Genomic DNA, 44,788 nt, shown 5'->3' on the forward strand with positions numbered 1-44,788 from the left:
GACCAAATCGGACTTTTCTTTCAACACCCCTGACGGTGCATGTCCGGAGTGCAGCGGCCTCGGTACGGCGGTCGAGATTGACATCGACGCCGTATTTGAAAAAGAGAAGAGCATTAAAGGAGGCGCCGTCACTTTTTGGTACGACATGATGAGTGAATATCAGGCGGGCATTCTGGAAGCAGCGGGCAGACACTACGGATTTGAAATGAGCGGGGATCAGCCTTTGTCCGCATACAACGAGACGCAGTGGGATTTGTTGCTGTACGGTGTTGAAAGCGAAGCCTTTTCCCGCCGCTTCCCAGATATCGCGCCACCGAAAACTGTCGGAAAAGGCAAGTTTGAAGGCGTCTTAACCGGAATGTGGCGGCGCTATAAGGAAAAGGAAGGACAATCGGGTGAAGCCGCATATTTTATCACACAGCCATGTACGGATTGCGGCGGCGAACGGTTAAATGAAGAAAGCCGCCGTGTCACGGTAATGGGCAAAACTTTGCCCAACCTTTCAAACGGTTCGCTGGCCGAGCTTCACGGCTGGATCGAGCGTCTGCAATCGAAGCTTCAGCAGGAAAAAGATGCGCTTCTTGAGACGGTGCTTCATGATTTGCTGATCAAAGTAAAACGGGTGATCAATGTCGGCCTCGGCTATTTATCCCTGGATCGGAATTCAGTGTCTCTTTCAGGAGGTGAAACACAGCGCCTCAGACTCGCTTCGATTCTCGGGTCAGGCCTGACCGGTGTCTTGTATTTACTGGATGAACCGACCTCCGGACTCCATCCGAAGGACACAGACGGCCTCATCCGCGTCATGAAAGACCTGCGGGACCTCGGCAATACCGTCGTTGTCATCGAACATGACGAACGCGTCATACAGGAAGCCGATCATGTGATTGATATCGGCCCGGGCGCCGGGCGGTTCGGAGGAGAAATCGTCGGGCAAGGAACGCTGAAAGAGCTGCTGGAACAGCCTCATTCCGTCACAGGCCGTTATTTTAAAGAAAAAAGAACAACTGCTTCAAAAGGACGCAAAGGCAACGGAAAACACATAACGATTCATGAGGCAGACCGCCACAATTTACGGGCTGTCACGGTATCGTTTCCGCTCGGGTGCCTGGTATCGGTCACAGGCGTCTCAGGATCGGGCAAGTCAACGCTGATCTTCGACTTGCTCGCCCAGGCTGAAAAAGGAAAAACAAACGTACAGGGCTGCAGAATGATCACAGGAATGGATGCGGTTGAAAATGTGGTCAAAGTCGGCCAGGCCCCCATTTCCCGAATGCAGCGTTCAAGCGTCTCCACCTATATCGATTTATACACCCTCCTGCGCAAATTGTTTGCTGCACAGCCAGAGGCTAAAGAAAAGGGCTTGAAAGCGAACAGCTTCTCCTTTAATACGCCGGGCGGAAGATGCGACAGATGCGAAGGGCTTGGACAAGTCTCGGTAGATATGCATTTTCTCTCTCATTTGCAAGTCGCTTGCCCGGACTGCCGCAGCAAAAGATTCAACCGGGAAGTCCTGACCGTCAAATATAAAGGGCATTCGATCGCAGATATCCTTGAGTTGTGCATCGAAGAGAGCCTCTCTCTATTTACTGAACAAAAGAAAATCACAAAACTGCTGAAGCTTTTATGCGAAGTCGGCCTTGGATATTTGCAATGGGGACAGCAGGTTACGACCCTTTCCGGCGGGGAAGGCCAGCGCTTAAAGCTTGCAAAAGAGCTCAGCAAATCCGCTTCGGGACACAATCTGTATCTCTTGGACGAACCGTCGGCAGGACTGCACCATCTTGATGTGCAAAATCTCCGCTTGCTCCTGGATAAACTGGTTGATGCCGGGCATACGGTGATCATGGTCGAACACAATACCGACTTAATCGGGGCTTCTGATTGGGTCATCGATATGGGTCCCGGCGGCGGAGCCGACGGGGGCAAAGTGGTGGCCAGCGGTGCGCCGAGAGAAGTCGCATGCATCAAAGAGTCGGTTACAGGCGCTTTCTTACATGCATAAAAGCCAATAAAAAAACACCTGTAAAGGTGTTTTTTTATTTCTGATCCAAAGTCTGTGTCTCAATAGAAGCACGCTTCCCGATTCCGAACGCATAATAGCTGACTGTCACGAGAGCAAGGAAGATAACCCCTACAATTAAGGAGACGCGCGTGTCATCGTTGAACCACATGCCGACTAATACCATGAGCAAGAAGGCAATCGTCAAGTAGTTCGTCAAAGGGGCGAAAGGCATTTTGAACGGATGCTTGCCGATGTCGGCCCCTTTTGCCTTTCTGAATCCGATGTGGCTGAACAGAATGACAAACCATGGGATCATCCCCGGAAGAACGCTCGCGCTGTATACGTACACAAAAATATTAGGCGGTGCAATGTAGTTTAAGACGACACCGATGGCCAAGCCGATCAGGACGGCGATTGTCCCGTACAGCGGCACACCGTTTCTGGAAATCTTCTTAAAGAATGCCGGCGCCTGTCCGTTCACTCCGAGCGTATAAAGCATGCGCCCCGCGCTGAAAATCCCGCTGTTGCAGCCTGACATCGCCGCCGTAATGACAACGAAGTTAATGATGCCGGCCGCCGCGGTAATCCCGACTTTTGCAAAAGTCGATACAAACGGGCTGCCGATTGAATTCAGCTCATTCCAAGGGTAAACCGTGACAATCACGAAAATAGCACCGATATAAAAGATTAAGATGCGCCAAATAATGCTTTGAATCGCACTTCTTAACGTGTTCTGCGGATCTTTTGCTTCCCCTGCCGTAATCCCGATCAGTTCAACGCCTTGATAAGCTGCGATGACAAGAGACAGCGCAAAGAAAAATCCTGAAAATCCGCCGGTAAAGAAGCCGCCGTGCGACCAAAGGTTGGACAATCCGATGGCGTGTCCGCCATTTCCGAGCCCGAAGAAAATAATCCCGAGACCCGCCACGATCATCAAAACAATCGTCACAATCTTAATCATTGCAAACCAAAACTCAAATTCCCCAAACGATTTAACAGAGATGAGGTTTGCCCCTCCAAGAATCGCCATTGCGATAATTCCCGGCACCCAAGCGGGCAGATCCGGAAACCAGTACTGCATGTACTCCCCGACGGCGATAATCTCGCTCATCCCGACAATCACCCATTGAAACCAGTTGCTCCATGCGGTCATATAACCGGCCAGCGGATGTATATATTTATGGCCGAATGTCGCAAACGAACCGGTGCTTGGCTCCACATACAGCATCTCTCCCATTGCACGCATGATAAAAAAGATAAAGATTCCGCATATTGCATATGCAAGCAGGACAGACGGCCCAGTCCACTTAATCGTGCTGGAAGAACCCATAAATAAGCCGACACCGATTGTGCCGCCGAGCGCGATCATTTGGATATGACGCGCCCCAAGACCTCTCTTCAATTCCTTGTTCGCCACTTCTTTTCCTCCTCTAACACGGCTGATCAAATCTATTTCAGACGAAGTAGTAATAACAATCTGACAATTTTGATTTATAATATACGCCAAATTACTTATTTCATCATAATAAATTTCTCCGGAAAATACAATTGTTTTTTTCAGGAGAACACGTTTTAGTCTATTAAATAAGTAAAAATCAGTTATTTCAATATAAAGAAAATTAAGATATTTTAAAAGAGGTAGAAAAAACGGAACGCAGGAAGGCGTTCCCCTCTTATTTTAAGAAAAACACGTCAGGTTTAAAATGTCGTACAGCTCATCCAGTTTTTGAATTTGATAGGTTGGAACAATGCCGGTGTCGTTCGCTTTCATGCCGGGGTTCAGCCAGCATGTATCAAGCCCGGCGAGCCCGCCGCCTTTGATATCGGCCGTCAAGGAATCGCCGATGATCAACCCGTGCTCTGTTGAAAAGTCGGGAATCCTTGCAAACACATAGTCAAAGAATTCCTTCATCGGCTTTTGATAGCCGGTGTCCTCGGAAACAAAAATCCCCTTAAACAGCGGGTACAGCCCTGAATCGTGCAAGCGCCTGTACTGCGTCTTTGAAACGCCGTTCGTCACAATATACAGATCATAGCGGCTGTGCAGCTTTGTGATCAATTCCAAAGCCCCGTCCAACAGCTGATGGCCTTCCTCCAGAAAGCCGCGGTACCTCTTCTCCAGCAAAGCTCCGTCCGCCTCGCGGCCATATTCGCTGAATAAACGGGAAAAGCGGGTATTGACCACTTCGTCGCGGCCGATCTTTCCTTCTTCAAACTCCCTCCACAGACCTTGGTTGATTCGCTTGTAGTCGGCTTCGATTTCCTTTGTCAGCGGAAGGTCCTGTTCCTCAAAAAGCAGGCGCAATGCCATACTTTCCGCCGCGCGGAAATCCAAAAGTGTATCATCGACGTCGAAAAATAATGTTCGGTATGTTTTCACAAATATGCCTCCGTTTTTTAATCATTAGATGTCTCCAAGTCTTCAAGCTCCTTCTTCAGGGCGCTTGCTGTTTCAGCTTTCTCCCGCTCCGTTTGCCTGTCAAAGACAAGCTGTTCGATAAATTCCCAAATATCCTCCAGCCTGCGCTTCACCTGATAAAACCTTAAGGCCTGCCGATTCAGTTGAAATCCCTCATGAACCTCAAGGTAGACGCGCAAAAACTCTTGAAAATACGGCTGTTCCGCAAAAAACATCAGATCTGCTTCAACCGGAGCCAGTTTCAGCCCTTCCCAGTCGATCAACACCAATTCCCGCCCGGTCTTCATTAGATTCCAGTTGTGAAGATCGGTGTGACATAAAGCCAACTTCAGATCGGCGTTTTTCAAATGGTGTGAAAGCTCTTCGACCGTCTCTATCGCGCGGCGTATTGATTTGATATGCGGGGCAATCAGTTCTGCGGCTTCGCCGGGAAGTCCTTCACTCAGCAACGATCTCATCTGCCGGACAAATGGAACATCGAAGTTTTCCTTTATCCCGCCGGTTGCAACCGGGATGCCTTCTCCATACGAATGGAGCTTGGCAACGATTTGTGCAAGTTTTTCAATCTCTTCCGTATAGAGCGTCCTGCCGCCGATCGTTTCTCCGTCAATGTATTAGATTCCATGGTCATCCTCGCATTTGTAGGCGCCATGCTTCGTTGAGACCGGAACAGGGACGCTCCCTTTTAAGCGGGCAGGATGGCTGAGCCACTGAACAATCGGAGCGTAGACATCGATAAGAGCCGTTAATTTCGCGGTCGAAGCCCTTTTTTTATCATAAACCTTTAAAAAGTAATCCGCACCGCCGCCGGCCGTCTTATAAGCAAGAGCAGACCATCCGCCTTGCTGCGGGGAAACGGCGTTACTGTCTATACCATAATAAACGTTCAACACGTTCTTGACGTCAAACATCCCGTTCTCCTCCAAGAAAACTGCACCCCTTCACGAGATCAGGGGTGCGGCCGCGTATTAATAAATCTCTTTCGCGCCAGGTTTCAGCCGCCGGACATGCTTCAAGTACTGCCTGACCTTTCCGGCGTCTGCATAAGGATACTCATACCGAAAGTGTTCCGCCGCTTCAATCGCGGTCTCTTCAAATAAATCGGTCAATGCAAACAAAGCGCTCCAAACATCGTCATAGTCTCCGTGAGGATACGTCGCCAACAGCCTGTTCCATGTCTCTATATCAACGTAACGCTTCAGAAACTTGGCGTTCTTTCCAATGCTGAGCGAAAAATCGGTTTCGATGCCGACCTTCCATTCGAGCATTTTCAAAAGCATCGCCCTGGCAAGAACCAAATGGTCGATCGCATAAAGAATTTCCTGTCTCCACAAGCCTTTCGCCACATATGTCGAAGTCCACCAGCATTCATTGCAACAGTCTGCAAAGGCTTGTGCGGATGGCCGTTTCACCCAATACTCTTCATCCGTCGGCGGCGGAATCGCAGGCAAGCCGCCATCCTTATCCAACAAGATAACGGTCAAACCGTCTTCACGGCAATATTCATCCTTCTCTTCCATAGGAATAAGCATTAAGTCGATCCGGTTGCCGTCGGTAAACAGCATCATATAAGTAAAACGGTCGCCAAGCTCATTCGGAAACAATTCCATGTCTTCCGGCGTTTGCATGATGATCCGCTCTCCAAAGACATCGATCCAATCCGGATCATCCAAAAAAGACTGCATATCTGTCACAAGATACGCAATATCATAATCCCGGAAAGGGTCCTTGGGAACATTCGGATTCGTCCGCGACCCATTCATCCCGACCGCTCTGACTCTGTCATCTTCCTTGGCGACCTTTAGCACCAAATCCATGATTTCTTGTTCTGAACGCATATTCTAAAACCTCCTGTTATGTGATTGTTTTCCCAACCTACATGCCTCAGGAGGTCCCCTAATGCAAGGTTATATAAAATGCTCCAAACATGTCATTGAAACATCCTCCTTTTTAAGCTTGTTTGAGGTGATCGCCGAGGCGTTCAAACTGTGAACTAACACCCTGAATAACACCCATATCCATGACTTGCTGCAGCGCCTCTTTAGAAACAAATTGAGAACGCATGATGAGCTTCGTCTTATGTTCCTCTTCAAAAAACTCAATCTTCACCAAAGTCTCCGGCATTCCGGGAACTGCATTCCCTTCCTCATCCGCAAACACATCAACGTACACAATCCTCTCAGGCGCCAAGATATCCTGATAAACAGCCTTGCCCCAGGACACCTGCCCAAAATACTCCCCCTGGTTCTCATCTGTGCAACGCATCCCATAATGCCAAACGCCGTTCGGTTGAAACGCAAACTTACGATTTTCGGTTTTCCAGCCTTCAGGCCCCCACCAGCTTTCCAGCTGCCCGCCTTCTGAAAAAGCCTTAAACACCAGATCCCGCGGAGCGTTGAAAGCCTCTCAATGATGAGGTCGCACCCCTCTGTTTTCTCCTCCCAGATTTGACGTTCATCAAAGCGAATGTAAGCGTTTTAAAACTTGATACATCAAATATACCCAAAAAAGGATTTCCCGCCAAGAAAAACATGACATACGAAAAGCTCTTTAGAAACATTTGAATCTAAAGAGCTTTACATTATTTTAGCATAAACTGTAATAAACGTTGCATTACACTGATGATGAGATATAGTATGGCTAATCATCGATGCCAGGACTTTTATATCAACTTTTTAAACATAATAGAAACAAGATTTTTAGAATATATTCCTTAAATTTTAATTTTTTTATCGAATTTAGACAATTGATTCTATAATTAAGTTATTCAATACTTTTTAAATAGCTCACCATTTTCTCTGCAACGGCTTTGGCTAATAAAGGTGGAACAGCATTACCGACTTGCTGGTATTGCTGATCTTTTTTACCCTTAAACACGAAATTATCTTTAAAGGATTGGAGGCGAGCTGCTTCCCTAACACTAAGTGCCCTTGCTCTTGTGGGGTGTTGCCACATTGATTTTCTAACATTAATTACAGTAGGTGAAGGCTCATCATAATTGAGACGAAGATAAACCGTGTTTTGAGTACGAGAAGCATCCGTATACGACCCTTTCAATTCATCTGAAAGATTGTGGAAATTTTTCCCTCCTATCTCTTGGATAGCTTTAAATCTTTTTATACTTAATTCCTTGCTTCTTGGAGTAATATGATTAAACAATTCATTATTATTTGAAAATCCCCTATAATAATTTGTCAATTTTGTTTTATTATTACTTTTATAAATTTTGAAATTGTAAGAATCCAAATCATGTTGAGGTTCAATTTCTTGTAAGTCAACTATGGCATCTTTCACTGTGTAAATATAATCGTAATTCTCCTTGGGTAATTCAATATTTTTCCCGGTTTTTATACCCATCATGATAAAACGCTTCCGACGCTGTGGAACACCAAAACCCGCAGCATCCAAAACATTTTCACACGTACTATATCCATAAAACCTAAATACTCGTTCTAAATATTGTACAACATTGTAAGATTTCACCTCAGTCTGAACAATAATGCTTTGGTTATTTTTATTTACAATGTTTAATCTATCACATTCAATGTTTTCATCCCTTAATTCTTTACACCTTGTTAAAAATCGATTAAATTCAATAAAGATCAGGATATTTTTTCTTAAGTTCTCCGTAATTGTTGTTTGGCAGATGCTTTCTTTTAATGAATCTGCTGCATGACTTAGGAGTTCTTTTACAGTATTATCTGGAGAATTTTGTGTCTCTAGTAAATTTAGAATTTGTTCAATTTCGTGGATTTCCTTATTGCTTTTAAAATTAATTTTCTTATTCCCCTTTAGCTTTCTCTCTATCACTCTTAATCTAGTGTTAAGTAAAGGTTGATCTATTATCGGACTTGGCACTTCATCAATAATAGAAAACTTCCTAACAATATTTTTAAGTAACTCGTTATCAGTAATTAGTAAGTTAATATGGTCTAGCTCATATAATTTATTTTCGTCTTCTTTAGAAATTTGATCCAGATGAATTTTTGAGCTAAAATCATTAAAATTATTAGGATTGTACTTTGTAACAAAAAATTTGTGTGCTGGGGAATTAATTGATTTTACATTTTCCATTAAAAATGCAATAGGTTGCACGTCCCTAATTGCTCGAACAAATTCTTTTACTAACTGATTATTGTTTGAGATTACATAATTTTTTTGGCGATTTGCATTAGAAAATCCTTGACAAGGCGGTCCACCAATTATGACTGTTCGATCTGAGTCTACCTCTAATTTCTTAAAATTGATTTGAGTTATGTCGCTTAGCCCACCAGGAGCTGTCAAAATTAAATCCTTGTTTTGTCCATGATTATATATATAAGTCTGCTGCGCCGCTTCATTAAGTTCAACAGCATATTTCACCTCAAAATAGCCTGTTTGTTCAAAGCCATTGCTTAACCCACCTGCTCCAGCAAATAAATCAATTAAATCAAATTTTCCATTGGTCATCCCTATATTCCCTTTCTAACACAGTACATTTATTCTATTTTCTTATTATGCAGCATAACTTATCTCTCTTGATATATCAATAGAATAAAGTACCTCTTAACACTGCAATTAAATATTTTGAGTAGCAAACAGGTCTTTTTTAATTGCTTCTTTTAAGTCGTCTTTGGTCATAAAATCAAGCAGTATTATACCTCCCATTGCATTAACTTGTTTTAATATTTGACGATATGTATGCCGTTTCAATCCTTCCTCTCCCATTTCACTCATTAACTCAAGGATCCCTTTCATAACTTCTTGATTTCTGGAAAAACTTCTTTCCATCACATTTAAATAAATATCTGTGTTACCCAATACGATTCTTGTAAGTTCATAAGGATCCTCTTTACTCCCATCTTTGGTTTCTTCAACAGCCCACCATAGACGTGAAATAGCATTCCTCAAAAAAGGACGATCTGTTTCTGTGGAACGTACTAAATATCTTTCACGAATTCTTCCTTGTTGTTTTTTGTCTGTCAAATTCTTTAAATCTAGTTCCCACCGTAACTTTGTATATTCCCAATACTCTACCATTGATAAATATACCCATAGTCTTTCATCTACTGCCTGCATTCGTGTTAAAGGGAGAGATTCATGAAGTGCAACAGCATTTTCAAAATCAGAGGCGACATCTGCTTTTAATGTCACCTTATGGTATTTCAACTTACTGTCAAATGACCACTCTTCCCCTGGAAAGTACTTTTCATACCATCTTTCAATCCAAGGACTCTTTTGAGAAAAAAATTCTCTAAGAACATTATTTTCAGAACTGTTAATAAATCTCCGCAAATCATTTACTGCCTTTTCCTTAAATGCTCTAAGATTATTCATTTATTACTCATCACCCTTATCCACTAGTACTTTTAATCCATTTGTCAATGCATCTCCAATAACCTTATGAGCTACTTGCAATGCTTCACTTTCCCAATTTACGTCTTCAAATGTATAACCACATTCATTTACTCGCCACTGGATAACGGGAAACCATAGTTTATCTTCAAACTGATCAATATCTTGGACAAAATAATTAAAAAGCTGTACAAGGGCTGGCAAAAGAATCATCGATGCAAGAATTGGTTCATTATCAGACTGTTGACTTGTAATTTTATAACAACGATAATTCTGTTCAGATAAATAAATACGAATACGATTACTGTCCTCAAAATTCACTTCCATCGGATTATCATCATATTGTGTATTTTTGCTAACAGAGAAAATAGACGGGAAATTTTGTAATGAATCAAGAGATTTTGTTACTGTGAATTCCATTGGATACGTTACAGCCAATAACTCTCCTATACGCAAATCAAATAAGGAATCAGCGAAATCTTCGTGAGCTTTTTCATTTTTATAATTTTGGATCGGTGTTTTCACAATAACTGCAGGCTGTATTTCAATTTTTCCATCCAATAAATCAGAAGATATTTTAAAAGAAAAGACTCTATCAGTGAAATGAAATGGTTTACGGTAGCGTGTTTTTCCACATTCTATATGCAAAACGTATGCTGCTTTTTGATCATCAATTAACTTAACAATATCCATATTATCCAATAAAAACTCTCCACTTATTGTATAATGGGACTTATCGGCATCTAATTCAACTGAAAAAGTATCCTCTTCAATTTCAAAGATTCCGTCAATGCTATCGTCAAAAAATGTTAATACCGGATATGGAAAATATCTTTCGGAAATTTTCACTTTCTCTACTTCCCTTCCAATACTCGAATATTCAATGCATATCGGATTGGCTTCTCAAACCGAAATAAAATTGCTTCTTCGATTCCCTTCTTAAACTCAAAAGGGCCAATATATTTACCATCTTTAACCTTAATTGGTTTTCCACTTGAAGTTTTTGCCTCAACTATAGTAAACGTTTCTTTCGAAGTTTCTCCAATTACATCCACTAAAAAATAGCCAATATCAGTGCTTTTTGGAACAAAAGAGACACGGTATTCTCCCAACATTTCTTTAACCATAAATAAACGACGAATATTTACATTTAATTTTTTGTCAGTAACTATTCCTGCTATTAAGTCATATCTTCCGTTACTAGTAGATTCTTTAAAATTATTACTTCCTCCTAGTAATTCCGTTCCTCTTTTTTTGTTTTTAGCTTTCCTTTCAAAAGCACTTTCATTTCCTGCCCCGTTTTTCCCTTTACTTTCTTTAACTTTTTCTCCCTGATAAATGGTTTTTGGTATTTTCTTAATACGCACATTAATCTTTTGTTTCTCATCTTTTCGATCTAGTATTTCTCTTTTCTTTTTTTCAATGTTGTTAATAGGCTCTTCTATATTAGTTGGTAGAAATTTACCTGCCCCTGAGAAATCTAACTCTTCTCCATCTTCTTCTAAAATAAGTTCATCAATGCAAGTTTTAATCCAATCATTCATCTTTTTCAAATAACGTCTCTCTTTTGAGACATTCTCTAAAGCTCGTTCTGGCTCCCATTTGTCATGTGATGGAGGCTCAAGTTCTCTAAGACGCGCATTTACTTCCGGCCCTTCGACAACAAGAACCCCAATAAACCGTGTTGTACCTTTAAAATTTCCTTTATCAAAAATCTTCATACCCATTCCTCGAATCATTGCAATTCGTTTCGGTAGATCCTTACCTTCTAACAAAAAAAGTCGTAACCCATCAAATTCTTTATCTTTCTTTTCAAAAACTCTTCCTGACGTTATTGCTTCATAATAAAGTGGTGATAATGCTTTTTTCTTCGGAGAAGCAAATTCCTTTATCCTATCTTTCAAAGTATCTTTATTTATCACAATACTATCTACAATAACTTCCAAAAGATTAGAATGAATTGAAAAAAAGAAATTTTCCAATATAGAAACAATCATACTGGACTGCCAATTTTCTTTGCCGCTGAAGCCAAATATAATAATATCAGTTCCGTATTCCTTACGCCCTAATAAACTTTTTTCAAAAAACGGAGCATTCTCTATATAATTTCCATAAATGGGGTTGTTTTTTGTTGGATTACCAAAGTAACCAGTTGCTCTTGTCTTTTCACCAGACATTTTTTCATGAGTTGCAAGTTTTCCTACTCCTTGAAAAGCTCTGATACCTTCAATATCATATGTATTATAAAATACAGTTCTTATATCTGAACAAGCAAAAGGTGCATTTTTTCCAATACCAAAAGAACCTCCGGACCCACCGCTTTTATTCGATACACCCGTAGATTTAATCAGCCCAAACCAGTTACTGTTATGAACCTCTTTAGAACCAGTTAAACCGGTCGTATTATAATCACTAATCTTTAAAACAGGAATAGTTTTTTTAGATAATTGAGCTTTTGCTTTTTGAAAAAACGCTTTTGCTTTAGCATTTGCTTTCCAATATTCTTCACAATTATCAAGAATCTTTAGAAAATCTTTTTTATGTGGAAAATATCCCGTATCGACATCGATCAAATCAAAAATAACTCGTACGGGCTTTGTTTTATCGTATCGTGCATCAGAAGAATTCTGAATAACTTCTCGGGCTAGACTTTCTAGAGGAGCTCCCTTAAATGTCTCAACACCTGCGTCATTTAACCCTTCTTCTGCACCATCATTATTCTCTGGAAAATTCCATTTAACCTGTTGTAAAAAAGAACTCAACATTTTTGCTCCCCTTTCTATAATGTTGTTCTAATTTTTAACTGTAATACTATTTATTTTAACACAAGTGTTGATTATCCATAAATATAGATCTTTGTATCCCTCTATAAAATCTCTTTAGTTAGCTTATTTAAAAAGTTCTATTAATATATAGCATGATCCTCCGTCAACATCACATTGCAAATTCCCCGCCGTTTTTATTTTCCCGCTTTCCTCTTCAATCACCCGCTCAAACACCTCTCGAGCCGCAGCCCCGGAGATCCGTTCGCTGCCGATGATAAAGGTCGGAACGGCGGTGATGCCGGCTTCTTCATAGGCGTGCCTGACCGCCTGCTGTTGTGTTTTCCGGTACTTTCTCGATACCAGCGCATCTTTAAAAGCCTTCTCATCCAAGCCGGCTTCTTTTGCAAGCTTCGCCAGGACCTCGATGTCGCCGATGTTTTGTTCTTCCTGGAAAAATGCGCTGTAAACTCTGTCATTGTATTCTTTCGCTTTGCCGTGCTCTTTCGCAAAGTGATAGCCTTCATAGGCCAAATCTGTATACGGATGCGGGGAAACGTTCGGCAGCTTCATATTGACATCCCACGCTTCAATTCTCGGAGCAATGGCGCTTTCCCACACCGCCAATTTCGCCGAATCGTTCAGCGGATCCAACGGCTCGTAAGGACGCGGCCGCAGTTCGAACGGCATCCATTCGACCTCCACATCCTTTCCTTCAATCGCTTTCTCAAACTGGTCTTTTCCGAGAAAGCAGAATGGGCAGACGTAATCGGAGTATACTTTAACTTTTATTGTCATGTGTTTTCCTCTCTTTTTCATCTATTTGTAACAATAATAGTTACAACGGAGTTATCTGTCAATACCTTAACACTGGATTAAAATCCTCAGGCCTGGGAACTTTGGCACTATTCATATCGTAGTATATGCGTGACAACTTGTTGTTTCATTCTTAAAAAAGGAGGGATTCCAGTTATGAAACTGAATGTCTCATATGTTTGCAGATGCAAAACTATAAAAAGGAGTTTATCCATATGAAAACAGAGAACAAACAAAACAGCTTAAAACCGTTTTTCTCATTGATTCTCTCGACCGGCGTCCCTAAGCTTGCATTGACCATCGGTTTGGCCGCAAGCCTCGTCACATCGGCAGTCGGACTCTCAATCCCGCTGTTGACCAGGGAATTGGTAGACGGCTTTTCCGCCAATTCGATCAGCATGGGCTTAGTGGGCATCCTTGCACTCGTTTTTATTATGCAAGCGGTCTGTGACGGATTTTCAACCTACTTTCTTGCCTATGCTGGGCAAAAAGCGGTCGCTTCTTTGCGGGAACGGATGTGGTTTAAACTGCTGCGCCTTCCTGTCCGCTACTTTGACGAAAAAACGAGCGGGGAGACGGTCAGCCGCGTCGTCAATGATACCGGCATCGTCAAAGGTTTAATTTCCGAGCATTTTCCGCAGTTCGTTTCGGGGCTGATCACGATTATCGGCGCCGTGGTCATTCTGCTGATTATGGATTGGAAAATGACGCTCCTCATGCTCATTGCCGTCCCGATTACGACCGTCATTATGGTCCCGCTCGGCATGAAAATGCAGACAGTGTCTAAAGCTTTGCAGGACGAAACCGCTTCGTTTACAGGAAATGTCCAGCAGACATTAAGCGAAATCAGGCTGATGAAAGCATCGAACGCTGAAACAGCAGAAGAAACAAAAGGGGCATCAGGCATTGCAAAACTGTTCACATACGGCCTGAAAGAGGCGCGCATTTTTGCGTTTATTTCCCCGATTATGCACTTTGTCATTATGATCGTCATCGTCGCGATCATCGGCTATGGCGGCATCCGCGTATCAGAAGGCACGATGACGACAGGCTCGCTTATCGCCTTTTTGCTTTATCTCTTTCAAATCATCTTTCCGATTACAATGTTTACAATGTTTTTTACTCAGCTTCAAAAAGCAAAAGGCGCCACAGAGCGGATTATCGACATTTTGAATACGGAAGAGGAAGAAGGGCGCGAAGGGGAGGAAATGGATATCTCAGACAAAGCGATACACGTTCAGAACGTGTCCTTCTCTTATACCGATGCTGAACCCGTCCTTCGCAATGTATCATTTGACGTCGAACCCGGTCAAATGATCGCGTTTGCCGGCCCAAGCGGCGGCGGGAAAACGACGATGTTCGGCCTGCTTGAACGCTTCTACGAACCAAGCTCAGGAGTCATTACCATCGGCGACACCCCGATTCAGGAGCTGTCGATGAAATCGTGGCGCAGCCAGATCGGCTACGTATCACAAGACAGCCCGATGATGGCCGGGACGATTCGCGAAAACCTTTGCTACGGATTAGACAATGCAGATGAGATTAATGATGAAAAACTATGGGAAGTAGCCAAGATGGCGTTTGCCGATGGATTCATCAAGCAATTCCCCGACCAGCTCGATACAGAAGTCGGAGAACGCGGCGTCAAGCTCTCAGGCGGACAAAGGCAGCGCATCGCCATCGCCCGCGCCTTCCTGCGCGACCCGAAAATCCTGATGATGGACGAAGCGACGGCAAGCCTTGACAGCCAATCGGAAGGCATCGTCCAGCAGGCGCTCTCCCGCCTCATGGAAGGGCGCACAACCTTCGTTATCGCCCACCGCTTATCGACGATCGTCGACGCGGATCAGATAATTTTTATCGAAAAAGGCGAGATTACCGGAATGGGCCGGCACCATGAGCTGATTGCTTCCCATGCGTTGTATCGGGAGTTTGCCGAGCAGCAGTTGGCGTAGAATAAAATAAAGGTGTCCTGAATGAAGATCGGGACACCTTTTTATCTAGCTTTTTTCAGTTTTTGTAAAACAGAACTGAGTTCCAGTCCGATTGGTTTGCAACGCATAGGTTATATTGAGCATTCCTGATATGTCATCAATGATGTTTAATCCAAGCCCCGCTTCTTTATTGATAATGGTGGTATGTAAAAACGGACACAGACAGTATGAGAGCCGCAGCAGCGATCATGCCAAATAAGATTCTCAGGACTTTGATTAACCTTCTCATATGAATCTCCTCTCATTTGATATTGAAAGGATACGATAGGAAAATAAATTTCTGATAAATTAGAATTAAAATCGCTTTTGACATTCCCCTTACGGAAAGATGTATAACAGAATAGAACCAACAATCATTCAAGAACGGAGGTGACCTCTTGCTATCGATTGGAGAATTTTCGAAGATAAGCGGAGTATCTACAAAAACGCTGCGATATTATGATGAAATCGGATTAATACATCCTGATGAAATTAATCCTGAAAACGGATATAGATATTATTCCATCGGGCAGCTAAAAAAGATGCTTTTGATCAACCGTTTGAAGTCTTTTCATTTTTCGCTGGAAGAAATCAAAGTCATTTTGGAGCTGGAAGAAGAAAAGCTTTATACTGCCCTTCATCGCAAGAGATATGAACTGCAGGAAAAGTTACATGATCTTGAATATACGCTGAAACAAATAAGCACAGATATTTCAAATGTAGAGAATGGCATTCCAATCATGTCTTCTCTCGACAAAATCGAAGTACAGCTTGTCGAAACCGGGCCAATGAATCTCCTTTATATCCGTCAGATGCTGAACAGCGATGATTATGCTGCAGGATATGGTAAGTATATCAGCAGGCTGTATGAAAAGATTGCCCACGAAAAGCTCACCTTGCTTGGTATGCCGATGACGATTTACCACAGCCCGGAATACAACCCTGCCGGGAATGATACGGAGTTTGCGATCCCGATAAAGGAACCCGTGCAGGGAACGAGAGATTTCCCCGGAGGCCTTTGTGCGAAGGCTGTTTTAAAAGGTCCATATTCAGAATTGACATCGGTATACGCCAGGCTGAGGGAATGGGTAGAAAACGAAGGATACGAATTGGTGAGTTCGCCATATGAAGTATACGTAACAGACCCTAATCAAGCCGCCGCGCCTGAAGATCTTGTGACCGAGGTGTATTTTCCCGTAAAGAAAAAATAGAGAGGTATCGATCATGCAAAACAACGACTGGCAAGCAAAAGACCCGAAAACCTTTGGTATGGACTCTGAAAAACTTTCAAAGCTGGAACCTATGATCAAATCGGAGTACTGCAATATAAACGGTATTGTTGTTGTGAGAAATGGATATATCGCTTACGAAAGATATCATAATGGCTATGGCCCCGATGATATGCACCATGTCGCATCTGTTACGAAAAGCATCATCTCGGCACTCATCGGTATTGCCATTGAGGCAGGATATATCAAGGATGCCGATCAACAGGTGCTGGACTTTTTTCCCGAATGCGATACTGCCGATAAGACAAAACAGGACATCACCATACGTCATCTTCTCACAATGACGGCTCCCTATCCATTTGAGGACTGGCACGAACCGCTCGACAAGATGTGTATGCAGCCTGACTGGGTAGCGTATACGCTGGATATGCTCGGCCAAAAAGAAAGGATTGGAACCTTTAAATATTCCACCGCAGGCGCGCACCTGCTTTCTGCCATCATCACCCGGAGTACGGGACAAAGCGCCCGTGAGTTTGCCAATAAACATTTATTTGCACCAACCGGCATGAAAGAAATCCCGGATTATAACATGACATCATTCGGCTTTGACGACCTTTTCGGAAAAAACGTGAAAGGCTGGGTACATGACCCGGACGGCAACTCAACGGGCGGATGGGGGCTTACGCTGACTCCGCGGGATATGGCGCGTTTCGGTTTTCTATATGTAAACCGCGGAATTTGGAACAATCAGCAAATTGTTCCGGAGTCGTGGATTGAAGAATCAACAGCGATGAACCCAAATCAATACGGTTATCTATGGTGGCTGCGTGAAGAGGACGGCGTTTTTGCACACTGTGCGCTGGGCGATGGCGGCAATGTCATTTGCTGTATTCCGGAAAAAGACCTAGTTGTAGCGATTGCTTCACAATTCATGAAGAACCCTGGTGATAGGTGGACACTGATTAAGGAATGTATAATCCCGGCTGTCATAGACTAGCGGCGGATTTGAAAAAGCTGCCGTGTTCTATTTGCTCTTTTCCAAGCGTTCAAATTAAAATGAGTTTAATATCGTTTAGGTTGTCAGCCTGCCCGCCTCATCCAAACGTTAAGGGGGTCAAAACATGAATTTTCAGCTCAAAGAAGCAATCGAAATTCTGGAACGCACGCCAAAAACGCTGAGCCATATGCTGACCGGATTATCGAACTCGTGGATCAATTGCAATGAAGGTGAAGCCACATGGAGCGCCTTTGATATAGTCGGCCACCTGATTGAAGGGGAAAAGAATAATTGGATCCCGCGAATCGAAGTGATCCTGACAAAGGGAGAAACGGAAACATTTCCTCCTTTTGACCGTTTCAGTCAACTTCAGCAAAACGCCGGCAAAACAATCGAAGAGCTGCTTAGTGAGTTTGCAAAGCTCCGTCTGGAAAACGTGGAGACATTGCGGTGGCTGATTCACACGCATACTGATTTTGAAAAAACGGGTGTACACCCTGAGCTTGGTATCGTCAAGCTAAGAGAGCAGATCTCAACATGGGTGGCTCACGATCTCACCCACATATCGCAAATCGCAAGGGTGCTGGCGAAGCGGTATCAAGAGGATGTCGGGCCTTGGAAGGCTTATTTGCGGATTTTGAACAGTTGAATGGTAAGTGAACATTGTTATTCCAGAACCTTATCGAACCAGCTCCTGAACCGCAGCCTTCTTTAATGTACTTTAAAATTCCCTCTGAACATAAAAACCCCTCTGTGGTTGTCCAACCAGGAGGGGACTTCATTTTTTAGAACCCAGGCTCCTTTTTAAACAATATTAGCGATTGAATCAACTTCTCGGGCTGTAATTTCTCTTGAATATTTTTAACCATTAATTGATCACAGAAATACTTTCTTTTCATGCTGTTTAAAATATTCACCTTACAACTGACCCATATCATTCCATACACCTGCTCTGAACAGAACCTCTCGACTCATTCCTTCATGGCTAAATCCTAATTTCTCATATAAACGTACTTCTTTTTTTGATTGAATACAGTATTTAAAAACTTCTGCGGCTGGAATACTTCTGTAAACATAGGAGGGTGAGGATACACTTCTAAAAAATAGTTCCTAACACTTTGTATATATTGTACATATTATATATATTGTGTATACTTTGTGTAGATCATTTTAAAGAGGTTTTCAAATGAAAATTATAATTTCGAATAGTTCAAAGCAACCCATTTATGAACAAATCTACACTCAAATTAAGGATCATATTCTCGCCAATGAATTGAAACCGGGACAGCCGCTGCCTTCTATGCGCCAATTAGCAAAGGATCTGAATGTAAGTCTTATTACGTCGAAGCGTGCCTATGAAGAACTCGAGAAGAACGGGTTCATTTATTCTGTGGTCGGGAAAGGCTCCTTTGTATCAGACCAGAATGACGAAATGATGAAGGAAGGAAAAATGAAAGCGATTGAAGAGCAATTGTCGGCAGCAATCAAAAATAGTAAAGACATTGGCATTTCCCTTACAGAATTAAAAGATTTGCTTACCATTTTATATCGGGAGGAAGAATGATGGACAATGTAATTGAATTCCGGCATGTTCATAAAGCATTCGAAGGTTTTCATCTGAAGGACTTTTCAATAACGGTAAAAAAAGGTTTTGTCACCGGATTTATAGGCGGAAATGGTGTAGGGAAATCGACAACAATTAAATTGATCATGAATTTATTGCAGCCTGACGGCGGAACAATTACGGTATTTGGCATGAATTACAAGGAACATGAGAAAGAAATCAAACAACGAATTGGCTTTGTATTTGATTCCAACATATTTTATGAACATTTAACATTGGCTGAAATGAAAGATATTGTGAAAAGATCTTATATCAATTGGGATGACCAAGTATTTAATGATTATGTGAACACATTTAACTTGCCGCTCACGAAAAAAATCAAGACGTTCTCAAAAGGGATGATGATGAAAGCATCATTAGCCGTCGCTTTGTCCCATCATGCGGAATTAATTATTATGGATGAACCGACGTCCGGACTCGACCCGATTTTCCGCCGGGAGCTGTTGGAAATCTTGCATCAGCTCATGCAAGATGGAGATAAGACGATCTTTTTTTCAACTCATATTACAACTGATTTAGATAAGATTGCGGATTATATCACGTTCATTCATAAAGGAGAGCATATCTTTACAAAGGACTTGTACGAAATTGAGGAACAATATGCAATTGTAAAAGGCGGAATGGAGTTGTTAGACCGGGAGACAGAGCAGGAATTTATAGCGGTTCGAAAATCAACTCATGGATTTGAAGCATTGACTGCGGATAAATCACGAACAGAAAAAATTTTGGGGGACATGGCGTTAATAGAAAAACCGACCCTCGAAGATATTATGTTCTATACGAAGAAAGGAGCCAAAGAACATGTTCAACTTAATACGTAAGGATATTATCTTGCAGAAAAAAACATTGGCAGCTTCGTTTTTGGTATTATGTGTTTATTTAATGTTAGATATTTCTCCAATCTGGATTGGGGTTGTATTTAGTATAGTTATATCGATGAATGCCATTTCAATAGATGAAAAGTCTTCTATACATATGCTTCTCAATTCTTTGCCTTATACACGAAAAGAAATTGTAAGTTCAAAGTATATTGTCGTCGTTCTCTTTACATGTATGGTGGCTGCAGCCATATTTATCGTAAACTTTATCATTCACCGGGAATTTACGATCTGGAAAGACATTTTGCTAATGGTCGCCATTGTGATGACAGCTGCTTCATTCATGCTGCCATTCTGTTATAAATTCAAAAGCAACTATTTGTTGATTGCTTCTATTGTTGCATTTGGCTTGTATATGCTAACGATTAATTTTGTTATCCAAAATTTGAACGATCAAATTAGAGAATTCATTCACATGCTTCTAACCTTACAAAATACTCCGTTGTATCTGATCGTCGCCATATCCGTTATTACCCTATATGGATGTTCATGGCTCCTATCGATTCGTATTTATAGAAATAAAGTATTTTAAAGATATGTAAGGATGGACACCAGGACTTTACGAACTTATTCTTTCTTTTGCGCCAGTGCCATAAATACACCTTTGAAGAAAGAAAAACTTAGGGAAATAGCCTGTTAAGAGTTTCTTGACAGGCTTATAAACATCTCTTTTTCGCAAGCTGAGCACTTGCCCCCATCATTAACCACATCCAAGATTCCACTTCAAAGGATTTAAACTTCGCATCTTAATATAGCGACTGATTTCAAGGCAAAACGCTTTCCCCCGCTGTCACACTGTACAGATGATACATCATGTGGCCGATGGCGGCGCTGACGGGCAGTACGCCCCCCGGAGCATTCTTACTCCTGCTCAATAAACGAATACTTCTCGGGGGCGGCCAATACATAAAACAGCGCGAAGAACATCTTCCACCCCCGGGCCGGACTTCCACATCTGAACTTTAACACTTCGCCTTCATCTAATGTAAACCTCAATGTTTGGCTTGTGCACCAATTAATTTTCACCTGGATAACATGTTCACCAGGCTGCAAATCGATTCGCAGCCTTCCGCCATCTTTGATTTTTCCTGCCTCGACACCATCAATCAGCACTGAAAATCGTCTCATTTTATTGATGTACTGCGATGTTCTGTTAACTTCAATGTACGTCTCCTTGTTCACGATTACACATCCTCTAAGTAATAAAGTCATGATTTATACGGGCATCATGAAAACCGCCTCAACATGCTGCCGTGCGAACGGATCTCACTTCTAATTTAGAGCCCTTTTTAGACGGATGGACACGTCTATTTTATTTCTTATTTCAATTCTATATCAGACTGATTCTTCTTTTAAAGATAAAAATACCCCTTCAGATCATCCAATCCAAAGGGGTAAAAACTTTTATTTCAAAAAGCTTCTGCTCCGCGATAACTCAGCTCTTCGCCAGGCGGCTTATCAACATCACAGCCGCGGTGCAGTATGCGAGATGCGGAGACAAGCGAAGCGAACTCCGGGTGTATTTCAGGCAGGATAAAACGGTCGTCTGCTTATTCCAGACCTTTCAGTGAGATCCAGCAATCGTTGGCGCCGCGGGCCTGTGACTTCTTTGACATTTCCGTGGATGCTTAATTTGACGTGCTCCTATGAAATCTTCAGAATCGCGAACTGAACGTTTCTCTTTTCAGGGTCATACGCCGGCATTCTAAATTATGCTATTGTATATGAAACCATTGAATCTCCAAAGCTCATCAGGCAGCGTTTTATTGATTGATTTCTTCTACATGTGAAATTTTCTCTTTAAGATGTGAGCTGAAAGTCATCAATGAAACAACAATCGCAATCATAACTCCCAATGCGCCAATCCAGGTAATCGAAGCCAATGATACGTTCTCTACAAAAACTCCCCCTATTCCTGCGCCGACAGCCATGGCTAACTGCATCATCGACTGATTGATGCCAAGCAATACACCTGACAATTCCGGTTCTATCGTCGCTAAGTGATACTGCTGCGTCGGGCCTGTAGACCATGCCGCAAACGACCATAATATGAGAATGGCCAATACCCCGATATATGAGTGGGTGACGAGCGACAGCAAAATCAGTGTGATGATATGCAAAGTCATTCCGCCGACCAGTGTAAAGGGCACTCCCCATCTATCGGTGCTGTATCCTCCGAACTTCGATCCAACCAAACTGGCGATTCCGAATATAAGCAAGACGCCGCTAAGCAGCTTGCCGCTTATCCCTGAGATGATCAGGAGGTATGGCGACAGATACGTATAAGCAACAGAATATCCTCCGAGCCAGAAGAAAGTGATCGATAATCCCATCGCCACTTTTCGTTTTTTGAAAAGAGAAAGCTGCTGAAGCAACGGGACGGGCTTATCCCCCTCAATTTGCGGAAGCGTAAGGAACATAACGGCCATTGCGATGAATCCCAACAAAGCAATTCCGCCAAATACAGATTTCCACCCTAATGCTTCTGACATCATTCTTCCAAGGGGAACACCGATAATGAGAGAAGCGGTAAAGCCCATGACGACAGTAGCAATTGCACTGCCCTGCTTGCCTTCCGGAGCGATCTTGGCGGCAATCGTTAATGCAGTAACAACAACCATGCCTGCTCCCATCGCCATAATGACCCGCGCCGCAATAAACCAGCTATAACCAGGCAGGACAAAGGCCAGGATATTTCCTATCACAAACAAACCGAGGGCATAAATCATTAATTTGCGCCTATCCATGCTTGCGGTCAGCGCCATGAGAATAGGTGTGAAAATAGCATACACAAGCGAAAAGATCGTAATAAGCTGGCCGGCGGCAGCCAAAGTGATCCCAAGTGTATGAGCAATATTATCCAAAATGCCCGAAATGATGTACTCTGAGGTTCCTACTAAAAAGCTGACAATCGCTAAAATATAAATTTTCCAGGTGTTAGACAAAGACGTTCACTCCTCGAATCACAAATTGTTATATCGCGAAATGACGATATGTATATTTTAAAAATAAACACATCGCAATATGTCGATATGTATAGCGTAAAAATAAACATCTTAAGATGCTTATTTTTCATATCTCTGTTTTAAGAAAATCGGCAAGTTTTTTAATGGCCTCTTCATCTCTTTTGTAGTACGTGTACTTTCCGATGCGTTCCGCCTTAATTAGGCCGGTTCTTAGCAGTATGGTGAGATATTGGGAAGCCGTTGATTGCGTCATTTTTAATTTGTCAGTTATTTGGCTGACACAGACCCCTATTGTATTCATATCAATCCCTTCATGGGGCGTAAAATGGCGATCAGGCTCCTTCAGCCATTGCAAAATTTGCAGCCTTGATTCGTTTGATAAAGCTTTGAATACTTCAATTGGTTCCATATGGATTATTATATCGTGATTTCTCGATATGTCAATGTGTGTTTTGTCTTTAGATGTCCGGTTCCTTTGAACGTGGAAATACCCCTTTGGTTAAACCAAAGGGGGGATTCGAGTTCGCCCTTCATCCGATTTTCTTATTTCCGCCAAAAAGTCGAACAGTCTGCCTTATCCTGAATATTAAATTCAATCATTTTCTCAAGCAATTCGTAATTGACCGGCTCATTCCACGGAATCCGAAACAAGCCTTTGGTAGAGCTGTAGCCGGCTTGTGCAATATCATCGGCAAAGTGCGCAATGCCTGCTTCTTCGGGTGAAACGCTCAAATGATGCTTCGCTGTGGAAAAGCCGATGATAAATGTGCCGTGATCGGAAAACATCGGCGTATTCCACTTGATTTGCGGTTCCAAATTGGGGAATTGATTAGCGACCCACGCCAAAATTTCCTCCGTTCGGCCGCGGTGGTCGGGGTTATCGATGACTGCTAAATATTCGGCGAAAACTTTCATGTTATTCCCTCCTATAATTAAAAATTAATTTTGAACAATGTAATCTTTTATGCCAATACGCTATGGCAGTCAATTTCTAAAGCTTTTTAATTCTTCTCAATTTCGGTAAAGTCCGCAGACTTTTTTAGGTTCTATATGCACAATCGGTTTGTCATCTAATTTCGTTGGATACTGTACCCCTTTTAGACAAAAAACACCCCTTTGGCTAAGCATAACCAAAGGGGTGAACCTGCGCAACTTTTTTAAAGCTGCATTTTCAAATCAATATAACAGAAACCTTACTCCACCGTCACGCTCTTCGCCAAGTTCCTTGGCTTATCAACATCACAGCCTCGGTGCAGTGCAGCATAGTATGCGATCAGCTGCATTGGGATGACGGAGACGAGCGGAGCGAGCTCCGGTTGTACTTCAGGCAGGACGAAGCGGTCGTCAGCTTCTTCCAGGCCTTTCAGTGAGATCACGCAAGCGTTGGCGCCGCGGGCGGTTACTTCTTTGACGTTTCCGCGGATGCTTAAGTTTACGTGTTCTTGTGTCGCAAGGGCGATGACCGGTGTGCCGTCTTCGATCAGTGCGATCGTGCCGTGCTTCAGTTCGCCGCCGGCGAAGCCTTCAGCCTGGATGTAAGAAATCTCTTTCAGCTTCAGCGCTCCTTCGAGGCAGACAAAGTAGTCGAGTCCGCGGCCGATGAAGAAGGCGTTGCGGGTAACGGTCAAGTATTCGCGCGCGATCATTTCCATTTCGTCTTTTTGATCGCAAAGGGCTTCCATCGCATTTCCGATGATGCCGAGCTCTTTCACGAGGTCAAAGCCAAGCGCTTTGCCGCGGCTTTCCGCAGTCACGGCTGCCAGGATGGAAAGGACGGCGATTTGCGCAGTATACGCTTTTGTTGAGGCGACCGCGATTTCCGGACCGGCATTCAGCAGCAGCGTATAGTCGGCTTCACGGGAAAGCGTTGATCCCGGTACGTTTGTAATCGTCAGCGCTTTGTGGCCGAGCTTTTTCACTTGTACAAGCACGGCGCGGCTGTCAGCCGTTTCACCGCTTTGAGAAATAAAGATAAACAGCGGTTTCTCAGAAAGCAGCGGCATATTGTAAGAAAATTCGCTGGCAACATGGACTTCAGCCGGTACTTTCGCCCATGATTCAATGAATTGCTTGCCGACAAGACCGGCATGATAGCTCGTTCCGCAGGCGATGATATAGACGCGGTCAGCTTCAGCCACCGCTTCAGCGACATCTCCCGGAATCGAAAGCTTGCCGTTCTCGTCTTGGTACGTTTGAATGATTTTCCGCATGACGAGCGGCTGTTCATCAATTTCTTTCAACATGTAGTGAGGGTATGTGCCTTTTTCGATATCGCTGGCATCAAGCTCTGCGATATAAGAGGCACGTGACATCAGTTCACCGTCAAGATTTTTGATAACGACTTTCTTGTCGGTGACGATGACCATTTCTTTATCCATAAGCTCCACATATTCATTCGTCACTTGAAGCATCGCCATCGCATCGGATGCGACAACGTTGAATGTATCTCCAAGGCCGACGAGCAGCGGGCTTTTGTTTTTCGCAACATAGATGGTTCCCTTGTTCTCAAGATCGAATAATGCAATCGCATAAGAGCCTTTGAGCAGCATAAGCGTTTGACGGAACGCTTCCTCTGTGTCAAGGCCGCCTTTGACGAATTGTTCGATCAATTGAACGACAACCTCTGTATCCGTATCGCTTTTCAGTTCAACGTCTTGTAAATATTCGCGTGTCAGCTGAACGTAGTTCTCGATGACACCGTTATGAACAAGCGTAAAGCGGCCTGATGCGCTTTGATGAGGGTGTGCGTTTAGACGGCTTGGTTCACCGTGGGTCGCCCAGCGGGTATGTCCGATTCCTGCCTGGGACATCACGGTTTGATCAACGGCTGCGCGAAGATCGGCAATACGTCCTTTTTCCTTAAACACATGAACGCCGTCTTCATTCGCCACAGCGATTCCTGCTGAATCGTAGCCGCGATACTCCAATTTTTCCAATCCTTTTAACAAAATTTCCTTTGCATCAAGCTGGCCGATATAACCTACAATACCACACATAATGTTCTTCCTCCCGAATTCCGCAGGAAGGAGACGAAGAAAGTCTGCTTTAAGGCGGGGACGTTTCTTCGTCCCCTCCTACATGTTTTTTGATGGAAGATCATGCGATTTCCCTTTGTTCAAAGAGTCGCCTCTTTGGTTTGAGGAAATCCTTGCGGCTGTGATCTTTTAGGTCAGCCGGGAGGCATCCGCCGAATATTTCGATAACCTCCATCCTCGTCAACTAAGCTGTTTCGTCCGTACGCTTAGTCCGGGCGCTATCATTATAATAAACCTTTCAACCCTGCCTTTCCTTTTGAATAAAACAAGACAAGCTGATTTTACTACAGGTAAAAAGAACCGTCAAACGATTTCTAACATGATTCACATTTATTTCAAGAAGTAAAGACGGTTCACTTTATCTTATGTTAAATCAGCATGTCCTGTTCATGGTCCTTTGCGGAAAATTACTCCGCTCCCATTTCCGCCTTTACGACGTCAACGATGCGGCCGACATAGTCTTCGCAAAGTTCCTTTGTTCTTGCTTCCGCCATGACGCGGACGAGCGGCTCCGTACCTGAAGGGCGCACAAGGATGCGGCCGTCGCCGTTCATTTCCTTTTCGACCTCTTCAATAACCGCTTTGACTTTTTCGTTTTCGGTCACTTTATGTTTATCTGTTACTTTGACATTGACCAAAAGCTGCGGAAACTTCTGCATTTCAGCGGCAAGCTCTGACAGCGGCTTGCCCGTCATTTTGATCGTATTCATCAGCATGATCGCCGAAAGCAGTCCGTCTCCGGTTGTATTGTAGTCAAGGAAGATCAGATGCCCGGACTGTTCACCGCCTAGATTATAGCCGCCGTTTTTCATGGCTTCGACGACATAGCGGTCGCCGACTGCAGTCTGAACGCTTTTCACGCCTTCCGCTTCAAGCGCTTTGTAGAAGCCGAGGTTGCTCATGACGGTGGAAACAACCGTATTTTCCGCCAAACGGCCCTCCCTCTTCAAGTACTTCGCGCATATGTACATGATTTGGTCGCCGTCGACAACATTCCCTTTTTCATCTACAGCGATTAAGCGGTCGCCGTCGCCGTCAAACGCCATGCCGACGTCAGCGCCTTTTTCTTTTACAAATGCGGCAAGTGCTTCTGGATGGGTCGAACCGACGCCGTCATTAATATTTAAGCCGTTCGGAGACGTGCCCATCGTAGAAACATCGGCATCAAGATCGGCAAACAGGTGCGTGGCCAGCGAAGACGTCGCCCCGTGCGCGCAGTCGAGCGCGATATGAATGCCTGTGAAATCCTCGTCAGCGGTCTGCTTGAGAAATTGCAAATACTTTTGTCCGCCTTCAAAATAGTCGTTCACCATCCCAAGATCTGCTCCGACAGGCCTTGGCAGGTTGTCTTCCGGCAGATCCATGAGACGCTCGATTTCAAGCTCCTGTTCATCGGAAAGCTTAAAGCCGTCGCCGCCGAAAAACTTGATTCCGTTGTCCTGGACGGGATTGTGCGAAGCCGAAATCATCACTCCGGCTTCAGCATCCATTGCTTTCGTCAAGTAAGCTACGCCGGGCGTTGAAATAACGCCGAGGCGCATGACTTCGGCTCCGATCGAGAGGAGACCGGCGACAAGAGCCCCTTCCAGCATATGTCCGGAAATACGCGTGTCACGGCCGATCAGCACTTTGGGACGTTCTTTATCTTTTGTGAGGACATAACCGCCAAAACGTCCGACTTTAAAGGCCAGCTCTGGTGTAAGTTCACTGTTTGCCACACCTCTCACACCGTCTGTTCCAAAATACTTGCCCATTCATATCGCTCCTTTTTGATTCATGAAGGTTGTGAATCTGTTTCAGAATGATCCTGTTCTTTTTCATCCTGACCTTTGTCATTTTCATTTTTAGATGTTTTAGAAGAAATTCTAACTTTAACACTTTTCTGCGGCAGCCACCATGTGATATTCTGCGGTCCGTTTACTTCAAGTTTGACGTTATGGTCGCCGTCGCTCAAATCGGCAGCATTCAGATAGAGCTCGATGTCTGACGGCTGAAGCTTTGATATCGCGGCATCTGAACCCTTTGCCGTAATATCCAGCTTGCCGGTTTTCGGGTCAAGAAACTCAAGATCCTGACTGTCGCTCAGCCCGACGGTTTTGATTGAAACGTTCTTCAGTTTTTTCTCTTCTGCTTTGTCAACTTTCACTTTGATGGTCACTTTTTCAGGCGACACTTTTTTGGCCCCTTCCGGCACCGGAATATCGGCCTCTATTTGAGTGTCATCTTTAATTTTACTTAAATCGATTTCAGTACCGTCGACAAATTCTAACGAATCAAGGACATTTTGCGGTCCGTAGACGGTCGCTTCCCCAGGGCTCATATCCAGGCTGGAAATGCTGATGCCGTCAGGAAGGCTTCCTTTTCGCTCAAGCTTGATCGGCACCTTTTTGCTCGGACTCGTCACCGGAACGGTGATTTTGACGACGGACGGAGCGACTTCGACCGGAAGAACGTTTCCGTCCGTGTCATAAACCGTCAGCTTAGCTTCCTTTTCAACCGTCTGATCCACGCCTTCCAAATTGATCGTCGCCTTTATGCTCGCGATTCTGTCGATCACGGCTTTCGCCCCGGTGACGCTGACGTTTTTCGGATTGACGATCGGCTGCTCCGGCGAGTAGCCGTCCTTCATTTTATTTTTATTGTAGAAATCGGCTTCGACCGGAAATTCTTTCGTCGTCTTTTCTTCGATCGTTACGGTTGCCGCCGAAGGATTGATCGAAACGCTCAGTCCTTCGGCGACATTTCTCGCCTTCAATTCCACTTTATGTCTGCCGGTTTTCAGATTCTGCATATCGGCATAGATTTCAAAATCCTTCACTTGCCTTACTTTCTTAACAGTTCCCGTCGGTCCTTTGATCGTGACGTTCACGGTTTGCGGCACGCCTGTGACGACGTAATTTTCATCATCATAATATGCTTTTACCGGTATATCGGTAAGGGTTGCTTCATCAGTCGTGGCGGTAGGAAAGAATGATTCGCCCGGTTTCTTCGGGGTCGGCGCTTGTGCGCTGTGGACCGCAAAGTAAAGCAGAAACGCGAACAATAACGCGACTAGTTTGACGGCCCAGGGATTGTTTAAGAATTTATCCATTTTTCTTCCCCCTCCAATACCAGCGAGTTGAGGAAGTTTCCCGCGAATTTTTTTTGAACTCCGCTTCAAGCATTTCTTTTAATGCTTCTTCCGTTAAGTCACGGTGAAGGTCTCCGTTTTTGGCGACGCTGATGCCGCCGGTTTCCTCGGATACAACGATCGTAAGACTGTCGGTTACTTCGCTGATCCCGACCGCCGCTCTGTGCCTCGTGCCAAGCTCTTTCGAAATAAACGGGCTTTCAGACAGCGGAAGATAACAGGCAGCTGCGGCGACCTCGCTGTTTTTCATGATCACGGCGCCGTCGTGAAGCGGTGTATTCGGAATAAAGATGTTGATCAATAGCTCAGAGCTGACCTTTGCGTTTAAAGGAATCCCCGTTTCTATGTAATCGCCCATTCCGGTTTCCCGTTCAATGGTTAACAGTGCGCCAATCCGCCGTTTTGCCATATATTTGATCGCTTTTGTAATCGCTTCGATCGTTCTCTTCTGCTCCTCTTCTTCAGGATTCCCGCTCCTGGAAAAAAAACGGCCGCGGCCAAGCTGTTCGAGCGCTCTCCTCAGTTCAGGCTGGAAAATGATGATGATCGCCAGGAACCCCCACGTGATCGCCTGGTCAACCAGCCACTGCAGCGTGCTTAACCCCAAATACTGGCTGGCCACCCGGACAAGAACAATGACTACGATTCCCTTTAAAAGCTGAACCGCCTTCGTTCCGCGGATGACCATCATTAGTTTATATATTACGTACCAAACAAGGAGAATATCAACGGCATCGCCGAGGTACTGCAAGAAAGGGATATCCTCAAAAGCCATTTCCTCGTCCTCCAAGAATTCAGTCATTAGTAAAGTTAATTTGTTTTCAATATCGATTGTTTATCATTTTATATACAGAGGGTATTATACCACACTTTTATTTCCCAAGTGAAATGGCGGCCCCTGCATAAGAAAAGAGCAAAGCCATTAAAGTCAGCTTTGCTCTTTGTCTTTTGAATCATCGGCGCCGAAAACCGCTTTTCCGGCTGATTTGATTTGATACCAGATCCAATCAAACGCCTCGTTGATTTCGTGGATCTGACCGGTGACCTGTCCGGCTGAAGCTGTATATTTTTCCCCGTTTATGATCGTTACATCGCCATCGATCTTGCCCTTGATAATCAGCTTGCCGTTTTTAACGGTAACATCGCCTTTGACGACTTTGCCTTCAGGCACGGTGACGGTGTTGTTTTTCACGACCAGATTAGGCTGGTTGGACACGCTGAAATCATGATCATTTTTCCAGCTTGAGAAAAGGCTGCCGCCCATTAGAATGATAAACAACGCCGCCGCCACGATAAACGGATGAGCTTTCAGCCATCTGTTAATGGAAACCGCCCGCTTTTCCTTAGGCAGATTAGCCAGCACATTGGCCGTAAAGTTTTCCGGAGCCGCAAGATGTGACGTGCTCTGCACAAGTGCAATCGACTTTTCCATTTCGCGAAGGCGTTTTTTGCATCCTTCGCATGACTGCAAATGACTTTTAAGCTCCGTCTCCTCTTCCGGAAGAATGTCTCCATCAAGATATTTGTGCATAAGCTGAACAATGTGCTCCGGACAGCTCATTTCATCACCCCACTTAAAGATCCCTTAATTGTTTTCTGAGAGCCTCTCTCCCCCTGTGTATTCTCGTTTTCACGGTGCCTACGGGGATGTTTAAGATTTCGCTGATCTCATTTAGCGAGAGCTCGTCAATGTACTTTAATACGATGACCGTCCTGTATTTTTCGGGAAGCCTTAAGATTTTTTCCTGAATGGTACTATGCAGTTCCAAGGAAAGAACTTCATCCTCTGGAAGCGCAACGTCTGCTGCAACCTGTGAATACATTGTAAGCCCTTCTGTCCCTGCCACCTCTGCATCCAAGTAATAGTCCGGCTTTTTTTTACGGATACGATCGATGGTCAAATTGGTTGCGATTCGATAAAGCCACGTGGAAAATTTCCGGTTAATATCAAAACTGTCGATATTCACGTATGCTCTGATAAATGCTTCCTGCGCAATATCTTCCGCCTCATGCGCATTGCCAAGCATACGGTAGCAAAGCTGATAAATTTTGTCCTTGTAAATATCCACGATATCCGCGAATGCATTACGATCGCCTTTTTTCACCTGTTTGATTCTTTTTTTTATCATTGTTTCCATATTTATCTAACCTCTGCCTTCACCGGTCTTTATGTATACGAGTTGATGTTTGAATGGTTTCACTGAAATTCATAAAAATAGTTTAACAAAAAATTGGCAGAGTGTTGATGGTTTCAGGGGCCTCAGGCCCTTAATATTAGCTTAAAATTATTATACATCATAAATATTTCGAAATTGAGATTTATGATGAAACGATCAGCGGCCGATCCGGCCGCCGCTCCTACAGCAATTTTTCTCCGAACAATGAACCCATTAACGCAACAGCCGTCTCAGCCGTCCTGTTTTTCTCATCCAATATCGGATTCACCTCAACAAACTCGGCAGACGTTACTAAATTGGATTCCTCCAGCATTTCCATGGCCAAATGACTTTCCCTGTAGCTGATCCCTCCTGCAACGGGCGTCCCCACGCCAGGCGCATCATTCGGGTCAAGGGCATCCAGATCAAGCGACAGATGGACGCCGTCCGTCCGTTCCCGCAAATATTCAATCGTTTCCTCCATAACCCTCGTCATGCCGAGGCGATCGATTTCATGCATCGTATAGACCTTGATTCCTTGTTCTCGAATCAGTTTCTTCTCCCCATCATCAAGCGATCTCGCTCCAATGATGACGATGTTCTCCGGCTTGACCTTGGCACCATCCCCATAAATGCCGGTCAGCCGTTCATGCCCGATCCCCATGCTGATCGCAAGCGGCATTCCATGAATGTTGCCTGAAGGAGACGTTTCCTTTGTATTGACATCAGCATGAGCGTCATACCAGATCACACCCAAATGATGATAATGCCTTGCAAGTCCGGCAAGCGTTCCGATCGCGATGCTGTGATCCCCGCCGAGAACGAGCGGAAACGAACCTGAGGCAACGATTTTATCAACCGTTTGAGCGAGCTTTAAACTCGCATTTGTAATCGCTTTCAAATTACGCAATTCTTCTGATGCGGATTCCCCGCCTTCCCTTTCATCCTCCCTCTGGCCGATTGTGATATCCCCCAAATCTTCGATATCCCGAGAAAGGCTTTCCAAACGTTCATTGACGCCGGCACAGCGAATCGCACTCGGCCCCATGTCAACTCCCCGTCTTAATTGGCCTAAATCCATCGGCACGCCGATCATCGAAATCTTTTTTAACATCACATTTCCCCCTTTCAGATCTTCATTGTACCGCCTGATTGAAAATTGACTCAACAAGACATTTTTTTGAATAGTTATACAAAAAAGGCAAAATAAAAAGGACATCCAAACAGGATGTCCAAAAACTGGGCTAGCTGGATTCGAACCAGCGCATGACGGAGTCAAAGTCCGTTGCCTTACCGCTTGGCTATAGCCCAAAAATGGTGGAGGGGGACGGATTCGAACCGCCGAACCCTGAGGGAGCGGATTTACAGTCCGCCGCGTTTAGCCACTTCGCTACCCCTCCAGAACAGTGCCGGCCAGAGGACTTGAACCCCCAACCTACTGATTACAAGTCAGTTGCTCTACCAATTGAGCTAGACCGGCATATATCAATACCTTATGCAAAAGCAAGTGCGTTTGACACCGCTCTGCAAAAAATGGTGGAGGATGACGGGATCGAACCGCCGACCCTCTGCTTGTAAGGCAGATGCTCTCCCAGCTGAGCTAATCCTCCGACGTACAGGACGTACTAGTGCATGCGTTGCAACAGGACGTTGCGCTCTTAGCATGCCTTCCTTTAAAAGCTCCGGTATGCCCCTTCTGCTTCTAAAAAATAATGGTGACCCGTACGGGATTCGAACCCGTGTTACCGCCGTGAAAGGGCGGTGTCTTAACCACTTGACCAACGGGCCAAAACCGATTGTTTCCGGCAGCTCTCGTAAAGCTGACAAAAGTTATTATATACAGGTTGCTGCATATTTGTAAAGGGGTAATTTAAAATTTTTATTTTCAAATTTTTCGCTGAAGTTTTTTACAAATAAACGCCGATTTTGATTACACTGTTAGTATCTGAATACAGAAAAGGGGTACACGTACATGATATTGGTCAGCTCTTGTTTGGCAGGCGTTGAATGCCGATATGACGGGAGGCACAGCTATATTGATAAAATCAATCAACTCGTTGAAGAACAAAAAGCAATAATCGTCTGTCCCGAATTGCTCGGAGGTTTTCAAACGCCAAGGGAGCCTGCGGAAATAAACGGCGGAACAGGTGAAAACGTTTTAAACGGGAATGCCGTCATTCTGACTAAATCGGGCGAAAACGTTACGGACCTTTATATAAAAGGAGCTTACAAAACGCTTGAGATCGCAAGAGAGATTCAGGCGGACACCGTCGTTTTAAAAGAAAACAGTCCATCCTGCGGAAGCAGCAACATATATAATGGAAGCTTCTCCGGCCAAAAGATTGCCGGAAACGGCATTACAGCGGCTCTTCTTAAAAGGGAAGGCTTTCGCGTCATTTCTGAGCACCAATTGGATGAACTATAAACCGAAGTGCAGTCTTTGACTGCGCTTTATTTTATTCTTCAGCATCAATCTTTAGAACCGTTTTAAAATAAAATTTCATAATTTCCAATTTTATGTTGAAATAAAATTCCATTAAAAATATACTGAAAATTAAGAAATATATATGCCATTTTTGATCAGGAGGATTCCGGATGAAAAACAGCAATCTCAGCTCCTTAACGACCGAGCGCCGCAATGAAAATGCAAAGCACATCCATCAGGCGGACACATTGGACATTTTAAAAATCATGAATGAAGAGGACAAAAAGGTGGCTGAAGCGGTTGAAGCGGTATTGCCGGATGTAAAAACCGCAGTCGATTATGCAGTCGGGTCATTGCAGAAAGGGGGACGAATCATCTACATTGGTGCGGGCACAAGCGGACGGCTCGGCGTACTCGATGCAGCGGAATGCCCGCCGACATTCAGCATTTCTCCCAATACTGTCAGAGGGCTTATCGCAGGAGGCCAAAAAGCATTATTCGAAGCCGTCGAAGGTGCCGAGGATCGTGAAGAGCTCGGAGCACAAGACTTAAAATCCATCCATCTGTCAAACAAGGATACCGTCATCGGCATTGCCGCCAGCGGGCGAACCCCTTATGTATACGGCGCTCTGAAATACGCCGGAAAAATCGGTGCAAAAACGATTTCCTTAACCTGTAACAAGCAATCGGCAATCAGCCAAGCGGCCGAACACAGCATTGAAGTGATCGTCGGTCCCGAGGTTATCGCGGGATCGACTCGAATGAAGGCGGCAACCGCGCATAAAATGATTCTGAACATGATCTCGACAACATCTATGATTCGATTGGGAAAAGTTTATGAAAACTTGATGGTCGATGTGAACGTAAGCAATGAGAAATTAAAACAGCGGGCGATCCGCATTATTCAAACCGTTACAGGAGCTGAACTGCAAACGGCTGAAAAAGCGCTGCAAGCGGCCGGTAACCGCGTAAAAACGGCTATCATCATGATCAAAACAAATACGGATGCCGCTGCAGCGGAGAAGCTGCTGAAGCAAGCGGAAGGCAATATCGAAAAAGCACTAGCGGCAAACGAAAAAAACGCGTGAAGGAAGGAGAAAGCCATGGCCGCAGGAGGATTAGACATGATCCGCACGATGCTTCACAAGCTTCCGCAGTCTGAACGGAAACTGGCCGAATATATTTTGGAAAATCCGCAGGAAATCGTCAACAGCACCATCCAGGAAATCAGCGGAGCCGCAAATACGAGCGGAGCCGCAGCGATCCGGCTCTGCAAATCGCTCGGGCTAAAAGGATACCAGGATTTAAAGCTGCGAATCGCCGGTGATTTAATGAGATCTGCAGATCAAGGCTACCGGGATATAGAACCGCAGGAACCTCTGTATTCAATCGCTCAAAAAACAGCGAGCAATTCCATTCAGGTGATCCGCGACACATTGGACAATATTGACCAACTCGAACTCCAAAAAGCGATTCAAATGCTGATCACAGCGGGGACGGTCCACTTTTGCGGCATCGGCGCCTCAGGGATTGTCGCACAGGATGCCCAGCAAAAATTTTTACGAATTAAAAAAGGGGCTACCGCATTTACAGACATGCACCTTATCGCATCATTAATCGCCAATGCTGACAAACATGACATTGTATTCGCCATTTCACATTCCGGCGAAACCCGTGAGATCATCGATGTGCTGAAGCTGGCAAAAGAACGCGGCGTGAAAACGATCGGTTTAACCCGCTTCGGACAGTCAGCCGTTTCTTCAATTTGCGATGTTGCTCTGTATACGTCATGTTCGAATGAAGCGCCGTTTCGAAGTGCTGCAACCTCCTCTCGTTTAGCCCAGCTTTATATGATTGACATTTTGTTTTTAGGTATGGCCGCAAAGCGTTATGAAGAAACGATTCAATATATTGATCAGTCAAAAGCGGCCATTCAAACAATGGGAGCAAACAGATCTTAACAACAAAGGGGGAATTGTCAATGAGCGAACAAAAGAAACATGCCGGCTTGGCAAAGCGCATTCTGGAACTTGCGGGAGGAGCGGCGAATGTCGCGGACTATACCCATTGCATGACGCGTCTGCGGATCACGCCAGTTGATAAAGAAAAAGCAGACATCGATTCAATTAAAGCGCTTGAAGGAGTCATCGGCGTCGTCGAAGCCGAAACACTGCAAATCATACTCGGTACAGGCGTTGTTCAGCATGTATCAGATGAATTCGGGGAGCTGCTCAAAAAAGCGGATCACTTTAACGTAAAGGAAGCAGCAGCCAAAAACAAAACCGCAGTTTCAAAGAAAAACGCCACACCCTTTAAACTGTTTTTACGGCGGATCGCAAGCATTTTTATCCCGCTTATTCCCGCATTAGTGGCATCGGGTCTGATCACGGGCATCACCAAAGCCGTGATCCAGGCAGGGTGGCTCGCCGAAAAATCCCAGCCGGCCATCATCTTAACCGTCATCGGCTCCGGTTTATTTGCGTATTTGGGCATCCTTGTCGGCGTGAACGCGGCGAAAGAGTTCGGCGGCTCCCCGGCACTCGGCGGCTTGGCCGGTATTTTGATCATCAATCCGGCCGCCGCTGATATCAACCTTTTCGGCGCAGCGCTTCTCCCTGGCCGGGGCGGATTGATCGGCGTTCTATTCGCCGCCATTTTCATCGCCTTTATCGAAAAGCGAGTCAGGCGTTTAATTCCCCATTCACTCGATATCATTGTCACACCTACCGTCTCCCTTCTGCTCACAGGAATCGTCACTTACGTTATTTTCATGCCGGTCGGCGGCTTTATTTCTGATGCGATTACTTCGGGACTTTTAGCCATATTAAATATAGGCGGCATATTCGCCGGATTTATATTGGGCGCAACCTTTCTGCCGCTTGTCGTTACCGGACTGCATCAAGGCCTGACGCCTGTTCACATGGAATTGATCAATTCGATCGGCGACGATCCGCTCCTGCCGATTTTGGCAATGGGCGGTGCAGGCCAAGTAGGGGCCGCTTTTGCGATCTACTTAAAAACGAAAAAAGCGAAACTGAAAAGAGCGGTTGCCGGCGGACTTCCGTCAGGATTGCTCGGCATCGGCGAACCGCTGATTTTCGGAGTAACCCTTCCTCTCGGGCGCCCGTTTTTAACCGCTTGCCTAGGAGCCGGAGTCGGTGGAGCATTTCAAGCTTATTTTAAAATCGCAACCGTATCGATAGGCGTATCAGGACTCCCTCTTTCATTTCTGGTTCATACCCATCAAATCATCTTATACATCATCGGTTTATTCATCTCATATGCTGCCGGCCTTTTCTTTACGTACGCATTCGGGTTTAACGACGATATGGCGGTTGAATTTGATTAAACGTTTGTTTAAAATTTCCACTAAACCGTTTTTAAGGAGGGATTGGCGGCATGAAAAAACTCATCATCTGCGCTGTTGCAGCGTTTCTCTTTCTTCCATTCCTTTATCCGCACCCATCATCTGCACAAGCTGCTGCTGCAAATGACAGGTACAACCAGAGATACCCTGTTTTACAAAAAGCAAAAAACCCGGAAGATGCCGGTTTTTCTTCAGAAAAACTAAAACGAGTTGACAGGCTCATCGAAGAAGACGTTGCAGCCGGATTCCCCGGCGCCTCCCTCATTGTCATCAAAGACGGAAAGATCGTGAAACAAAAAGCATACGGATACAAGCAAAAATACAGCGGACTCACTCCTTTGAAACATCCGGGAAAAATGAAAACCGCTACGATGTTTGACCTTGCTTCCAACACGAAAATGTATGCCGTCAACTTTGCTTTGCAGCATTTGGCGAGCCGGGGTGAGCTCGACCTGAACTCAAAAGTCTCCCGCTATATTCCCGAATTCAAAGATGCTCCCGAAGACGCTATTAAAGGAAAAGATGCACTTCGCGTCATCGATTTGCTGCATCATACGGCAGGATTCCCGGCAAGCTGGAACTATTACGATCCAAAAACGGCCGGAAAGCTTTACTCCCAGACAAGGGCAAAAACGTTGGAATTTCTTTCAAAAACCCCTTTGGCATATAAACCGGGTACAAAACAAGTCTACAGTGATATCGACTACATGCTGCTTGGCCTGATCATTGAAAAGATAACGGGCCAGCGCCTTGATTCATATATTGAAAATCGGTTTTACCGTCCTCTCGGCCTGCGCCATACATTGTTTAACCCGCTGCAAAAGGGCTTCAAGCCTTCACAGTTTGCAGCCACGGAGTTAATGGGAAACACGCGGGACGGCACGATTTCGTTTCCTAATATCAGAAGCTACACGCTGCAAGGTGAGGTTCACGATGAAAAAGCGTTTTACTCGATGGAAGGCATTTCAGGACACGCCGGACTGTTTTCAACAACCGAGGATATGGCGGTGCTGCTTCAGGTCATGCTGAACGGAGGAGGCTACGGCTCTCAAAAGTTTTTTGACCGTGCTATCATTTCTCAGTTTACGAAGCCGTCAAACATGGATGCCACATACGGATTAGGGTGGCGGCTTAACGGCAGCGCCGACATGGAGTGGATGTTCGGAAAGCATGCAAGCAGCAGAGCTTACGGACACACAGGCTGGACCGGAACGATTACCGTCATCGACCTGGAATATCGGCTCGGCATCGTTTTATTGACCAATAAAAAACATTCTCCCGTCATCAATCCCGCGGAAAATCCGAATCAGTTCGAAGGTGATCTATTTTCAACCGGAAAATACGGCAGCGTAATAACCGCTGTTTACGAAGCGCTAAAATCATAAATAGGAGGGGCAAGCAGTATGAAAGGATTGTTTCGATATGCACTGATCGCCGTGTTGCTGGCATCTCAAGCTATACATCCCGATACGCGTACAGCCGAGGCGAAACAACATTCCGGACATAGCGTCAAACAGATCGTCAGCAGTATGACGCTTGAAGAAAAAATCGGGCAAATGCTTATGCCGGATTTTAGAAATTGGAAGAAGAAAGAGGATTCAAGCGCCAAGGGATTGACGGAAATGAACGATGAAATAGCAGGCATCATCCAAAAGTATCATCTCGGCGGCGTGATTCTTTTCGCCGAAAATGTCACAGGCACGGAGCAAACAGTTCGTTTAACCGACGGTCTGCAAAAAGCAAGCCGCGGCATTCCGCTCTTTATCACGATTGATCAGGAAGGCGGCATCGTCACAAGACTTGAATCGGGAACAAACCTGCCGGGCAATATGGCCATCGGCGCTTCTAAAAACGCGAAAAATGCTTACCGGTCAGGAAATATCATCGGAAAAGAATTAGCCGCATTAGGAATCAACGTTAATTTCAGTCCTGTGCTTGACGTCAACAACAATCCCGACAACCCTGTGATCGGCGTCCGCTCCTACAGCTCCAAACCGGAACTCGCGGCGGGGCTCGGCATTCAGGCCATGAAAGGGCTTCAAAAAGAAAACATCGCTGCTACAGCGAAGCATTTTCCCGGCCACGGAGATACGGCGGTTGACAGCCATTACGGCCTCCCGCTTGTACCGCATGATCAAGAACGGCTCAAACGCGTTGAACTTTATCCATTTAAACAAGGGATCGATGCAGGCATCGATATGATCATGACGGCCCACGTCCAGTTCCCGGCATTCGATGACACGACATATAAAAGCAAAAAGGACGGACAGGATATCATGGTTCCGGCGACACTGTCCAAAAAAGTGATGACAGACCTTCTGCGAAAAGACCTCGGATTTGACGGTGTCGCAGTGACAGACGCTTTAAACATGAAAGCCATCTCCGACAACTTCGGCCGCGAGGAAGCCGTCGTCATGGCTGTGAAAGCAGGCGTTGACATTGCACTTATGCCTGCAGAAGTGACGTCACTGGAAACAGAGAAAAACCTGGCAAACGTATATGAAGCCCTTCTGAAAGCAGTCCGCCAGGGAAATATCCCCATTGAACAAATTAACCGGTCGATAGAACGGATCCTTTCTTTAAAGAGCAAGCGCGGCATTCTTGACGGTAACTCTTCTGGATCATTACAGAAAAAAATAAAGCACGCCTTAAAAACGGTAGGAAACCACAAACATGCCAAAGCAGAAATGAAAATGGCGAAAGAAGGCGTAACCGTCTTAAAAAACGATGACCGCACACTCCCGTTTAAAGCGAAAAAAGGGGACACCATCCTTATCCTGGCACCATACGAAGATCAAACAAAAGCGATGTCCAAAACGGTCAGAAGAATAAAGAAAACGGCGGTCGTGAAGGAATATCAATTTGCTGAGAAGGTTTTTAATCAGGATGTTCAAAAGCTGATCGATGAGGCTGACTATATCGTTACCGGCTCATATGTGGTCAAAAACGATCCGGTTGTAAACGACGGAGTGATCGACGATGCCATTCAAGACTCAAGCAAATGGGCCACCGCTTTTCCGCGGGCTGCTATGCTGTATCCCCAGGCTAAACAGAAAAAGTTTGCCTTAATGAGTCTCCGCAATCCATACGATACAGCGAATTTTGAAGAAGCAAAAGCAGTCATTGCGGTATACGGATTTAAAGGCTACACAAACGGACGTTTCAGGCAGCCAAACATTCCGGCGGGCATAGAAGTCATTTTTGGAAAAGCGAAGCCTAAAGGAACCTTGCCCGTTGATATCCCTTCCGTAACGCAGCCGGGAAACATCCTTTACGAATATGGCTATGGATTGAACATCAAAAACGGCAAACCGTTGAAATCGGAGGGATTGCAATGATGAAAAAAGCATCCTGGCTGCTCGCAGGAGTCATTGTTCTCAGTACATTGACGGCAGCATCTGCCAACCCTAAAAATGAAAAGAAAGCAAAGGTCTCTCCAGGAATAGAAGTACTGATGAATAAGAAAAACATGTTAAAAGGAAAAAAAGTCGGTTTGATCACAAATCCAACAGGGGTGGACGCCAAACTGAACAGCAGCATCGATTTGCTCCATCAAGATCCGGACATTGAGCTCACTGCGCTTTTCGGACCGGAACACGGCGTGCGTGGCGATGCTCAGGCAGGGGACAAAGTCGACTCGTATATCGATGAAAAAACCGGCCTTCCCGTTTACAGCCTTTACGGCAATACGAAGAAACCGACTCCTGAGATGCTGAAGAATGTTGACGTTCTCCTGTTCGATATCCAAGATGTCGGGACCCGTTTCTATACGTACATTTATACAATGGCATATGCCATGGAAGCTGCAAAAGAAAACGACATTCCGTTTATCGTTTTGGACCGGCCGAACCCGCTGGGAGGAATAAAAGTGGAAGGACCTGTTCTTGATCCAAACTTTTCATCTTTTGTCGGAAGATACCCCATTCCGTTAATACACGGCATGACGGCAGGGGAACTCGCGCAGCTGTTTAATGAGGAATTTAACATCGGCGCCGACCTGACCGTCGTCAAAATGAAAGGCTGGAAACGGCGAATGTCTTTTGAAGATACCGGGCTTCCTTTCGTCCTTCCTTCGCCAAACATGCCGACAGTTGATACTGCCACAGCCTATCCCGGCATGGGCTTAATTGAAGGAACAAATATTTCAGAAGGAAGGGGAACGACGAAACCGTTTGAGTTAATCGGCGCCCCTTACATCAAAAGTACGGAGCTCGTCGAGAAATTAAACAGCTTGAAACTGTCCGGCGTCCGATTCAGAGCGGCTTCATTTACACCGACCTTTTCAAAACACCAAAACAAATTGTGCCACGGTGTGGAGATCTATGTGACAAACCGGTCCGCTTTTCAGCCGGTGAAAACCGGGATATTCATCATCAAAACGATCCATGACCTATATCCGGATGGCTTTCAATTTCTTTCTTCCAACAACTTCAATCTCCTGATCGGCAACGGCTGGGTCAAAACAATGATTGAAAAAGGAGCTTCAGCAGAAGACATCGTCAAAAGATATGAAGGTGAACAGAAGCGGTTTATGAACATTAGAAAGAAATACCTGTTATATTAAGAAAAGCAGACGCTGGTTTAAACCTCCATACGTACTACATGACAAATTTGATTCGAACAATGCCCTGCCTTTTAAGAAGGCAGGCTTGTTTTATTATCCAACTGATACGCCCTTTTCAATTCGCTTTTGGCCAGCAAGTGCCCAAACAACGCAGCCAGAATTTGCTGAAACAGCATGCCGATCACAACGGGCACCGCTACCTGTGCCGGAAAAAAGCTGGTTGCCAAAACGGCCCCTGCGCTAATATTTCGCATTCCTCCCGTAAAGATTAAAGCAACGATTTCTTCGTGAGGCCGCTTCAGCATTCTGCCCAGCAGCCAAGCCGTCATATAACCGGTAAAAGCCACTAAAAACACCGTCACGGCTATCGTAACAAACCTTAAATCGACCGTTCTTAAATAAGGAGCGACAACTGAGCTGTTGATCGCCACCACAACGGCTAATCCCATTTTTGAGAACGGAGCGCAATTCGCGCTCAAACGCGCCGTTCTGTCTGGTGCAGCAAACTGGTTGACCAGCATGCCTAACAGAGAAGGGATGACAACCATCCCAAACAGCCCCTTCATCATCCCCGCTATATCCATTTCGACCTGAGCTCCTGCCAGAATGGACAGACTAAATGGTACGACAAAAGGCGAAAGAATTGTATCAATCAAAATGACCGAAAGGGTTAATCCGATATTTCCTTTATACATGGCAGCCCAAATCATGCTAGTGATGCCGGTGGGGATCACAACACCAAGAATGAGTCCCGTAATCGTCAACGAATCCCCGTTGAATACAATATGTCCAGTCCCCCATGCCAATACCGGCATAAACAAATGTAGAACAAATAAAGCCAGCAGCATCGGCAACGGGTGAACCACCGCAGCTTTCAGCGACTGAAAGTTGGCGCTCAAGCTTCCGGCAAAGGTCATAAAAGCAAAAATCCACGGCACAAATGCAGCAAATCCATGTAATTGTTCTGAAAGCAATACCCCGCAAACGACGCTTGCAGGCGTCAGCAAAGGCATTATTTTCCCAAGTGTTTTATTGATTGTCTGAAGCATAGATGCAAACGCCCGCTCTCTTTAAATGATCATACGTTCATTATAGCAAAAGACGGATGTCAAAACAGGAAGGTAAAAAGAAGTGGGTGTCCGGGGAAAGCCTATTTAAAGCGTGATCAGCTGCATGCATTCTTTTTTTAATAGGGAAAACTGCCAAAATCGAATCGACCTTAAACAGTCTGACCTGTCGTTTCTGAAAACAAAACGCTTTAACATACCCATTTTTGATGTCATTGACTAATATCGTCCGCTTAGAAAACTCATGTTCTTTCATGTAAATGATCTCAACGGGAAAACCCTCTGCCATAGCACGATTCAGCAGCTTTTTCATCCTCTCGCTCCTTTCGCATACCATCATTCTATACGAACACACGTTCTTTTTCAAGTAGAAAAAATAAACAATGTATGAAATCATTTATTATTGGAAGAAACTTTTTAAGGGGATGATGCGTCAGTAAATACGTGACATTTATTAGAAGGAGCCCAGCCATGTCCAGAACACACAAAAGCACAAGAGTATATAAAAGAAAAAAACGGCGGAATAAAAGGCTTTTATTCGCTGCGATCCTTGTTTGCGCAATCATTTACATCGCTTTTCCGAAGATGCCAAGCGATCATTATGAAAAACAGTCGCAAGCAACCGAGAAACAAATAAAGCCGGAAAAGAAAAAAGAGCCGAAAGTGAAAAAAGAAAAAACACAAAGCGAAATCGTCACGAAAAACGAGAATAAACAACTGGATGATTATTTAAAAAATATTGGTTTCAGCGGGACGGCATTGATTGTAAACGAAGGAAAAATCGTCACAAACAAAGGCTACTCCTATGCAAACCGCAAGAAAAAAGTGCCGAATACACCCGAAACCGTTTATTATGTCGGTTCATCACAAAAAGCGATCATCGCCGCTTCCATTCTCCAGCTTGAAGAAAGAGGCCTGCTGTCAGTAAACGATCCGGTTTCTACATATATTCCGGATTTTCCAAACGGCACGAATATTACCCTTTACAATCTCCTCACTCATACATCGGGGATTAAAGGACACAACGAAGGCAGCAGTTATATTTCACCGGACAATCTTTTAAAAGATATCGAAGCTCAAGGAATTAAAAATGCTCCTGGAAAATGGGATTACAAAGACTCCAACTATTCCGTACTGGCATACATCGTAACGAAGCTGAGCGGTGAATCTTTAAATGCATATGTTACAAACCATATCTTTAAACCTGCGGGCATGAAACACGCAGGGTTTTACAAAACGTTTGCAAAGCAACCCCAACCGTCAACAGGCTATAAGCTGAATGCTTTTAAAAAGCTGTATACTCCCGATATGCCCGATTTATCACAGCTGTACGGAGCAGGGGATATCTATATGACAGCATACGATATGTATTTATTCGATAAAGCGCTCTTTGAAAGAAAAATCATTTCTGATCAAAGTTTTACAAAAATGTTTACGCCCAATCAGGCAACATACGGCATGGGTTTTTATATTTCTCCCGGAAGCTACTCAAACCACGGCGTAATGCCTGGTTACAACATTTTAAACAGCTTTAGCAAAACAGGGAGCAAATATGTCATTCTCTTTTCAAATATACAAAACAACATTAAATCATTCGGCGTCGTTAATAACCGGATTTTCTCTATTTTGAATGCATCCGAATGATAAAGCAGGAGACACTTTCACTCTGTTTAAACAAACGTTTGTTTAAGAAAGAGGTGAAAGTGTCTTTTAAGTAACCGTCATAAAACAAAAATAAGCAGGCATTATGCCTGCTTTAAAAATACCGTTATAAACAAAAAAAGCTTTCCCCTTAATTGGAGAAACCTTGTCATATCAAGATATCTACTTAAGCTTCCAAGCGGGCTCGAACCGCTGACCTCTTCCTTACCATGGAAGTGCTCTACCTGCTGAGCTATGGAAGCATTGGCTCCGCAGGTAGGATTCGAACCTACGACCGATCGGTTAACAGCCGATTGCTCTACCACTGAGCTACTGCGGAATAAAATAAGCTTCATTTCATGCAAGGTAAAGATATAAATAAACAGCTTGGCGGCGTCCT

At 44.5% G+C, this 44,788-nt stretch carries 38 protein-coding genes, 7 tRNA genes and 2 pseudogenes; 16 read left to right on the plus strand and 31 right to left on the minus strand.

The features are described 5' to 3' along the window. On the plus strand, positions 1-2,005 hold a 2,005-nt coding region (gene uvrA, locus V7126_RS07880), incomplete at its 5' end, for an excinuclease ABC subunit UvrA (RefSeq protein WP_335497480.1). 34 nt (positions 2,006-2,039) lie between these two features. Here uvrA and V7126_RS07885 read toward each other — a convergent pair. The 10 genes and pseudogenes from V7126_RS07885 to V7126_RS07930 form a co-directional block, all read right to left on the minus strand. Further along, the gene (locus V7126_RS07885) at positions 2,040-3,422 is read right to left on the minus strand and encodes an amino acid permease (protein WP_175075354.1); all 1,383 of its coding nucleotides are present in this window, start codon (positions 3,420-3,422) and stop codon (positions 2,040-2,042) included. Between the two features lie 261 nt (positions 3,423-3,683). After that, a complete protein-coding gene (locus tag V7126_RS07890; RefSeq protein ID WP_175075355.1) occupies positions 3,684-4,385 on the minus strand; it encodes a YjjG family noncanonical pyrimidine nucleotidase in 702 nt (233 codons plus the stop codon). 17 nt (positions 4,386-4,402) lie between these two features. Then, positions 4,403-5,335 (minus strand): annotated as a pseudogene (locus tag V7126_RS07895) (aminoglycoside phosphotransferase family protein). A 57-nt stretch (positions 5,336-5,392) separates the two neighbouring features. After that, positions 5,393-6,262: an aminoglycoside 6-adenylyltransferase gene (locus tag V7126_RS07900; RefSeq protein ID WP_335497482.1), complete on the minus strand. Its 870-nt coding sequence runs from the start codon at positions 6,260-6,262 to the stop codon at positions 5,393-5,395. 112 nt (positions 6,263-6,374) lie between these two features. Next, on the minus strand, positions 6,375-6,803 hold the full coding sequence (locus V7126_RS07905; RefSeq protein WP_335497484.1) for an SRPBCC family protein: 429 nt from the start codon (positions 6,801-6,803) through the stop codon (positions 6,375-6,377). 384 nt (positions 6,804-7,187) lie between these two features. Then, entirely contained in the window at positions 7,188-8,873 is a 1,686-nt protein-coding gene (locus tag V7126_RS07910; protein WP_335497486.1) for a DNA cytosine methyltransferase, read from the minus strand. A 108-nt stretch (positions 8,874-8,981) separates the two neighbouring features. After that, positions 8,982-9,740, minus strand: coding sequence for a DUF6339 family protein (locus tag V7126_RS07915; protein ID WP_335497488.1), 759 nt, complete (start codon positions 9,738-9,740; stop codon positions 8,982-8,984). A gap of 3 nt (positions 9,741-9,743) precedes the next feature. Further along, positions 9,744-10,607 carry a hypothetical protein gene (locus V7126_RS07920; protein WP_335497490.1) on the minus strand — a complete coding sequence of 288 codons (864 nt, stop codon included), beginning with the start codon at positions 10,605-10,607 and terminating at the stop codon, positions 9,744-9,746. A 5-nt stretch (positions 10,608-10,612) separates the two neighbouring features. Then, entirely contained in the window at positions 10,613-12,520 is a 1,908-nt protein-coding gene (locus V7126_RS07925; protein ID WP_335497491.1) for a hypothetical protein, read from the minus strand. Positions 12,521-12,646: 126 nt separating this feature from the next. After that, complete coding sequence (locus V7126_RS07930; RefSeq protein ID WP_335497493.1) at positions 12,647-13,318, minus strand: DsbA family oxidoreductase; 672 nt, start codon at positions 13,316-13,318, stop codon at positions 12,647-12,649. A 233-nt stretch (positions 13,319-13,551) separates the two neighbouring features. Between V7126_RS07930 and V7126_RS07935 the strand changes: the two genes are divergently transcribed. The 7 genes from V7126_RS07935 (at position 13,552) to V7126_RS07965 (ending at position 20,569) form a co-directional block, all read left to right on the plus strand. Continuing rightward, positions 13,552-15,291: an ABC transporter ATP-binding protein gene (locus tag V7126_RS07935; RefSeq protein ID WP_175075359.1), complete on the plus strand. Its 1,740-nt coding sequence runs from the start codon at positions 13,552-13,554 to the stop codon at positions 15,289-15,291. A 416-nt stretch (positions 15,292-15,707) separates the two neighbouring features. Next, a complete protein-coding gene (locus V7126_RS07940; protein WP_046132929.1) occupies positions 15,708-16,520 on the plus strand; it encodes a MerR family transcriptional regulator in 813 nt (270 codons plus the stop codon). A 13-nt stretch (positions 16,521-16,533) separates the two neighbouring features. After that, entirely contained in the window at positions 16,534-17,535 is a 1,002-nt protein-coding gene (locus V7126_RS07945; RefSeq protein ID WP_335497497.1) for a serine hydrolase domain-containing protein, read from the plus strand. Positions 17,536-17,659: 124 nt separating this feature from the next. Beyond that, complete coding sequence (locus V7126_RS07950) at positions 17,660-18,184, plus strand: DinB family protein (protein ID WP_335497499.1); 525 nt, start codon at positions 17,660-17,662, stop codon at positions 18,182-18,184. Between the two features lie 537 nt (positions 18,185-18,721). Then, on the plus strand, positions 18,722-19,099 hold the full coding sequence (locus tag V7126_RS07955) for a GntR family transcriptional regulator (RefSeq protein WP_046132932.1): 378 nt from the start codon (positions 18,722-18,724) through the stop codon (positions 19,097-19,099). After that, complete coding sequence (locus V7126_RS07960) at positions 19,099-19,980, plus strand: ABC transporter ATP-binding protein (protein WP_335497503.1); 882 nt, start codon at positions 19,099-19,101, stop codon at positions 19,978-19,980. Before V7126_RS07955 ends, V7126_RS07960 begins: the two co-directional genes overlap by 1 nt. Next, positions 19,961-20,569: an ABC-2 transporter permease gene (locus V7126_RS07965; RefSeq protein WP_335497505.1), complete on the plus strand. Its 609-nt coding sequence runs from the start codon at positions 19,961-19,963 to the stop codon at positions 20,567-20,569. Before V7126_RS07960 ends, V7126_RS07965 begins: the two co-directional genes overlap by 20 nt. Positions 20,570-20,898: 329 nt before the next feature. Here the strand turns inward: V7126_RS07965 and V7126_RS07970 are convergent, their stop codons facing one another. The 17 genes and pseudogenes from V7126_RS07970 to V7126_RS08050 all read right to left on the minus strand — a co-directional run bounded on the left by V7126_RS07970 (position 20,899) and on the right by V7126_RS08050 (position 33,112). Continuing rightward, on the minus strand, positions 20,899-21,219 hold the full coding sequence (locus tag V7126_RS07970) for a hypothetical protein (protein ID WP_335497507.1): 321 nt from the start codon (positions 21,217-21,219) through the stop codon (positions 20,899-20,901). Between the two features lie 227 nt (positions 21,220-21,446). Next, positions 21,447-21,681, minus strand: a pseudogene (locus V7126_RS07975) (hypothetical protein); the annotation flags it as partial. Between the two features lie 119 nt (positions 21,682-21,800). Then, positions 21,801-22,982, minus strand: a complete 1,182-nt coding sequence (locus V7126_RS07980; RefSeq protein WP_335497508.1) for an MFS transporter — start codon at positions 22,980-22,982, stop codon at positions 21,801-21,803. A 127-nt stretch (positions 22,983-23,109) separates the two neighbouring features. Further along, entirely contained in the window at positions 23,110-23,412 is a 303-nt protein-coding gene (locus tag V7126_RS07985) for an ArsR/SmtB family transcription factor (protein WP_335497509.1), read from the minus strand. Positions 23,413-23,546: 134 nt separating this feature from the next. Beyond that, the gene (locus V7126_RS07990) at positions 23,547-23,918 is read right to left on the minus strand and encodes an iron chaperone (RefSeq protein WP_335497510.1); all 372 of its coding nucleotides are present in this window, start codon (positions 23,916-23,918) and stop codon (positions 23,547-23,549) included. Positions 23,919-24,196: 278 nt separating this feature from the next. Next, on the minus strand, positions 24,197-25,999 hold the full coding sequence (gene glmS / locus V7126_RS07995; protein ID WP_175075367.1) for a glutamine--fructose-6-phosphate transaminase (isomerizing): 1,803 nt from the start codon (positions 25,997-25,999) through the stop codon (positions 24,197-24,199). A 446-nt stretch (positions 26,000-26,445) separates the two neighbouring features. Beyond that, the gene (gene glmM / locus V7126_RS08000) at positions 26,446-27,792 is read right to left on the minus strand and encodes a phosphoglucosamine mutase (protein ID WP_046132939.1); all 1,347 of its coding nucleotides are present in this window, start codon (positions 27,790-27,792) and stop codon (positions 26,446-26,448) included. A gap of 20 nt (positions 27,793-27,812) precedes the next feature. Next, positions 27,813-29,129 carry a CdaR family protein gene (locus V7126_RS08005; RefSeq protein ID WP_175075368.1) on the minus strand — a complete coding sequence of 439 codons (1,317 nt, stop codon included), beginning with the start codon at positions 29,127-29,129 and terminating at the stop codon, positions 27,813-27,815. Beyond that, positions 29,122-29,943: a diadenylate cyclase CdaA gene (gene cdaA / locus V7126_RS08010; RefSeq protein WP_046132941.1), complete on the minus strand. Its 822-nt coding sequence runs from the start codon at positions 29,941-29,943 to the stop codon at positions 29,122-29,124. Before cdaA ends, V7126_RS08005 begins: the two co-directional genes overlap by 8 nt. Positions 29,944-30,096: 153 nt before the next feature. Beyond that, a complete protein-coding gene (gene rsiW / locus V7126_RS08015; protein WP_046132942.1) occupies positions 30,097-30,729 on the minus strand; it encodes an anti-sigma-W factor RsiW in 633 nt (210 codons plus the stop codon). A 13-nt stretch (positions 30,730-30,742) separates the two neighbouring features. Beyond that, on the minus strand, positions 30,743-31,306 hold the full coding sequence (sigW, locus tag V7126_RS08020; RefSeq protein WP_046132943.1) for an RNA polymerase sigma factor SigW: 564 nt from the start codon (positions 31,304-31,306) through the stop codon (positions 30,743-30,745). A gap of 220 nt (positions 31,307-31,526) precedes the next feature. Beyond that, on the minus strand, positions 31,527-32,438 hold the full coding sequence (gene rocF / locus V7126_RS08025; RefSeq protein WP_046132944.1) for an arginase: 912 nt from the start codon (positions 32,436-32,438) through the stop codon (positions 31,527-31,529). 125 nt (positions 32,439-32,563) lie between these two features. Further along, positions 32,564-32,635: transfer RNA gene (locus V7126_RS08030), tRNA-Gln, on the minus strand. 4 nt (positions 32,636-32,639) lie between these two features. Next, positions 32,640-32,724: transfer RNA gene (locus tag V7126_RS08035), tRNA-Tyr, on the minus strand. A 7-nt stretch (positions 32,725-32,731) separates the two neighbouring features. Further along, positions 32,732-32,804, minus strand: a tRNA-Thr gene (locus tag V7126_RS08040). 54 nt (positions 32,805-32,858) lie between these two features. Continuing rightward, positions 32,859-32,934, minus strand: a tRNA-Val gene (locus V7126_RS08045). A gap of 103 nt (positions 32,935-33,037) precedes the next feature. Beyond that, a tRNA-Glu gene (locus V7126_RS08050) sits at positions 33,038-33,112 on the minus strand. A gap of 184 nt (positions 33,113-33,296) precedes the next feature. Here V7126_RS08050 and V7126_RS08055 point away from each other — a divergent pair. The 7 genes from V7126_RS08055 to V7126_RS08085 all read left to right on the plus strand — a co-directional run bounded on the left by V7126_RS08055 (position 33,297) and on the right by V7126_RS08085 (position 41,680). Next, positions 33,297-33,749: a DUF523 domain-containing protein gene (locus V7126_RS08055; protein ID WP_335497511.1), complete on the plus strand. Its 453-nt coding sequence runs from the start codon at positions 33,297-33,299 to the stop codon at positions 33,747-33,749. Between the two features lie 170 nt (positions 33,750-33,919). Next, positions 33,920-34,837 carry an N-acetylmuramic acid 6-phosphate etherase gene (gene murQ, locus V7126_RS08060; protein ID WP_046132946.1) on the plus strand — a complete coding sequence of 306 codons (918 nt, stop codon included), beginning with the start codon at positions 33,920-33,922 and terminating at the stop codon, positions 34,835-34,837. 15 nt (positions 34,838-34,852) lie between these two features. Then, positions 34,853-35,710, plus strand: coding sequence for a MurR/RpiR family transcriptional regulator (locus tag V7126_RS08065; RefSeq protein ID WP_335497512.1), 858 nt, complete (start codon positions 34,853-34,855; stop codon positions 35,708-35,710). A gap of 20 nt (positions 35,711-35,730) precedes the next feature. Next, positions 35,731-37,098, plus strand: coding sequence for a PTS transporter subunit EIIC (locus V7126_RS08070; RefSeq protein ID WP_046132948.1), 1,368 nt, complete (start codon positions 35,731-35,733; stop codon positions 37,096-37,098). A gap of 50 nt (positions 37,099-37,148) precedes the next feature. Continuing rightward, positions 37,149-38,501, plus strand: coding sequence for a penicillin binding protein PBP4B (gene pbp4b, locus V7126_RS08075; RefSeq protein WP_046132949.1), 1,353 nt, complete (start codon positions 37,149-37,151; stop codon positions 38,499-38,501). 18 nt (positions 38,502-38,519) lie between these two features. Continuing rightward, positions 38,520-40,454: a glycoside hydrolase family 3 protein gene (locus V7126_RS08080; RefSeq protein ID WP_335497513.1), complete on the plus strand. Its 1,935-nt coding sequence runs from the start codon at positions 38,520-38,522 to the stop codon at positions 40,452-40,454. Continuing rightward, the gene (locus V7126_RS08085; RefSeq protein WP_046132951.1) at positions 40,451-41,680 is read left to right on the plus strand and encodes an exo-beta-N-acetylmuramidase NamZ family protein; all 1,230 of its coding nucleotides are present in this window, start codon (positions 40,451-40,453) and stop codon (positions 41,678-41,680) included. The genes V7126_RS08080 and V7126_RS08085 overlap by 4 nt, the downstream gene beginning before the upstream one ends. Positions 41,681-41,751: 71 nt before the next feature. Here the strand turns inward: V7126_RS08085 and V7126_RS08090 are convergent, their stop codons facing one another. Further along, positions 41,752-42,729 carry a bile acid:sodium symporter family protein gene (locus tag V7126_RS08090; protein WP_046132952.1) on the minus strand — a complete coding sequence of 326 codons (978 nt, stop codon included), beginning with the start codon at positions 42,727-42,729 and terminating at the stop codon, positions 41,752-41,754. Positions 42,730-42,769: 40 nt separating this feature from the next. Continuing rightward, positions 42,770-43,060 carry a WYL domain-containing protein gene (locus V7126_RS08095; RefSeq protein ID WP_231947413.1) on the minus strand — a complete coding sequence of 97 codons (291 nt, stop codon included), beginning with the start codon at positions 43,058-43,060 and terminating at the stop codon, positions 42,770-42,772. Between the two features lie 158 nt (positions 43,061-43,218). Between V7126_RS08095 and V7126_RS08100 the strand changes: the two genes are divergently transcribed. After that, positions 43,219-44,391, plus strand: coding sequence for a serine hydrolase domain-containing protein (locus tag V7126_RS08100; protein ID WP_175075376.1), 1,173 nt, complete (start codon positions 43,219-43,221; stop codon positions 44,389-44,391). Between the two features lie 187 nt (positions 44,392-44,578). On the opposite strand, the gene V7126_RS08105 is transcribed toward V7126_RS08100, so the two are convergent. Further along, positions 44,579-44,651 (minus strand) — tRNA-Thr (locus V7126_RS08105). Between the two features lie 2 nt (positions 44,652-44,653). Further along, a tRNA-Asn gene (locus V7126_RS08110) sits at positions 44,654-44,728 on the minus strand. Positions 44,729-44,788 lie beyond the last annotated feature (60 nt).

It is taken from the genome of Bacillus sp. JJ675, assembly GCF_036963165.1.
Taxonomy (GTDB): Bacteria; Bacillota; Bacilli; order Bacillales; family Bacillaceae; genus Bacillus; species Bacillus glycinifermentans.

Bases quoted from the DNA above. Each gene is read 5' to 3' on its own strand.
- V7126_RS07955 (WP_046132932.1), top strand. From the start codon at position 18,722: ATGAAAATTATAATTTCGAATAGTTCAAAGCAACCCATTTATGAACAA.
- V7126_RS08065 (WP_335497512.1), top strand. From the start codon at position 34,853: ATGGCCGCAGGAGGATTAGACATGATCCGCACGATGCTTCACAAGCTT.
- V7126_RS08100 (WP_175075376.1), top strand. From the start codon at position 43,219: ATGTCCAGAACACACAAAAGCACAAGAGTATATAAAAGAAAAAAACGG.
- V7126_RS07965 (WP_335497505.1), top strand. From the start codon at position 19,961: ATGTTCAACTTAATACGTAAGGATATTATCTTGCAGAAAAAAACATTG.
- V7126_RS07910 (WP_335497486.1), bottom strand. From the start codon at position 8,873: ATGACCAATGGAAAATTTGATTTAATTGATTTATTTGCTGGAGCAGGT.
- V7126_RS07950 (WP_335497499.1), top strand. From the start codon at position 17,660: ATGAATTTTCAGCTCAAAGAAGCAATCGAAATTCTGGAACGCACGCCA.
- rocF (WP_046132944.1), bottom strand. From the start codon at position 32,438: ATGTTAAAAAAGATTTCGATGATCGGCGTGCCGATGGATTTAGGCCAA.
- V7126_RS07935 (WP_175075359.1), top strand. From the start codon at position 13,552: ATGAAAACAGAGAACAAACAAAACAGCTTAAAACCGTTTTTCTCATTG.
- V7126_RS08095 (WP_231947413.1), bottom strand. From the start codon at position 43,060: ATGAAAAAGCTGCTGAATCGTGCTATGGCAGAGGGTTTTCCCGTTGAG.
- V7126_RS07900 (WP_335497482.1), bottom strand. From the start codon at position 6,262: ATGCGTTCAGAACAAGAAATCATGGATTTGGTGCTAAAGGTCGCCAAG.
- V7126_RS07960 (WP_335497503.1), top strand. From the start codon at position 19,099: ATGGACAATGTAATTGAATTCCGGCATGTTCATAAAGCATTCGAAGGT.
- V7126_RS08005 (WP_175075368.1), bottom strand. From the start codon at position 29,129: ATGGATAAATTCTTAAACAATCCCTGGGCCGTCAAACTAGTCGCGTTA.
- V7126_RS08090 (WP_046132952.1), bottom strand. From the start codon at position 42,729: ATGCTTCAGACAATCAATAAAACACTTGGGAAAATAATGCCTTTGCTG.
- V7126_RS08055 (WP_335497511.1), top strand. From the start codon at position 33,297: ATGATATTGGTCAGCTCTTGTTTGGCAGGCGTTGAATGCCGATATGAC.
- V7126_RS07945 (WP_335497497.1), top strand. From the start codon at position 16,534: ATGCAAAACAACGACTGGCAAGCAAAAGACCCGAAAACCTTTGGTATG.
- murQ (WP_046132946.1), top strand. From the start codon at position 33,920: ATGAAAAACAGCAATCTCAGCTCCTTAACGACCGAGCGCCGCAATGAA.
- V7126_RS07915 (WP_335497488.1), bottom strand. From the start codon at position 9,740: ATGAATAATCTTAGAGCATTTAAGGAAAAGGCAGTAAATGATTTGCGG.
- V7126_RS08085 (WP_046132951.1), top strand. From the start codon at position 40,451: ATGATGAAAAAAGCATCCTGGCTGCTCGCAGGAGTCATTGTTCTCAGT.
- glmS (WP_175075367.1), bottom strand. From the start codon at position 25,999: ATGTGTGGTATTGTAGGTTATATCGGCCAGCTTGATGCAAAGGAAATT.
- V7126_RS07985 (WP_335497509.1), bottom strand. From the start codon at position 23,412: ATGGAACCAATTGAAGTATTCAAAGCTTTATCAAACGAATCAAGGCTG.
- V7126_RS08070 (WP_046132948.1), top strand. From the start codon at position 35,731: ATGAGCGAACAAAAGAAACATGCCGGCTTGGCAAAGCGCATTCTGGAA.
- sigW (WP_046132943.1), bottom strand. From the start codon at position 31,306: ATGGAAACAATGATAAAAAAAAGAATCAAACAGGTGAAAAAAGGCGAT.
- pbp4b (WP_046132949.1), top strand. From the start codon at position 37,149: ATGAAAAAACTCATCATCTGCGCTGTTGCAGCGTTTCTCTTTCTTCCA.
- rsiW (WP_046132942.1), bottom strand. From the start codon at position 30,729: ATGAGCTGTCCGGAGCACATTGTTCAGCTTATGCACAAATATCTTGAT.
- V7126_RS07990 (WP_335497510.1), bottom strand. From the start codon at position 23,918: ATGAAAGTTTTCGCCGAATATTTAGCAGTCATCGATAACCCCGACCAC.
- V7126_RS07930 (WP_335497493.1), bottom strand. From the start codon at position 13,318: ATGACAATAAAAGTTAAAGTATACTCCGATTACGTCTGCCCATTCTGC.
- V7126_RS08080 (WP_335497513.1), top strand. From the start codon at position 38,520: ATGAAAGGATTGTTTCGATATGCACTGATCGCCGTGTTGCTGGCATCT.
- cdaA (WP_046132941.1), bottom strand. From the start codon at position 29,943: ATGGCTTTTGAGGATATCCCTTTCTTGCAGTACCTCGGCGATGCCGTT.
- glmM (WP_046132939.1), bottom strand. From the start codon at position 27,792: ATGGGCAAGTATTTTGGAACAGACGGTGTGAGAGGTGTGGCAAACAGT.